General features: G+C 32.4%; 45 protein-coding genes, 4 pseudogenes and 1 other annotated feature. Of the genes and pseudogenes, 13 read left to right on the plus strand and 36 right to left on the minus strand.

Going from position 1 to position 45,377, the window contains the following annotated elements; genetic code table 11:
* Positions 1-19: 19 nt before the first annotated feature.
* The 4 genes from F9279_RS16230 to F9279_RS16245 all read right to left on the minus strand — a co-directional run bounded on the left by F9279_RS16230 (position 20) and on the right by F9279_RS16245 (position 3,181).
* Positions 20-403, minus strand: coding sequence for a DUF1398 family protein (locus F9279_RS16230; RefSeq protein ID WP_193224607.1), 384 nt, complete (start codon positions 401-403; stop codon positions 20-22).
* 178 nt (positions 404-581) lie between these two features.
* Positions 582-1,013 carry a phosphate-starvation-inducible protein PsiE gene (gene psiE / locus F9279_RS16235; protein WP_413463215.1) on the minus strand — a complete coding sequence of 144 codons (432 nt, stop codon included), beginning with the start codon at positions 1,011-1,013 and terminating at the stop codon, positions 582-584.
* Between the two features lie 173 nt (positions 1,014-1,186).
* On the minus strand, positions 1,187-1,630 hold the full coding sequence (locus F9279_RS16240; protein WP_226793616.1) for a YfmQ family protein: 444 nt from the start codon (positions 1,628-1,630) through the stop codon (positions 1,187-1,189).
* Positions 1,631-1,738: 108 nt separating this feature from the next.
* Positions 1,739-3,181: a PLP-dependent aminotransferase family protein gene (locus F9279_RS16245; RefSeq protein WP_152114922.1), complete on the minus strand. Its 1,443-nt coding sequence runs from the start codon at positions 3,179-3,181 to the stop codon at positions 1,739-1,741.
* 359 nt (positions 3,182-3,540) lie between these two features.
* Here F9279_RS16245 and hpaB point away from each other — a divergent pair, with 359 nt between their 5' ends.
* On the plus strand, positions 3,541-4,992 hold the full coding sequence (hpaB, locus tag F9279_RS16250; protein ID WP_152114924.1) for a 4-hydroxyphenylacetate 3-monooxygenase, oxygenase component: 1,452 nt from the start codon (positions 3,541-3,543) through the stop codon (positions 4,990-4,992).
* Positions 4,993-5,331: 339 nt separating this feature from the next.
* Here the strand turns inward: hpaB and F9279_RS16255 are convergent.
* From F9279_RS16255 to F9279_RS16270, 4 genes and pseudogenes are all read right to left on the minus strand, one after another.
* Positions 5,332-6,124: pseudogene (locus tag F9279_RS16255) on the minus strand (DUF2332 domain-containing protein).
* Positions 6,125-6,179: 55 nt separating this feature from the next.
* Entirely contained in the window at positions 6,180-6,797 is a 618-nt protein-coding gene (locus tag F9279_RS16260; RefSeq protein WP_152114926.1) for an NUDIX hydrolase, read from the minus strand.
* A gap of 114 nt (positions 6,798-6,911) precedes the next feature.
* Positions 6,912-7,976 (minus strand): bifunctional transcriptional activator/DNA repair enzyme AdaA, encoded by a 1,065-nt coding sequence (locus F9279_RS16265; RefSeq protein WP_152114928.1) that lies wholly within the window; start codon positions 7,974-7,976, stop codon positions 6,912-6,914.
* Between the two features lie 13 nt (positions 7,977-7,989).
* Entirely contained in the window at positions 7,990-8,793 is an 804-nt protein-coding gene (locus F9279_RS16270) for an isocitrate lyase/PEP mutase family protein (protein WP_193224609.1), read from the minus strand.
* A 167-nt stretch (positions 8,794-8,960) separates the two neighbouring features.
* Between F9279_RS16270 and F9279_RS16275 the strand changes: the two genes are divergently transcribed.
* A complete protein-coding gene (locus F9279_RS16275; protein WP_152114932.1) occupies positions 8,961-9,215 on the plus strand; it encodes a hypothetical protein in 255 nt (84 codons plus the stop codon).
* 124 nt (positions 9,216-9,339) lie between these two features.
* Here F9279_RS16275 and F9279_RS16280 read toward each other — a convergent pair whose 3' ends face one another.
* Together F9279_RS16280 and F9279_RS16285 are read right to left on the minus strand one after the other, a co-directional pair.
* Positions 9,340-9,840 carry a GNAT family N-acetyltransferase gene (locus F9279_RS16280; RefSeq protein WP_152114934.1) on the minus strand — a complete coding sequence of 167 codons (501 nt, stop codon included), beginning with the start codon at positions 9,838-9,840 and terminating at the stop codon, positions 9,340-9,342.
* A 423-nt stretch (positions 9,841-10,263) separates the two neighbouring features.
* Positions 10,264-10,716 (minus strand): annotated as a pseudogene (locus F9279_RS16285) (MMPL family transporter); the annotation flags it as partial.
* 15 nt (positions 10,717-10,731) lie between these two features.
* Between F9279_RS16285 and F9279_RS16290 the strand changes: the two are divergent.
* Positions 10,732-10,950 carry a hypothetical protein gene (locus F9279_RS16290; RefSeq protein WP_226793626.1) on the plus strand — a complete coding sequence of 73 codons (219 nt, stop codon included), beginning with the start codon at positions 10,732-10,734 and terminating at the stop codon, positions 10,948-10,950.
* A 31-nt stretch (positions 10,951-10,981) separates the two neighbouring features.
* On the opposite strand, the gene F9279_RS16295 is transcribed toward F9279_RS16290, so the two are convergent.
* From F9279_RS16295 to F9279_RS16305, 3 genes are all read right to left on the minus strand, one after another.
* Positions 10,982-11,593, minus strand: a complete 612-nt coding sequence (locus F9279_RS16295; RefSeq protein WP_226793620.1) for a hypothetical protein — start codon at positions 11,591-11,593, stop codon at positions 10,982-10,984.
* 141 nt (positions 11,594-11,734) lie between these two features.
* On the minus strand, positions 11,735-13,183 hold the full coding sequence (locus F9279_RS16300) for an anti-sigma factor (RefSeq protein ID WP_152114940.1): 1,449 nt from the start codon (positions 13,181-13,183) through the stop codon (positions 11,735-11,737).
* Positions 13,149-13,706 (minus strand): RNA polymerase sigma factor, encoded by a 558-nt coding sequence (locus F9279_RS16305; protein ID WP_152114942.1) that lies wholly within the window; start codon positions 13,704-13,706, stop codon positions 13,149-13,151. Before F9279_RS16305 ends, F9279_RS16300 begins: the two co-directional genes overlap by 35 nt.
* 289 nt (positions 13,707-13,995) lie before the next feature.
* Between F9279_RS16305 and F9279_RS16310 the strand changes: the two genes are divergently transcribed.
* Positions 13,996-14,979: a DUF3231 family protein gene (locus F9279_RS16310; RefSeq protein WP_152114944.1), complete on the plus strand. Its 984-nt coding sequence runs from the start codon at positions 13,996-13,998 to the stop codon at positions 14,977-14,979.
* A 253-nt stretch (positions 14,980-15,232) separates the two neighbouring features.
* On the opposite strand, the gene F9279_RS16315 is transcribed toward F9279_RS16310, so the two are convergent.
* The 4 genes from F9279_RS16315 to F9279_RS16330 form a co-directional block, all read right to left on the minus strand.
* Entirely contained in the window at positions 15,233-15,667 is a 435-nt protein-coding gene (locus F9279_RS16315; RefSeq protein WP_152114945.1) for a hypothetical protein, read from the minus strand.
* Positions 15,668-16,095: 428 nt separating this feature from the next.
* Entirely contained in the window at positions 16,096-16,578 is a 483-nt protein-coding gene (locus F9279_RS16320) for a DUF456 domain-containing protein (protein ID WP_152114947.1), read from the minus strand.
* Between the two features lie 622 nt (positions 16,579-17,200).
* Positions 17,201-18,571, minus strand: a complete 1,371-nt coding sequence (locus F9279_RS16325) for an amino acid permease (protein WP_152114949.1) — start codon at positions 18,569-18,571, stop codon at positions 17,201-17,203.
* 78 nt (positions 18,572-18,649) lie between these two features.
* Positions 18,650-18,901, minus strand: a binding site (T-box leader).
* 191 nt (positions 18,902-19,092) lie between these two features.
* On the minus strand, positions 19,093-20,241 hold the full coding sequence (locus F9279_RS16330; RefSeq protein WP_152114951.1) for a low temperature requirement protein A: 1,149 nt from the start codon (positions 20,239-20,241) through the stop codon (positions 19,093-19,095).
* A gap of 404 nt (positions 20,242-20,645) precedes the next feature.
* Here F9279_RS16330 and F9279_RS16335 point away from each other — a divergent pair, with 404 nt between their 5' ends.
* Both F9279_RS16335 and F9279_RS16340 read left to right on the plus strand, forming a co-directional pair.
* Entirely contained in the window at positions 20,646-21,308 is a 663-nt protein-coding gene (locus F9279_RS16335; protein WP_152114953.1) for a YjbE family putative metal transport protein, read from the plus strand.
* 119 nt (positions 21,309-21,427) lie between these two features.
* On the plus strand, positions 21,428-22,003 hold the full coding sequence (locus F9279_RS16340; protein WP_152114955.1) for a TetR/AcrR family transcriptional regulator: 576 nt from the start codon (positions 21,428-21,430) through the stop codon (positions 22,001-22,003).
* Positions 22,004-22,083: 80 nt separating this feature from the next.
* On the opposite strand, the gene F9279_RS16345 is transcribed toward F9279_RS16340, so the two are convergent.
* Positions 22,084-22,362, minus strand: a complete 279-nt coding sequence (locus tag F9279_RS16345) for a YetF domain-containing protein (protein WP_152114957.1) — start codon at positions 22,360-22,362, stop codon at positions 22,084-22,086.
* Positions 22,363-22,408: 46 nt separating this feature from the next.
* The gene (locus tag F9279_RS16350) at positions 22,409-22,705 is read right to left on the minus strand and encodes a hypothetical protein (protein ID WP_152114959.1); all 297 of its coding nucleotides are present in this window, start codon (positions 22,703-22,705) and stop codon (positions 22,409-22,411) included.
* A gap of 427 nt (positions 22,706-23,132) precedes the next feature.
* Between F9279_RS16350 and F9279_RS16355 the strand changes: the two genes are divergently transcribed.
* Positions 23,133-24,251: a GerAB/ArcD/ProY family transporter gene (locus F9279_RS16355; protein WP_152114961.1), complete on the plus strand. Its 1,119-nt coding sequence runs from the start codon at positions 23,133-23,135 to the stop codon at positions 24,249-24,251.
* 219 nt (positions 24,252-24,470) lie between these two features.
* Here F9279_RS16355 and F9279_RS16360 read toward each other — a convergent pair whose 3' ends face one another.
* Complete coding sequence (locus F9279_RS16360; RefSeq protein ID WP_152114963.1) at positions 24,471-25,199, minus strand: alpha/beta family hydrolase; 729 nt, start codon at positions 25,197-25,199, stop codon at positions 24,471-24,473.
* A gap of 133 nt (positions 25,200-25,332) precedes the next feature.
* On the opposite strand from F9279_RS16360, the gene F9279_RS16365 reads away from it, so the two are divergent.
* Positions 25,333-25,875, plus strand: a complete 543-nt coding sequence (locus tag F9279_RS16365; RefSeq protein ID WP_152114965.1) for a PadR family transcriptional regulator — start codon at positions 25,333-25,335, stop codon at positions 25,873-25,875.
* Between the two features lie 242 nt (positions 25,876-26,117).
* Here the strand turns inward: F9279_RS16365 and F9279_RS16370 are convergent, their stop codons facing one another.
* The gene (locus F9279_RS16370) at positions 26,118-26,411 is read right to left on the minus strand and encodes an antibiotic biosynthesis monooxygenase family protein (RefSeq protein WP_152114967.1); all 294 of its coding nucleotides are present in this window, start codon (positions 26,409-26,411) and stop codon (positions 26,118-26,120) included.
* 193 nt (positions 26,412-26,604) lie between these two features.
* Here F9279_RS16370 and F9279_RS16375 point away from each other — a divergent pair, with 193 nt between their 5' ends.
* Positions 26,605-27,051: a hypothetical protein gene (locus tag F9279_RS16375; protein ID WP_152114969.1), complete on the plus strand. Its 447-nt coding sequence runs from the start codon at positions 26,605-26,607 to the stop codon at positions 27,049-27,051.
* A 218-nt stretch (positions 27,052-27,269) separates the two neighbouring features.
* Here F9279_RS16375 and F9279_RS16380 read toward each other — a convergent pair whose 3' ends face one another.
* The 3 genes and pseudogenes from F9279_RS16380 to F9279_RS16390 form a co-directional block, all read right to left on the minus strand.
* Positions 27,270-27,461: a hypothetical protein gene (locus F9279_RS16380; RefSeq protein ID WP_152114970.1), complete on the minus strand. Its 192-nt coding sequence runs from the start codon at positions 27,459-27,461 to the stop codon at positions 27,270-27,272.
* A 333-nt stretch (positions 27,462-27,794) separates the two neighbouring features.
* Positions 27,795-29,033: a sensor histidine kinase gene (locus tag F9279_RS16385; protein ID WP_152114972.1), complete on the minus strand. Its 1,239-nt coding sequence runs from the start codon at positions 29,031-29,033 to the stop codon at positions 27,795-27,797.
* 302 nt (positions 29,034-29,335) lie between these two features.
* Positions 29,336-29,590, minus strand: a pseudogene (locus tag F9279_RS16390) (penicillin-binding protein); the annotation flags it as partial.
* A gap of 29 nt (positions 29,591-29,619) precedes the next feature.
* Here F9279_RS16390 and F9279_RS25725 point away from each other — a divergent pair.
* The 3 genes and pseudogenes from F9279_RS25725 to F9279_RS16405 all read left to right on the plus strand — a co-directional run.
* Positions 29,620-29,748, plus strand: a pseudogene (locus F9279_RS25725) (cupin domain-containing protein); the annotation flags it as partial.
* Between the two features lie 249 nt (positions 29,749-29,997).
* Positions 29,998-30,375: a MerR family transcriptional regulator gene (locus F9279_RS16400; protein WP_152114976.1), complete on the plus strand. Its 378-nt coding sequence runs from the start codon at positions 29,998-30,000 to the stop codon at positions 30,373-30,375.
* Positions 30,376-30,398: 23 nt separating this feature from the next.
* Positions 30,399-31,160 carry an SDR family oxidoreductase gene (locus F9279_RS16405; RefSeq protein WP_152114978.1) on the plus strand — a complete coding sequence of 254 codons (762 nt, stop codon included), beginning with the start codon at positions 30,399-30,401 and terminating at the stop codon, positions 31,158-31,160.
* A gap of 414 nt (positions 31,161-31,574) precedes the next feature.
* Here the strand turns inward: F9279_RS16405 and F9279_RS16410 are convergent, their stop codons facing one another.
* From F9279_RS16410 to F9279_RS16430, 5 genes are all read right to left on the minus strand, one after another.
* Positions 31,575-31,922 (minus strand): DUF1048 domain-containing protein, encoded by a 348-nt coding sequence (locus F9279_RS16410; RefSeq protein ID WP_152114980.1) that lies wholly within the window; start codon positions 31,920-31,922, stop codon positions 31,575-31,577.
* Positions 31,923-31,937: 15 nt separating this feature from the next.
* Complete coding sequence (locus tag F9279_RS16415; protein ID WP_152114984.1) at positions 31,938-32,264, minus strand: PadR family transcriptional regulator; 327 nt, start codon at positions 32,262-32,264, stop codon at positions 31,938-31,940.
* A 393-nt stretch (positions 32,265-32,657) separates the two neighbouring features.
* Positions 32,658-32,957, minus strand: a complete 300-nt coding sequence (locus F9279_RS16420) for a DoxX family protein (RefSeq protein WP_264298258.1) — start codon at positions 32,955-32,957, stop codon at positions 32,658-32,660.
* A 15-nt stretch (positions 32,958-32,972) separates the two neighbouring features.
* Positions 32,973-34,316 carry a D-serine ammonia-lyase gene (locus tag F9279_RS16425; RefSeq protein WP_152114988.1) on the minus strand — a complete coding sequence of 448 codons (1,344 nt, stop codon included), beginning with the start codon at positions 34,314-34,316 and terminating at the stop codon, positions 32,973-32,975.
* 157 nt (positions 34,317-34,473) lie between these two features.
* Entirely contained in the window at positions 34,474-35,886 is a 1,413-nt protein-coding gene (locus F9279_RS16430) for a PLP-dependent aminotransferase family protein (RefSeq protein ID WP_152114990.1), read from the minus strand.
* 112 nt (positions 35,887-35,998) lie between these two features.
* Between F9279_RS16430 and F9279_RS16435 the strand changes: the two genes are divergently transcribed.
* On the plus strand, positions 35,999-36,907 hold the full coding sequence (locus tag F9279_RS16435) for a DMT family transporter (RefSeq protein WP_152114992.1): 909 nt from the start codon (positions 35,999-36,001) through the stop codon (positions 36,905-36,907).
* A gap of 141 nt (positions 36,908-37,048) precedes the next feature.
* On the opposite strand, the gene F9279_RS16440 is transcribed toward F9279_RS16435, so the two are convergent.
* The 7 genes from F9279_RS16440 to F9279_RS16470 form a co-directional block, all read right to left on the minus strand.
* Positions 37,049-37,513 carry an HXXEE domain-containing protein gene (locus F9279_RS16440; RefSeq protein ID WP_226793629.1) on the minus strand — a complete coding sequence of 155 codons (465 nt, stop codon included), beginning with the start codon at positions 37,511-37,513 and terminating at the stop codon, positions 37,049-37,051.
* A 171-nt stretch (positions 37,514-37,684) separates the two neighbouring features.
* On the minus strand, positions 37,685-38,203 hold the full coding sequence (locus tag F9279_RS16445; RefSeq protein ID WP_152114996.1) for a YfiT family bacillithiol transferase: 519 nt from the start codon (positions 38,201-38,203) through the stop codon (positions 37,685-37,687).
* 311 nt (positions 38,204-38,514) lie between these two features.
* Positions 38,515-38,760, minus strand: coding sequence for a cold shock domain-containing protein (locus tag F9279_RS16450; RefSeq protein WP_152114998.1), 246 nt, complete (start codon positions 38,758-38,760; stop codon positions 38,515-38,517).
* Positions 38,761-39,219: 459 nt separating this feature from the next.
* On the minus strand, positions 39,220-41,112 hold the full coding sequence (locus tag F9279_RS16455) for a PTS fructose transporter subunit IIABC (RefSeq protein WP_152115000.1): 1,893 nt from the start codon (positions 41,110-41,112) through the stop codon (positions 39,220-39,222).
* A 13-nt stretch (positions 41,113-41,125) separates the two neighbouring features.
* A complete protein-coding gene (locus tag F9279_RS16460; protein WP_152115002.1) occupies positions 41,126-42,004 on the minus strand; it encodes a ketose-bisphosphate aldolase in 879 nt (292 codons plus the stop codon).
* 15 nt (positions 42,005-42,019) lie between these two features.
* Positions 42,020-43,894 (minus strand): BglG family transcription antiterminator, encoded by a 1,875-nt coding sequence (locus F9279_RS16465; RefSeq protein ID WP_152115004.1) that lies wholly within the window; start codon positions 43,892-43,894, stop codon positions 42,020-42,022.
* Between the two features lie 634 nt (positions 43,895-44,528).
* On the minus strand, positions 44,529-45,026 hold the full coding sequence (locus F9279_RS16470) for a DinB family protein (RefSeq protein WP_152115006.1): 498 nt from the start codon (positions 45,024-45,026) through the stop codon (positions 44,529-44,531).
* Between the last annotated feature and the right edge of the window lie 351 nt (positions 45,027-45,377).

The following is a 45,377-nucleotide window of genomic DNA, read 5'->3' on the forward strand; positions in this document are numbered from 1 at the left end:
CGGTTAGCAACTAAATTTATTAAAGTTTTAGCTGTTCTTTCAACTCTTCTTCTCCACTTCCAATATATATAACCTTTTTCTCAGGTATGTATACACGATAAGTTACTATTCCTGCTTCTGCAATCTCTTTTAAAAAATCTATAAAGGGGAGAGAAATGTTAGCAATAGCCTCTAGTACCTTTTTTCCGTCAAATTTTTTTGAAATATCCAAACTTACTTGTGGATCTGTTTTGAAATCAGCGTAAACTCCTTTATATGTAGCTTGACCTGTAGCAACATCTATTTCATATGTGTTAATACCTCTTTGAGACAATAGTACTAAGAATTCAGAAAAGCTTAAGTTATCGTTGCTTCTTCTATGAATAATTTCTTGAAACTCACTCTCTGATATATTGTTATTCAAATATATGCCTCCTTTTTTTTAACAATTCTTATCATGTTCTTTACATAATAGCCTAACATAGTCCTCTAAAAAAGAATGAAAAGTATCCGCGTAATCACGCTATATATTAGCATTTATATCCAATTTATTCTTTAAAAAATGTATTTATCCGCGAAACCACAATAACCAAATTAATCCACTAATAATCTCTTCTTAGAAGTTTCAAATTCGTTAGTAAAAGAGAGGTAATTAATATTAGAATAGCCAAAGACCACCAAGACGCATTAATTGGATCTTTATGTTCCACAATGATTAATCTTACAATTGCTGTAATACCAATGTAAATAAGATAGCGCAATGGAAAATGAAAATGGGTTTTAAAGTATTTAATAATCAGTGCTATAAACTCAAAATAGAGAAAGAAAGTTAGTAATTCTTCTGTGAAAGAATAATAATCTTGATTATCAGCTGTTTCTAAAACAACATATGAAAAGATATACCATGTTTCCTTTATTAAAAGAAAACTTAGAATTAACCCAATAAAAAACAGACAAGTATTTAATAAAACTTGTAAGAGGGTAGGTAAATGTTCCATTACCTTTTTCATATTCCAATTGTTCCTATGTATCATTTAATACTCCTCTTTTCTCAAGTATTTTTCCTGATCTAGGTTAGTGTTAGGAATAGGATGTTTTTTATGTGCTTATTTGATAAAATTGCTCCTGTCCTTAGCTTGCATACTGAATGAAAGTCACATAAAAAAAACGATTGGAGACTATGCTTCCAATCGGTTTTTTTAACCTTTTATTTCTCATTAAAAGGATAAGTGCTATAAACTACCATTTTATTCTTATATTGTTTTACAACATCAACATGATCCTGATAACTAGATAGTAATAGCTTTATTTCCCTATTACCTTTTCTTGTTTGTATAACAAATGAAGAATCAGCGTTTTGAGGCTTAAGGTACGTTTCTTCACTTCCAGGATATAAACTATATTTTTCTCTTACTACAGCTTCATTAAACTGTTTAATCATAGTAGCCTTCTCATCTCCCTCAACTCTCGCGGTATTAAGAAAGATTTCTGTATCCTTGTCATTTAATTTTAAATGAAGTCTATACCTATCAAAAAGCCAATCTACTACACCGGTAGGTAAGCAAGTCATTAATATTTTTATAATACAAAATAAGACTAATGCTATAATGGAAACCAAAGTCATAACATACACTCCATTGCTTTTTTTCATAAAATATATTGTTACTATCTCTATAGTACTATATATTTTATAAATTCAGACCATCCAATTCATCTATATTTCAACCATCCACTTTTCCTTTCTTAAAAAGTACATTCTTCATTTAGAAGCTTTGCTAATTTCTATTGCTTCTGCGAATCTTTTTATCCCTTCGTTTATCATACTTTCAGACTCTCGTGCATAAGTTAATCGAACATAATCTTTTTGAGTACCCAAAACAGATCCTGGAGTATAAATGATTCCTTTTTTTATCGACTCTTCCAACATACGATTTTCGCTAATTTCCTCTTTAACTTTACACCATAGATGAATTCCACCGTGCGGTATTGAAAATTCCACTTTTCCTTTCAAAAAAGTATTTAAACTAGAAACGATTTGATTTCTTCTTCTTTCCAGATGTATTTTCAAATGAGTTAAATGATTATCAAAATATGATGATTCTAAAAATTCGTTAGCTACCCATTGTGAATAGATAGAGTGCCCAAAATCAACCTGTTGCTTTGCATCTGATAGCCGTTCAATAACTGATTTCGGTCCAATAATCCAACCAATACGAAGCCCCGATGCTACAATTTTCGAGAGTGAACTTATATACAAAACATTCCCATTTTGATCTAACGTTTTTAAAGGATATGACGCATCCGCTGCAAATGCGGTTAAACTATATGGATCATCTTCTATAATAGGGATGCCATACTTTGACGAAATTTCTAAAATCTCCATTCTTCTTTCATTACTAAGACAGGAGCCAGTTGGATTTTGAAAGGTCGGATTTAAAAAAATCATTTTTATTCTATGTTTTTTATGTAACAGGATTAAGTCCTGCGGGTTCATTCCTTCATGATTTGAGCTAACATAATATGGTTTAATCCCTGCTGATTCGAATAAGGGTAGACTATAGTGATAAGATGGATCCTCTATGGCTACAGCATCTCCAGGTTTTAATAAGCATTGAATAACCAAATGCAAAGCTTGCTGAGCACCTGAGGTAATTAATATGGAAGATGAATGAGTATTTACACCTCTATATTTCTCCATATGATTAGCTATGGTACTTCTTAAAATCTCATTTCCTTGTGGATGATCATATCCCAAAGGTCCAATATAAGAACGGTTAGAGCTAATAGTTCGTAATGGTTTTACAGGTAAAAGATCCTCTGAAAGCTCTCCACTCGCTAAATTAATTAACTTATGATCTACCATTTCTTTTCTTAAACGTTGCATAACAGGTAAGTTCGGAAGAAAGGAACCTGCTTCGATATAGCGATTCCAACTAGGAACACGTTTCTTGGTAATTCCCCAAATATCCTTACTAATCATAGTTCCACTACCACGTTTTCTTTGAATTAGTCCATTTGCTTCTAATTCATCATAAGCAGCAACAACTGTACTTCTATTCAATTCTAAACCTTTTGCTAAGCTTCTCTCAGAAGGTAACTGCTTATCTAATGGAAATGTCCCATCCTCTATTCCACTTTCCAAGTACTCTGCAAGTTGCTTATATATAGCTTTTTTTATACTTCTGTCAGGTTTCCAATCCATATTAATCACGCTTCTTAACTTAATTTTTTCCTTAAGAACAGTTCTTTATAATATAACAGTTAATGTTTTATAGGGAAAGAATTGTCTTTTAAATGAAGGCTTCCTTCCAAATATTAAGATTACCTCTATTCCGAGAACTCAAAGATCTAGCACTTAAAACTTACTGTAAATCAAATCCTATTCTTTATTGTAAATCACTTTCTCTCGTCTTATGATTTTATGGATCCCTCACGTAACTAACTATTTATTTACAATTCTTTGCAACCTAGCCTTTCCTATAGGAACCACCAAGTTAGATGCTCAATAAACTGATTATTAATTACCTCAATTTGATAAGTTATTTTAAAGGAGAAGATACTGTGGGTATTTTAAATGGAGAGGACTTTATTCATCGTTTAGATGGGATGAAAAATGAAATTTATTATGATGGAGAATTAATAAAAAATAAAATATCGGAGCATCCAGCCTTTAGAGGAGTCATGAAAACGAAAGCTTCTCTTTATAATTTACAACATAACAAAGAATTAGAAAATGAAATGATCTTCTATTCGCCTGAGAAGGAAGAGCCAATTGGAATTTCTTATTTACAACCAAAAACAAAAGAAGACTTAAAAAGAAGAAGAATTATGATGGAGCATTGGGCAAAACACACCCATGGAATGATGGGAAGAAGTCCTGACTATATGAATACGGTGATTATGAGCTTCGCTTCTTCCTCAAATCTTTTAATAGGCAAAGAAAATTGCTTTCCTGAAAACATACAATCTTTGTATAATAAAGCAATGGAGCAAGACCTTTCTTTTACTCATACATTTATTACTCCACAGGTTAATCGTTCGCAAGGATATTTGGGATTATCAGAGGAACCAGTCTCTGCAAAAATAATCGATAAAAACGAAGAAGGACTTGTCATTAAAGGGGCACGTTTACTGGCGACTGAAGGAGGTTTGACGGATGAAGTGTTAGTTTTCTCCGCTCCAAGCTTATTTATTGATTCTAGCGAGGCTTATGCATTTTCTATTCCTTCTAATACGAAAGGTTTAAAATTTTACTGTAGAGAATCATTTGTTGGTGGAGACTCTATATTTAATTATCCTTTAAGTTCTAGATATGAAGAAATGGATTCTGTAGTAGTTTTTGACAATGTTCTCGTTCCTTGGGAAAAGGTATTCTATTATGAAAACATAGAAGCAGCTGGGAGCTTCCTTAATGAAAGTTCTTTTCATTCGTTCGCCTATCACCAAGTCATCACCAGACAAATTGTTAAAACCGAGTTTATCCTTGGAATAGCACAACTTCTCGTAGAAACGATTAATGTAGGAGAATATCAACATATTCAAGAGAAACTTTCTGAAATAATCATTGGACTTGAGACAATGAAAGCTCTCCTAGAGAAAGCAGAAAATGATGCTCAATTAGATGAATGTGGTACTATGCGACCAAGTATGATACCATTGCAAGTTGCCAGTAATATCTTCCCAAAAATATATCCCCGTTTCGTGGAAATTATCGAGCTAATTGGGGCAAGTGGAATGATTTTATTGCCAACAGAGAAGGCTTTTCAGTCAAATATTAGAACAGACTTAGATCATTACCTTCAAGCTACTCAATTAGATGCAAAGAATCGAGTTAAACTTTTTCGTTTAGCGTGGGATTTAACCATGAGCTCATTTGGAACAAGACAAACACAATACGAACGTTATTTTTTCGGAGACCCTATTCGATTAGCAAGTGGCTTGTATAATAAATATCCTAAAAAGATTCATGCAGAGAATATTAGGAGTTTCCTTTCATTAAAAAAAGACAATTAATATCATTTTTAAAGATCAATCTGTGCCAGCTTAGGCAAGAATTGGTGCAGATTGTTGCCTTTTTGTAAAAGAACTACCTCTCTATTTACTATGCAGTTCAGCGCACACTCCTGTCCTGTCTTGCAATATACCCAGTAATAAAGTTACAGGATAAACCACTTTAGTACTTTCTCTTGCTTGCAATTCTGCATAGTGAAATATCCTTAAACAGCGCTCTGTATAATTTAATCCATTATCCTCCTCCATTTCCATTGATTCGATTGCTATTTTTTATAAAAAAGATACTCTATAGAAGTTCTTTTACTAGAAACTTACTCAACTAGATTAAATGAACTCCCATTAAGCTAACCACTTAAACCACCTACCATGTCCATCGGTTTCCGCTATTGTGTTTTGACTCTCTATCCCGTCAAAATAATAGTCTAAGTGTAAGTATTTATCTTGTATATTATTATACAGATGACATATATCTCTTTTCTTTCCTATATCTTTTACTATTTGTAGAAGTTGTTGTTTCGTTTCTATAGACATTTGATTGGCAACATGTGTATGAAAGATACAAATGATGCTATCTTCTGGGATATTCTCACTAATTTCAGATAGTAACTTTATTCCGTCACCATTTATAAACTGAACAGAGCAATCATTAACATATGTACGCATATTTATCCCAGAAAAGCTGCAATCCAGCACTAGTGCCAATTTCTATAAGTGCCAGAGGTTTTCTGACTTTCTCATAAATTGTACAAAAAGCAGGATAAAGATAAGCACATCTGCGTACTTCATTTGTTTGAACCATTCTGGATTGAAGAATTTTTTCCAATTCCCTTTTGTACTCCAAACAAAAATCTTTAAAGAAAGGAAAAGAATGCTGATAAGATTTGGGAGACTCTACTATACTAGGGTAATACTCTTTTAATGGATGTAACTTGCCTTTCAGTAGTAGATAATGTACTGCTCCAAAAAGAAGATTGGGAATAGGTTGTCCCTTTCGTGCGTTCATACATATATCAAGTATCATTTCATTTCTAGCAATTTCAATGGATAAATGTTCATATAGTAAACTCGATCCCTTACATTCTTTTTCCGCGAAGTTTAAGAAAATTTGAGATATAAGTTCTTGATTCCTCACAGTTAGCTCCTCCTTCTCATTAAAGAAATAAGAATATTAAAATAGGCAAAAGTTTCTAATCAAAGTCTACTGAAGCGTCCCTTTTATAAAGATGCTTAAATGCCATCATTATTTGTGATTCTGTATTTCTAGCGACTGATAAGTTTGGTAAATGTTTTTTATCGAAAAAAGCTACTTCACTTGTTTCTATTCCCTTTTGCGGTTCACCACCAATTATTTCACATAGGATAAAAATCTTATACAAATGATAGGGAGAAGGTGGGTGTGGATGACACTTCTTATCAAGTATAGCTATAAGCTTTACTGCTTTAACATCAAATCCTGACTCTTCCTTTACTTCTTTAACTGCTACTTCACTTGGTGATAAACCAATATCCCCCCATCCACCAGGTAAGGCCCAATCGCCATCTGTGTTTTCTTTAACCATCAATATTTTATTATTTTGAAAAACTACAGCTCTGATATCTACCTTTGGAGTGGCAAATCCACTTTCATTTGCAAATAAGTCCTTTATTACAGTATTCTGGATATTTGTATGTTGAGCTACTATTTCAACGCTAATATTTCTAATAGCTTCAAACCTTTCTATGTCATAGACATCCTTCGAGTAAGTTAAACCTGCTTGTGCAAGGGATTGAAGCTCCTTTGCCCATTGAAGCCATTTAGGTTCCAATATTTTGCACCTCATTTTTTAGTTAAATATTACCATCATATAGCTTTTTTCACAAAAATTATCTATAAATTCAATATTGTTACTCTATAACAAAGAACAGTTACCCTATAATAGCTAACCGTTCTTCTGTTTATTAAATGTTTTTTCTATATTCAACAGAAATTTCTTTCTTTCTACTCCACCGCCATATCCACCTAATTCACCGTTAGTATTGATTACTCTATGACAAGGAATAAGAATAGATATTTGGTTGGCTCCATTTGCATTACCAACAGCTCTTACAAGATCTTTACTGCCTAATTTCTTAGCAATATCTTGATAAGTCACCGTTTGTCCTGGAGGAATAGTAGTAAGTACTTCCCACACTTTTTCTTGGAAAGGGGTACCATTCTTAAAAAGCGGAATGGTAAATTGACATTGCTCCTTCGTGAAATATACATTTAATTGTTTTACTAGATTATGATGTATTTCCGTTTCTCCAGGTAAAATTCTGGCATGAAGCTTTTCACGTAATTTCTCAATTTCTCTTTCTAATCCTCTTCTATCCAGAAACTCTAGTAAGTACAGATAATTGGAATCAGATAAGCTAATCATATTTCCAAGCGGTGTGGAGAAAATATTCGCATGAATGATAGAAATGGTGGTCTTTTTAGGTGGGTTTCCCATAATTTTTGTAAATGCATCATTAAATCCGCTTGGTGACTCATATCCTAATGAGACTTGTTGATCAATGACTTTCTTTTTACCAGTTACTATTTCTTTAAAAGCAATTCCCATTCTACGGGACCTAGCATATTGTACAAAGGTCATTCCATATACTTCTTTAAACTTTCTTCTTGCAGTAGCTGAGTGAATTCCTAAAGTTTGAAAATCTGCTTCCTTCCACCTTTTCTCTGGATTTTTTTCCACAGCAGCTACCAAAATTTCGACTTCTTCCGGAATACTATTTGGGTAAAATAGCGGATTACAACGCTTACAAGGACGGAAACCCGCTAATAATGCTTCTTCTGCTGTTAGGAAAAACTCACAATTCTCAAACTTAGGCTTTCTGGCAGTACAAGTTGCATGACAGAAAATCCCTGTTGTCTTAATACCGGCGAAAAAAATACCATCATATTGTGGATTCTTCTCCACTAATGCCTTATAGAATTCTTCTCGCTTTATCTCAGAACTTATCATCTGAATTTCCACCTTATTCTAGAGTTAGTCTTACTTTCCCTTGATTTTGTAACTCCTTAACTTTTCTTATCAGCTTCGAAAGATAAACTGTTTTCGAAAGATGACTGTCTTGCCAATCTAAATATATTGATGGTCCATAACTAATTCTAGAAACACCTAAATCTAAATAATCTTCTATTCTATCCAATTTAATAGTAAGCATAATATTAACTGGCAGATTTACTTCTTTGGAAATTTTCTCGATAAAATTCTTATTATATAGCCCTGGGATAAAAATCCCATCTGCGCCGGCTTCATGATAATCATTAATTAATGAAATGGCCTCTGAAAGTAAGTGAGTATCCTTATTTTTTTCTTCTATGTCTCCATAGAAAAAAATATCCGTTCTTGCATTTATAAATAATTTATTTGCTTGATCTGTTTGTTTAATTAATCTTAGCCGCTGAGTAAAGTCTGCTTTATCCATTAATTGATTTGTATTAGGATACTTATCTTCTATATTGATTCCAGCGATATTACGGTTTAAAATGGATTCTATATTTTTCTGCAGAGTAGATAAATTATCTGCATAACCAGACTCTATATCCACTGAAAGGGAGCTGTTATGTATATTTTTTTCTATTTCAACTAACTCTTTAAAAGAAATATTTTCTCCGTCCTGTATTCCCATGCTATCAGACAAAGCATAACTACTTGTAGCTACAACTGCTACCTTATTTTCATCTAATATTCTAACACTTTCATCATCCCAAACATTTATAAGAACTAATGGTTGTTTCTTTTGATGAAATTCATAAAAGCTTACTTTTCCACTCATACTATTACCTCTTTTCTTAGAATTTAACTTCATTATAGAGACATAGCAGAGTAAATACTTTCGAAAAATGAACAAGTATTTTTTTACGATGACTATCAAATAATTTGCTAATTTATCACTTAAATATTACAATAAAAAGGGAATAAATAACATTTTCCGAAGGTAGTATGACAACTTCAACATATAATTTAGAATATGGTTGGAAGCTGAATGTTCATGAAAAATATGATGTTTTCCAAGGAATTAGTGATAAATCAAAATATTCTATCACGGATTCAGAACATGATTCTATCGGAGTATTTCAGTTAACAGGCACTTCCGTTGATTTTATTGGAAGTAACTATAATCTTAAACCTAAAATTGACTTTGAGAACAAAGAAATCATCATTAAACATGCACCATTTGAAGAAGATCTAGAATAAGACGAAGATGTCTTTATCTTTTTTTATATGAATATAGCATCTGCATATGAAGATGCTTTTTAGTATCTGCTCCATACTTCTACTATATCTCAGTCTTTATATTATCTAGAAAATGAAGTGATTCTTATATTTCTCTAGAGTATCTACATTTGATATAGGGTGACATACCATTCTCCACCACTTCATGTTGAAATGTAAACCCTTTCGCTTCATAAAATGGAATCCCTAACTTGTTTCCTTTTATAACAGAGACCCATTGTTTCTTTGCTCCAAATAATTCCTTTTGTTGCATCGTGACAGCCTCTAACAATTTAGTACCTATTCCTTCATTTCTTCTATTAGAATCAAGATAAATCACATACAACTCTCCTACATCTTCTTCTGTCATACCACCACCAGCCGCACCAACTACTTCTCCATCTTCCAATGCAACATAATAGCCACCCCATTCACGATTAGAGGTGCTCACTTCTTTTTTAATTCTTTCATGATTGTAGAATTCTTGTATCACTTGTTCTATATACTCCTGCGTATGAGGAAAATTGATTGTAGATTGCCAACCTTTTGAACACACCTTTGCTATTGCTTCTACATGAGTCTTATTTGCTTTCACTACTTGAATCATACGTCCATCTCCTTTTTTACCAGTTTAGACTAACCGTTCCAATAAAAAGTGGCATCCATCGCTAATTACTCATTTGAATTTCGATAGTATGTTGGTATTCTATTTAAACGGTAATGGTTTGTTAATTCTTCAAGCTTTAAGAATCAATATTCGAATTCCATTAAAGCTAGTTTTAATTCTCTTGCTAGTCATGTTGCCATTGATTTATTCTGTTAATTGTCATTTCTAAACAATTTGTCTTCTCCTTCAGATAGGTTTTCATCTATACTAGTTCTTCAGGTATAGCTTGATTACCTTCTGAATAGATTTTACTTCTTTCTGTTATTTAAGCTTTCAAAACTAAAGAGGCATCCTTATAAAATGGACTAACCATTTCTAAGAATACCTCGATAAAACATATTACTCTCTTACGATAATCAATACTTATGCCTTTCCTTTTTTCTTCTCTATTTCATGCATAATACTTTCGCCTTCAATATCAATATTCGGCAATATTTTATCCAACCATTTTGGCAAATACCACGCTGATTTACCCATTAATGCCATAACTGCAGGTACAATGGTCATTCTCACTATAAATGCATCAAAGAATACGCCAAAATCTAGTGACATAGCAACTACTTTAATCATGGCATCTGGAGCCATCATAAAGCCTATGAAAACAGCCATCATAATTAATCCTGCTGCTGTAACTACTTTTCCACTGTCTCTCATTCCATGTAAGATTGCCTTTTTATAATCCCCAGTATGTGCATATACTTCACGCATTTTACTTACTAAGAAAATTTCGTAATCCATTGCTAGTCCGAATAGGATTCCTATGGAGATAACAGGTAAGAATGCTAAAATTGGACTAGAAGCAGGAAAACCAAATAAATACTTAGAAACTTAATTTCTTCTAATATGTCTGGAATTCTACTAGACTATATTAATTATGCAATGGAAATTATTTTTCAAGAAGATATTGATAATCATAAAATGAATAGAACACAGGTCTTATTTCTATCTGGTGGCATGTTTAATATTATTTGTGATTGGATTAAAAGAGGTGCAACAGAGTCTCCTGCATCTCTTACTGACAAGATATCAAGAATCTTGCCACAATATTAAATCTTAAAGTGATTATAGCTTTAATAATTTACTAAATTTCATTTGCTAATTCATGAGGATTCCCCCATATACTCTTAAAATAACTGGATAAAAGCCCTTCTCCCTTAAATCTATCCTCCAAAATAGCTTGCAATTGTAATGTCACTTCAGAAGAAACTTTTTTTGATATACAAGCTAAATAAGAATACTTATACACTGGATCATTTGGTACCTTCGTATATACTTGCTTTAACATAGATTTACCTTTTTCTTCTAACATCTCAAAATCATCTCCAAAGTAATAGGGAAATAATGACATCATATAACCAAAACACCATAAATACGCTGGATCAGTATTATAATTAGTCAGCCCAAAAAGAGTTACTTCATCTAATACTGTTTGTAATTCTTCCAGATCCATATTCTTTACATTTACTGGGCCATCCTCTATTATAAGATACCAACAAAAAAAAACGAGACGAAGAGTAACTTTCAAATCATGCGGATACTTTTTCCATGTTCCTAACAAAAGAGCTTTAGCTGCATGCCAATTTTCATCTTTCTCTAACTGATCAAGCTCTGTCCATTCCCAATTAATCATTTCAATACAACTCCTCAGTTCACTATTTATTTCCCAAATTAACTCTAACATCTTTTTCTTCATTTTAAGGTAAGTTGAGAAATAGGTAGCGTTATTATCTTCTTAGTCATTTGCCCTTCCTTGAAAACTCAATAGTCATTTTATATTAAAAGAACGAACACCTTATACGTGTTCGCCCTAAATTACTATAATACAGCTTAAATCTTACTGACGAAGATCAATCCACCATCGATCTTTATTTAAATCTTCCGAAGGTCCTGAGTAATGAAATGCATCAAGAAAAATGGAATTTAGTTTATCTTCATCTACAAAATAACCTAAATTAACTCTCTTCGTTTGTCCTGGTTGGATACTGCCAATATTGTAAAAACCTTTGCCATTTCCGTGTGGTTCTAAATAATCGACTTCATTTGAGATGATACTCTCTTCATAAAATTCATTATCTTTAACATAGGTCCAACCATCATTCTCCAGTTTAAGCACTGTCAAAGATGGATGCATGTAAATTTCTTCTGTTGCCTGATTCCCGACATTTTTTACTGTTGTTGTCAGATAGATAAACTTAACATCAACGGATTGTGTTTCTACTAACTCATCAATAGAATCTATACCATTCCCCGACTTATATATATTTCGATTATATGGGTTCAGGTTCTTTTGCTGATTTAAAACACTGTACTCGTTTAACCTATCTACTATAAAATTATTAAAATTCTCTTGCTTGAAATTTCTTATAGAATCAAAGACTTCCACTTTTTCAACCACATATTCTAAGCTATCTAATTTATTGGTAGTGCCATTTCCTCCATTATGCAATACATCTTTCGTTACTGGAACCACGTCACCTATATGGAAAAGGCTATTACTGTCTTTTTTCAATGGAATAATTTTTCGTGCTTCTAGTTCATTTGTATCCATAATTGGAGCTTCCTTATAATCAGTAATAAGCGATGCCTCTTCCTTTGATGAAGGCTCTAGTGAGATATTTCCCAATACTTCCACCATTAATTCTTCGTTTACATCTGCTCCAATATAACTTTCTAGCATGATACCCTCTTTTTCAAATAATAGATACACTTGTCTATCAAACATGGTAGAGTCATTTCCTGAATCTTTATGTATAATGACTGCCTTCTTGCAGTTTATCTCTTTTTCTTCATAGTCATTTGCGTAAAGAGTTTGGAAATCTGAATTTTCTCCTAATCTCCAAAGAATAAATGAGAAGCCTCCTTTTGCATAGTTTTCTTTAAAGGAATATTTCATATCGTCTGTATTTTTTATTACTTCCATATTATCTGGCAAACTATTAACTTTCATTTTATACCATTTGTCATGATGATTAATCTCTGTATTTGTCACAGAAATATCTACTTCATAATTTTGCTTTTGAACCATCATATCATAGACTTTTACAGCACCAAAAGCAGTTGTAGGAAGACCAATTAAAAGAACAGCAGTAGCAATTAATAGACGGTTCTTTTTCCGTCGTGCCTTTGGTTGTCCACCTTGATTCTTAATTTTCTCCATAAACATTTTCTTTTTGTGGTTGTAGGTATCTGAAAATTCGTGTTCTTCAACTAATGTATCAAAATCATCTAATGCAATTTTTTCCGCTAAGTCAAACGTTCCTCTTGAATTCTGTGAATCCTTCACTTTGAATACCTCCTATTCTTTTATGTAGGCGTTTCCGAGCTCGTTCGAATTGTTTACGTATATTGACCTCTGTTAAACCCATAATCTTAGAGATTTCTTGATAAGATAAGTTATAGAAAACTTTATATTTAAACACCTGTCTACATGACTCACTTAACACGGTTAACAATGAATCAATTTGATTTTCAGCCATAATCTGATGTTCCCATTCATTCATTTTTTCATCTGCCGTTTCCATTGATTCTCTTTGATATTCTTCCACCAGCATTCCCTGCCGTTTATTTTTTCGGTAGCTATCTATTGCTTTATTTTTCGCAATTCTTAATATGTAGCGTTTGTGCTCATACGTATCCAAACTACGCAATTTCTCCAGATTGTTGTAAAGCGTGATAAACACTTCTTGAACGATATCTTCTGCCTGTTGAACATTTCTTACAATGGAATATGCTACAAAATAAATTTTTTGTTCATATAACTCGTATAACTCTTCCATCTTTTTATAATCTTGATTAGTACCTTTCATGTTATCCCCCTTTCATTCTATATAACGATTGAGTTTATAAATTTGTGACACTTAAAGGAAAACTGCAGCCCTATTCTGTGTGGTTTTCTAGTTTTACTTTATTGAATATTCTTTGCCAACTTGTGGTGTTTCATAGTCAGAATGTATGAGCTATCCTTCTTCCATGAGTCCAACTTTCAGCCAATGTTCTACTAAATCTAATGCTGTATTATGCGAAAAGGAAGAATAGATATAATTACTTCTGCAAATATTACATATAAAATAAAAGCTATAAGAAAGAGGAAAATACATGGTCAATAAAAATAATTTGACCTCAGTAGAGTATGGTGCATTATGGACAACTTATCAGAAAAAAACAATGATCCTATGCATACTAGAATACTTTATAGAGAAATCGGAAGAACCAAAGGCTAAAGATCTGATGAAAGGACTTCATGAAAAGCTAGCAGTTAAAGTTAAAGAGATAAAAAAAATGATTGAAACCTCTGGTGGTATCGTACCATTGGGATTTACTGCTGAAGATGTTCATTTAGATGCTCCTAAATTGTTTGACCAAGGGTTCGACATCATGTTTTCTAGAGTATTAAAAGAAATTAGTATGGGGATGTATGTTCTTCATACAACCATATCTTACCGCAAGGACATTATTGATATTTATAGAGAGCTTACAGAATTAACGCAAAAGTATTACCTCTATTTCACAGAGTATTTGCAACAAAATAAATGGATGCTTGATCCTCCAACCATTAATATGCCTCATTCGAGAAGCTTTTTAAATGATAAAGATTATATGAAAGGTACCAATATATTGGGTAGTCGAAGAGGATTTAACATCGTTGAATACGGATTAATCTATCATTCACTAGAATCTAATATTTTGGGAATGCAACTTATGAAAGGTTTTGCTCAGAGCTCTTCTGATTTAGAGGTAAAAAAGTATTTTCAAAAAGGATATGAGTTATCTAAAAAGATTTATAAAGACACAGAGGAAATGTTGATAGAGAGTAATATACCTTCTCCTTCAATTCCAAGTGGAGTAGTTACTAATTCAACAATACCACCATTTTCAGAAAAGCTAATGCTCTATTGCACCTATTTACTCAATGGGTTTAGTATTGGTGGCCAAGGCTTCGGAGCTGTCTTTCATTTACGTAATGATGTAATACTACAATCTGGTCTTTTCGCTAAAGATGTATTTGCATTTGGCTTAAAAGGAGCTCGTTTAATGATGGAAAAAGGTTGGTTAGAGGAACCACCATCAATGGATCTATAGTTTTTATTAGAATTGTTTCAATTATATAAGAACATAAACTTTAACATAGTTTCTCTATGACAATAAAATAGGAAACTCACTTAACCCTGCCAAAGTTTGAGCAGGGTTTTCATTTATTTTCATCATTTTCTAAGTTCCTTTTTAAGAAACTATGGATAAGTACTCTGTTAAACTACATCCCATAATCATTTTGGTTCTGAAGTTAGAAGTATTCATTTTACCGTTTCAATTATGTAGGAACTTATCCTCAAAACTAATTACTTTTTAATATTAACTTTCTTGTCTTTTCATCATATATCTTGTAACTAATTTCAACTAAGTGATCTTTTGTAATAGTTAGCTCACAATAATAAGGAATTGACTTACCATATGCCTCTAAATCTGGGATATCATCATAAGTAAATTTTTTATCTGTATTAAGAATACTAAAATTTGCTGAAGAAGAACGTCCTTGTGTATCTATCTCAATAATACATTTTCCATTAACAACATCATAATCCTTGAGTACCACATATTTTAGGCTTGGCATAGTAACCACTAACATTAACACTCCGAGAAGAAAAATCCCAAGAAATTTACCTACTTTTAATAATGTATAATTTTTCTTCCAGAATATATTAATAAAAGCATCTAGTGCTACTATGACAAAAATAGACCCAAGGAAAAGTATTAAATAATAATGTAACATTTTCCACATCCTATATTTATTCTTTAAAATGCTCTAATACATGTTTTTATGGCAAATTATCAAATGCAGAATAAAGAATGACACTGGTGCTAAACACTTCTTATAAAAGACTAACTAATGAATCATTTATTCTATAAATTGGCAATTATATTTATTCCTCAATACCGACAAGTTATTCTAATAGTAAATAATCCCATCTTAATAAAAAGCATCTACTAAGTAAGTTCCTTTATAACTACGGAAGACAAAAAATACCTCACTTTTAATAGTGAGGCAAATTGTATAGTTAAAATAGGGGGATAATATAATAATTCCACTTTTATAACCATTTAAACAAGAAATGACAATAAATTTTATTATTTAAGCAAGCTAATACACAAGTATGTTAATTATTAGGTTAAAAAGGTGAGCAGACTATTAAATGAACATTATATAACAACGGCAATAAAGAACCAAACTATCATTAATATTTGAATAAGAATTTTTGCTATACTCCCACCTAAAAAGCCTATTACAGTCGCAAAACCTACTTTTGCTGCTTTTTTCGCTTCCCTATGAAGAATAAATTCAGTAATTAATACTGCTACAAAAGGAATAAGAATAATACCAAATGGAGGTAAAATAAAGGAGCCGACAATAGTAGCAATTGCTGCAACTGTTTCAGAAGCCTTAGATCCTCCATACTTTTTAACAAAATAGCTGTTAGCAATTAGATCTGCTGCAATTAAAACTGCACTTAATATACCCATGCTAATCCAGAACCATACCGATAACTCATTGGCATTAATGAGGAATTGATAAACTAAGAAACCTCCCCAAATAGCAACGATAGAAGGAATAATCGGATAAATGATTCCAACAAAACTAAGTATAAAGAGGATGATTGTTATTCCCCACCATAAATATTCCATAATGATGTACCACCTTTCAATAAAAGTAAGTATTACAATATAATAAGAAAATCTTGATCTTAAGAGCAAGATTTTCTCCGAATAATTCAGCTGTTGCTATGTCTGCGTCTTTTATAGTGTTGACTACCTGCAAAAGGATTATGTCACCTTCTAAAGGAGTTACTATTATTTCTACATCCTAATCTACCACTTCTACAATGCTTAGGAAGGGACTTCTTTGATATCTCTACCCCATAATCTTTTACCTCAATCACCTATTTTGTTATTACATTGAACATTATTACAGTATCACTTTAGAATACTGAATAACTTTATCTAATAGGATGATAATAATTTGCTCAAGATTTTTTTGATTACAGGATGAGTGAATTCTGAATTCAAAATGGGATGTGTTACTTACTGATAGCACTACAGTCCTTTCCCGATTTATCTTTTTTTATTACTTTTCTATCATACACTATCTTAATGAAATGGTTGTAAAATGAAACAAGATGTTTCATAAAATTTACATTAAGTTCTTAAGTAAAATATTTATATTCTTTGAATACAATGCTTGAACTACTTACAACTTCTCTAATGCTCCTAACCACATTTTACAAATACAGAATTTTATAAAACTATTTTATTCAACCTTTTTCTTAGAACTCTTCATTTTATATCCAATGTATAAAATCAAAAACCAAATAGGCGCAACCACTAATGCTATTCGCATGTCCTCCATGAATCCCATTAAAACAACAACGAAAGCTAAGAATGTTAAAGCTAAATAGGTTGTAATTGGATAAAATGGTATTTTAAATGCTAATTTTTCTACTTGTTCTTTTGTTTTTGATTGTCTGAATTTTAATTGAGTAATCAGGATAATGGTCCAGCTGGTAATCCCAGCAATGGTAGCAACAGAAGAAATATACAGAAATACTTTTTCAGGAACAATATAATTTAGAATTACCGCAATCAATAAAATTAAAGATGAGAATAGAATTCCTCGTCTCGGACTACCATTTTTACTAAGCTTACTGAAATACTTCGGACCATTATCTTGCAGAGATAAATTATACAGCATTCTTCCCGAAGCAAATAATCCACTATTAAAAGCTGATAATGCTGCTGTTATGACAACAAAGTTAATAATATGTGCAGCGCCAGGAATTCCAACACTATCAAAAATTAATACAAACGGACTACCATTTGTACCTACTTCATTCCAAGGATACAAAATCATCATGACCCCTAATGCACCAATGTAAAAAATTAATATCCTCCAGACTATACTATTAATAGCTGACGGAATGGATTTTTGAGGATTTTTTGCTTCTCCTGCTGTAATTCCCACTAATTCTACCCCGCCAAATGAAAACATTACAAGAACTAATGACATCATAATACCATTCATTCCATTTGGCATAAATCCACCATGTGCCCAAAGATTATCAAATCCGATTGGTTGTCCGCCATTTCCTATACCAAAAATAATGATTCCTAATCCAAGGAGAATCATTCCGATAATGGCTACTACCTTAATCAATGCAAACCAAAATTCAAACTCTCCAAATGCCTTTACATTCGCGAGGTTTATCATGGTTATGACAATAAGTACAATTAGTGCAACAAGCCATGATGGAATATCAGGAAACCAGTAATTCACATAAACACCAACAACCGTTATTTCTGCCATTCCTACAACAACCCACATAAACCAATAAGTCCAACCAGTAAAATAACCAGCAAATCTACCTAGATAGCGATGTGCATAAGAACTAAAAGAACCTGAAACAGGCTGATCTACAGCCATTTCACCAAGTGCTCTCATGATAGTGAAAATAACTAAGCCTCCGATTAAATAGGAAAGTAAAATAGAGGGACCAGCCATTTGAATGGTTGAACTTGATCCATAGAACAATCCAACTCCAATTGCCCCTCCAAGAGCAATTAACTGAATATGTCTGTTGTCTAAGCCTCGTTGTAATTTCTTGTTTTGATTATCTTTACTCAACCCATATTCCTCCTAATAAAATTTTTTTTTAATATCACAACTCCTACAAGAAACAAAAAATCGCCCTTTTGGATTACCCAAAAGGACGATTCAACTCGTGTTACCACCTTTAATTCATAAGCAACTCATGTTGCTTATCTCCGTAAGTACAGTCATCTGACGATACTTCAGCACATGATTACGGGTGCTAAACCGGTGTATCCTACTCACGAATTATTTTCAGTACACTGCTCCAAGATGAATTCACAATCATTCAACATGCACCTCTCATCAACCGGTAACTTTCTTTCTGTCTACATGATTGCTACTACTTCTTATCATAGCTTTTGTTCTTATATCCCGAAATGTTTAAAACAAATCTTCGTTTATGTAAATATTAATTGTATCTAATTCTATCAATTCATTTAGGTTTGTCAATGTTTTTTTGCGACAGTACTAGTATTTGTTAGTTAGTATGTTTTTATTTAATATTATGAAAATGACCTGCAGATAAAGAAAATGAACCACTATCTTCAGTAAATTTATAAAACTCTATTTGAATCCTCCCGATAAATCTCTCCTGTCAATGCTTTCTTTTTATTAGAAACCGTTAGTTTAGTGTAGATAATAAAAAAGAAAGTTAATTCAGCAATTATCAAAATATTTGGCACGACAATTATCCAATTTATAATAAAAAAGAAGGTTAAAATCCCTAAAAATAACCCTAAATGCTGAATTTTCAATCGGTGGTGCACTGGTCTATATTGATGGAAAACCAAGGTAGTTGACAGGAAATAGAGCAATACAGAACCAAAAGTAAAAAATAAGATAAATGAGTAATGGACTTCATGTAAAAACAGTAGTCTGATAGCTGCTGCAACCATACTCAAAGACATTAAAATAAACAAATGACCATAAATAATGATTTGTCCAGATGATTTTATAGACTTGTCAAGTTTCTTCTCCAGGTTATCAAAATATTGCCACCACATCGATATAATTAGGATAAATGAAATAATCGCAAATCCTATTGAATCCCAATTCCCTTGAGTTGGCTGAATGATCGCAAGTGTACTAATAAGAGCTTCCCCAAAGAGAATAATGGTAAATAAACCAAATCGCTCTAATAAATGAGCTGTGTTTGCGGGTACCTTTTCTAAGCATTTTCGGCCAAGCACCGGGACAATGATGTCAATAAGGATTCCTGTGTACAACACAGCATATCGAACCCAAGAATCAAAAAAGATTGACAATAATGAAATAACGATTCCAATCCAAAAATACCTTCCCAAAAAGAGGGCTACTTGTTTTCGATCTCCCGTTTCTGTGCGCTGGACAATAAGATATTGAATCGCAGTCACTGCTCTTAAGCCTATATAACCAATTAAAAAAGAAAGATAATAAAGATCAAAATCTACTGATAAACTTGATGTCATAATTAACACAAAAAACATTTGCATAATTAAAAAAATACGTTGATGAAATAAATCTTTTCCAAACCTATTAATAAGTATGGTTTGCCCAACCCAAGCCCACCAAATGGGAATAAAAATTAATACAAACTTTACTAAATACTCTGTATGGATATGACCATCTTCAACATGAAATAAAACATGAGTCACAGCTGCAACCGCCGCCACAAATAACAAATCATAGAAGAGTTCTAACCAAGTCACTTTCTTTTCTTCTATTACTGCACTCCCTCCAATTCTTTATAGTAACTAGTATGATGGAAATGTTTAGTAATGAAAAGAGAAATAATATTGATATAGGCCATTTGCCCAATAATCTTGATTGTAGCTATAATTTACAATAGCGGAAGAAACATCAGGACATCCTAACTATTAACATAACTACTTTTCCTTCCTAAATCATGTGATTCCATGTTTTAAAAAAATTCAAGTCACAACTCAGTATCAACTTTTAAATGATTTTCCTTTTTAATTTTTGCTATTAGCACATAAGTATTCAATCTTGTACATAATTATATGATAACTGGTAGATGAATTAATATAAATTGGACTGAACGTTCGGTTTCTTCAATGAATTTTATCAGTTCAAAGATCATTTCGAAATAACCAAGGAGGATATTTTCATGAGCTTTTATGAGATTTTAGCAGTGATAGGTATTGATATTTTACTTTCTGGAGATAACGCTATAATAATTGCTCTTGCAGTTAGAAAACTCCCTCCCCATTTACAGAAGAAAGTTATTTTTTGGGGTATGTTAGGTGCTATTTTACTTAGAATATTAGCTGCAACTCTAATCATTAGTATATTTCATTACCCATTGATTAAAGCAATTGCAGGAATAGTGTTGATAGTAATAGCCTATCAAATGATGGTTCAAAAGGATGAAACACATAACATTAAATCCTCTAATCATTTTTTTGGCGCCATAAGAATCATCGCAATATCTGATTTAGCCTTATCCATCGATAATGTCATTGCGTTAACAAGTGTATCAAATGATATTATGCCAATAATAACTGGTATAATTATTTCTATACCAATAATCATTTTTGGTAGTCAGTTTTTGTTGAAATTAATGGACAAATTTAAAATTATTATTTACATAGGATCTGGTTTATTAGTGTTTGCAGCAGCTAAAATGATTATTGGGGATAAAGGAATGGAATTTATTGCTAATGCTATTCCGGATTCCTATCATATAGGGCTTTCCATCATAATAGCAATGCTCACCGTACTATTCGGTTTTATCAGAAATAAAATAAAAGGAATTTCTATTTCTCTTTAATAAAATTTATATTACTTACTTTTCCTTATGGAAAAAGCAAAAATCTAATAGTAAGAACTAGTAAAAATACAATCTTAATTAAATTTTCAAATAGGACAAACACCAATAGGAGTGCTAATATGGAGAATAAAATAAATTCCACAAAGCTTCGTATTGCTTCAGAAGCAGCAAAATTATTTGCCAAAAAAGGATATGCTTCCACTTCGATGGAGGATATAATGGTTGCTTCAAATGCTAGCAAAGGTAGTATATACTATCATTTTAAAAATAAGGAAGATTTATTTTTGTTTATTCTAGAACAACAAGGAATACAGTGGAAAGAAACATGGAATATAAAAGAAAAACAGTTTCATACAGCTACGGAAAAACTAATAGGAATTACTAAACATTACCTTGAAGATTTTAAAAACCCTTTATTTTCTGTCTCTCATGAGTTCACCATAGCAAATGGTGATTATGAAAAGGTACAAGGCATCATTCGAAACCAATACTATGATGTTTATCAAAGGATTTTCCAGGAAGGAATTAACTCAAAAGAATTCTTACCGGAAAGTACAGAAACGTACATGTACACCTTTTTAGGCATGCACATCGGTTTAGATACTGCTTATTATGATGATATTTCCTTTGAAGCATTGCAAAAACTATATATGACAGCAACAAATATTTTTATTAAAGGAATACAAGCATCATAAGATATTTACTTGAGTGAATAGATCAAAAACTATTTTTGATCCGTTCACTCATGAATGTATCGCACTTTAAAAGCCACGTTCTATTTCTTTAATTCAAAATAAAAATCTTCCTTATCGTAACTACATATGAAGATATCTTCTACTTTTACTTTTAATTTCTGTAATTCATCTAACAACCACTTTTTATCCTTATCCAATATCATTAAATTTCTTTCTTGTAGCACCCCATCTTGAATTATAGGCAATATAAACTTTTTATTTTTTTCAAAGATTGTCAATTCTCCTGAAGTTTCAAGAATTGCATAATCTACGTTTGAAATATCACTAATATCCTTTACTCTAAGCTTGAGTAAATAAATCGTTTAAATTATACCCCGTTTTTTTCATGTTTTTCTGATTACATTTTCATTTCTCGATAATAATAATTGGCTTTCCTTGAAAAATGGAACGTATCGTTTGATTTTTCATACCCAAGTAGTTCAAGCATAATTGAATAAAGATCAATATTCCTATCGGATATAGACTCTTTAATATAGGTGTTGCATGTTCAATTAAGCCTACAATTAATTCTATAACAATTAAATTCATTCCTATATCTAGTAAATTAATTTCTCCTAAATCCTTATTTCCGGCTACTTGAAAGAAAGATAGCATAATTAAAAAAGCTAGTATGACCTTAAAACTGATTTGTACATACTCCATATTTTCACCCTCCTAACCATTAGACCGAATAGTCAGTTTAGAAAATATTATGAACTTCTGATAAGCCCTTTATGCATGGGTTTTTTCAGAGAAAGTAACACGTACACAGCATGCCACTTGTAAATTGCAATCTATAGATATTATCGCAGTTTGTTGTAGTAGAGAAAATACATCTAATATAATGACATTTCTTATTTGGTAATCCTAATCATTATTAGTGGAGTAATCAAAGTAATAATAGAGGAAAGCAAAATTCCCTACAGATTAGAAGAGGGTTATTCACACATAGCTATTATTTTAATGTTCTCTTCTGATTCTCTAAATACAAAAAATCTATCCAAGAGTATAGGTGTTATATTGATAAGAATAATAGTGTAAGAACATGCAAAGAATAACCTGAATATCATATTTTATAAGGATGGTCCTAATGTTAAAGGAGAATATTTCATTAAATCAATTAGCAGCAGTTATTATTGGATTTAATTTAGGTAGTACCCTTGTCGTTGTAATGGGTCTTGAAGCTTATGAGGATGCATGGATTACCGTATTGTTCTCCACGCTACTTGGTTTAATCATTACTATGTTTTATTTTTCTATTAATGAATTAGCTCCAGATAAAAATTTATTTGAGATAGTTGAATTTTGTATGAATAGACCTATTGCTATAGGTTTCTCTTTTCTATATCTGATTTACTTTCTTTATATTGCTTGTAGAGTAATGAGAGATTTTGGTGAATTAACTTCCTCTTTTATTCTGCCAATTACTCCTATTGAAGTAACTGTTTTCACACTAGTTCTTGTAATTGGTTATATCATTTACCTAGGGATTGAAGTATTAGGTAGAACCACTGAAATATTTACTCCTTATTCCTTTATATTTCTAAGTTTATTAATTATTTTTCTGTTCGCTAGTGGAAATTTATCCGTATCTAAGGCTCTACCTATGCTTGCTAAAGGGATAAATCCAATTATATCAGGATTATTTCCTTATGAACTTAATCGTCCTTGGGGAGAAATGATTGTATTCACTTGTATTTTTCCTTATTTAACAAATTTCAAAGCAAGCAAGATGGTAGTAGGAGTCACTGTAACTGTTTCTGGTCTTCTATTAACACTTTCTACATTCATTATTATCGCATCTCTTGGTTCAAATGTAGCAGTTCGATCTTCTTTTCCACTATTAAGTGCTACTAGACTTATTTCTATTGCTAATTTCATTGAGCGTATTGATGCACTTGCTTTATTTATTATTACCCTAGGAATAATTGTTAAGGGTTCCATTCTCCTGTTTGCTGCATTAAAAGGATTAGAATATATTTTCCGCTTGCCATATCGCTATTTCATCATCCCAATGACTTGCATTATTTCCATGTTTTCTATATTTATTAGTCTTAGTTATATAGATCACATACAAGAAGGACTGAAAGCTATTCCATTCCTATTACATATACCATTACAATTTTTCCTTCCTAGCTTTTTAATGTTTATGCTTTTAGTAAAAAAATTCAAGAAACAGAATGATAAGCAGAGCAAAAGCTTGAATTAAAACTATCAAAGTATACTAATTTGGCACAAAAAAGATGAAAAGATTTCTTTCACCATTTATCAATTAATAAGATTTTATGTATTAAATTCCTTTTACTCGATTGTACAATTTCATCCTATCCCCAAATTATTGAGTCGTATGCTACCACCAAATCAAAATTATTTGGTTTGGTGGCAAGTCATTACAAGTTATCTCATCATTCATTGATGATTTTTCCTATTACTTTATTTCTTTATTTATCCACGCTTTAATAGATTCCACGATTTTATCTTGTTGTTCTTTTACGGAAATATCTGCCTCTTTATCGCCAGATTGTTCACCATACACCCCAAATTGAGCGTGATTTCCCCCCATTATCTCAAAAAATTCTGTTGTAGTAGGCAGATTCTCCTTCCTATCATCAATTTTTTCAGGAGTGCTTAAACCATCATTTGAACCGCTAATTGATAAAACTGGTAATCTAGACTTAGATAGATTATCATTTTCAGCAGAGTAGGATCCTAGCAAGATTACGCCCTTTACTTTGTCCAGATTAGCATCCGCATACATGGCTGCAGCTGCACCACCCATGGAATGTCCTCCCACAATCCAATTCACTTCCTTATAATTACCTATTATCTCGTCAGCTTTACTGTAGTCAAATATAGCTAGATTTAACAAGACGTTTGGGATAACTACTAACATATTATTTTTGGATAGTTCTTGCGCCAAATAAGCATAAGCATTTGGTTCCACTTTAGCTCCAGGGTAAAGAATCAATCCAACTGAACTATCTTCATTTCCATAAATAATCCAATCATCCTCATCTATATAGTTACTATCCATATTAATAGCTGGCACTGATACTGCTTTATATGTCATTTGAGTCCAAACCAAAAATATGGCAGCGCATAATAAAATCAGTATGGTTATAGCAATCATTATTTTTTTAACTAGGGATTTTTTCATTCACTTTTCACTCTTTCCGATTACTTTTTATATGTCTAAAATGACATATGTCTATTAACTCATCATCCTACAAATTAGTCAAGCATGTATGGTATAATTAATGAATCTATAATAAAGGAAAAGAGTGTTCTATATGAGCTTACGTTATGCTTTATTAGGAATAATTTCTAAAAAACCTGTTAGTGGTTATGAAGTAGTAAAAATTTTCAAAGAACAAATTGTTTATTTTTGGAATTCAACACATAGCCAAATTTATACAGAATTACATAAATTAGAAAAAGAAAACTTACTACAATATGAACTTATTATTCAGACAACTTCTCCTAATAAGAAAATCTATACAATTACCGATCTGGGAAAAAAAGAGTTAATCAATTGGATACTCGATCAACCTCTAAAGCCAGCTAAAATAAAAGATGAGTTTCTTATCAAGGCAACAGCATTTGATATTCTTTCTGTTAAAGAAATAATTATTTTACTTGATGAGGTAATAATGAGAGAAGAACGTATATTTAATATGACAAGAGAGTGGAAAGAAAACTTCACTAATGAGTATTCCGAACAAAATCTAGGTGCCATTATTACTTCTGAATATGGCATTCGTTATGCGGAAATGTATTTAAATTGGTGTAAATGGGCTAAAGATTATTTAATTAATAACCATCCGAATGCTTGATAAATGTTAAAAGAGATTAACATAAACGGACTTGTTTTATAGGAAAGCTTTTTTTGTAGGAGTAGTCTAAGGCTATTTTCTATTTTATATATGTTAAAAAAATCTAAGATTCTCATTACAAGTAATTGTAAGAAGATCTTAGATTATATAAGGAAAGTAATATACACTTAAACAAGTTTCCGTAAAATAACGAATAAATATAAAAACAATAAAACTATTACAAAACTAGAATTCCCACTTTTTTATAGAGTAACATTCTCAAAATGTTCTACTGTTGGAAATGGATTATAGAAATGATGTAGCTGTTTTTTCCATGCTTGATATTCTCTTGATTCTCTAAAACCAACTGTGTGGTCTTCTAATGTTTCCCACCTCACAAGCAACAAATACTTTCCTTTAGCTTCCATACAACGGTGTAGCTCATGAGATAGATAACCTCTCATAGAAGAAATTATTTTAGATGCTTCACGAAATGCCTCTTCAAATTCCTCTTCCATTCCTATCCTAACTTGTAGCATAACAGCTTCTAAAATCATTGTAATTCTCCTTTTAAGATTGAAATTTTAAATACTGAGCGAGAAGTATTTTAGTTAATACTCATGATTTATTCAAGTTAATTCCCCGAATATTAGCATTTGTTATAACTTGTAATCCTTTTACCAATTATTTATCCAAGTTTTGAATAAAATAATATTTATGAAACACTATAAAGATAAAAAGGAAATTTCTATGATTGGATTAATTTTTTCCATATTTATCTTTAACATTACTGCTTTTTCAGTGAATAAACTTCTAAACAAAAGCCAAATAGCACATATATGGATGTTCACAGTTGCTTTTCAAGTCCTTGTTGATGTATATATTGATGTTAAACTACAGGGTTATTGGTACTTTGATAAGCATATAGATTGGATATCCCTATTACCTGTAACTATTCTGCTACCACCCGTTAATATTGTCTTTCTTAATTGGTTTCCCTTCAATTACTCAATAAAAAGAAAAATCCAATATTTTATATATTGGGAAATCTGTATGGTTTTATATGAAATGTTCACATTATTACCTGCACCTTGGGGGTATTTTCATTATGGTTGGTGGAAATTATGGTATTCTGCACTGTGTAATCCAGTATTGCTATTGATGTTATTGAAATATTATAAATGGTTTGTAAAATAGGATATACAATTATTCATTTTATTATAGATCATCATTATGCACTTATTTCCTTTCATTTCTTTGTTTATTGATAGGTTATTTTCTACATAATAGTTCACTTTGCTTTTTTAATAAGATTTGCCGTTTCTTTTTTATCAGATTCTTCACTAGACCTATCACAAAGATCTATTACGAAGACGGGTTGAGATTTACTAGCATCATTTACAATCCCTTTAAATTTAAGGCAAAACTTTTTTCAGCTTTTCATCCAATCCAGTAAACAGCATGAACGCTGTTATGGGTATACTTATAATCATGAAAAATGGGAAAGAAGTGTTTTCACTTGGGCCTAGTACTATGTAAGCAAGTAACATAATCATTATTAATTCAATGTAGTTTTTAATAAATACTTTCCATGATACTTTCTTCATCTATTTTTCTCCTTCCTTTCTAACTATTTTGTACGTCGTGCTTTTCCAAAAGGATTCAAATATCTTCAAATTATTTCGTGCTCTTTTCCCCAACATTCCACGCTAAAAATAAAATGCCCACAGTTACTATTAGTGGAGTTAACATAGCTACAACCCCTTTTTCCTTTTTATTACATTATAACATATCCTAAATTTGTCATTTATAGTTTTTTATAAATCAAAAGAATAATTGACTTCTATGATTAATTCCTTACTCTATCAGGCTACTTGTTATTCCTGTTTTTTCAACACAAAGAGAGAAGCTAAGTCAATAGCTTCTCTCTTTCCCTTACTTTATTCTATATTCGAGAATAATGTTGTATTTTTTACAATTGGAAAAGTCACCGTTACCTCTGTTCCTGTTCCTTCCTCGCTCCAAAAGTCTATCGCCCCATTGTACTTATGTATAATGTTAAAACAAATCATTAAACCTAGCCCAGTTCCTTTTGCTTTTAATGAATAGAAAGGTGTACCTATCCGCTCAAGTTGTTCACGGCTCATGCCTGAACCATTATCAATAATTACAATTTTAACAGTATCCTGGCTACCTGTTACTTTAACTAAAATTGTTTCTCCTTGGTGAGAAGCTTCAATCGCATTTTTTAATAAATTCACAAAAAGCTGCTTAAATTCGACTATATTGCATTGAATGGCGTACTCTTCTTCCATCTCTAACTCGATATGAATGGTATCAATCAAAGCATAGGTGTTTAGTAAGTCCATCACTGTATGAAGAGCCGAGTTAACGGATATAACCTCCATTTTAGTTTCTCCTGGTTTTGCTAAAGATAAAAAGTCAGAAATAACTGTCTCTGCGACTTGTAACTGATCAAGCATCAGTGTGTAATGCTTTTTAATATGTTCAGGGATTTCTTGATCATTTTCATGCAATTGGATAAATCCTTTTACAACGGTTATAGGATTACGAATTTCATGTGCAACAGCTGCTGCAAGCTGACCTGTTGTTCTTAATTTTTCATCTTGCTTCACTTGATCATAATATAATTCTTGATCCTTCATCTTTTTTTGAAAAAGAAGAAAAAGAAATAACAATAAAAGCTGTGTTCCAAGGAAGTTAATAGCTACTCCGGAATAATCTAAGTAGGTGTATTTATGTACATTTCGTGTGTCATACATCATTAAATACATAATAATACTAAATGTTATCGTAATATTGCTAAGTAGTGTGATATAAAATAATTTTGTATGTAAGAACAATACAGGGATAACAGGAATAAAACTTATAAGTAATAGGGAAGCAAATCTATCAGGAAATTGTAAAAACATAAAGAAAAAGTAGCCAGACATGAATAGAATAATTGCTGCTCTAAAACCTACTGAATCTTTTTTGGGAAATATAATTAAAAGTGTTGCGATGATAGCAACAAGCAAAAATTGAAGTATGAATGAAAAGGTGATGATTCTCCCATCTTCTTCGTATATTAATACGATACCTAAACTCATTAATACAATTAATACACTAATAATAATACGATAAACCTTTAAACTTGGTAATAATCCATTGTCTTTCATTAAGAAGTCCTCACTATACTATTGTTACTATCTTACTATATTACTAAAAAAATGGTCATTTGAATATGGAGAAACACAATTACTATAAGAATTACCCATTTTGATGGTAAACATTCTGTAACATTTTAATACCTCTTTTACCTTCTCGATCGACAAACATATATCCTATGGCATTCTTTTCTACTTCATTTATGCATGGAGTATTATTCTATTATAACTTACCTATCAACAAAGATAAAAACTCCATTTTGAATTGAATCGAAATGGAGTTTCATCAATATATAGGAATGATTCATTCAATAGTCATCAAGGCTTTTAATTTTACTTTCATAAAGTGCATAGGATACTGCCAAACCAAGATAGCTTTTTCTGGCAGATGCAACGTTAAATTGAGAGGATGAAGTGATTGAAGCTGCATCATCAGAATTTGAATGTTTCCCATTATAATGTTCTAGTATCACTTCATTATCTTTTAAAACATATAACGCTGAAGCACTACTCTTATTTTTATCTTTTATATCCTCTACCCATTTAATTAACTTCTCGATTTTTTCCAATTTACCCTTCTCCCTTACCTACAAAATTCACCCATGATGGTATAAAACACTGGCATGGCGCTACAAATGATAGCTGGTTTGAACATATCGCAATCACTGCTGGTACTCCTGAATGGTTAGAACAAGTATCAGATGAGGAATACAATAAAGTAAAATAACCCTTTGAAAAGCCCTGTAAATCAGGGTTTTTTATTATATAAATACTTTTCTCTTGTTACCCAATTGATTCTATTTTTATTCTATTTATTTATTTTTTAGTCATTTTAAGATAGCCTACTAGTTTTTTGGAGCATGCATAGAATTTATGTTTTATTTGTACACTCGTATATTTTTCGTTGACTTAAACTATGGTTTAAGTTGTATCATAATCCTGTCGTCAAGGAAAGATACTATTTGGAGGTATTCTAATGAAATACTGTTCTATTAGAGAAGCCGCAGCAAAATTCCATATTACAGAATCAACGTTACGATATTATGAAAAAAAGGGACTACTACCATTATTAGAGCGGGACAAAGCAGGCAGAAGGCTATTTTCAGAGAATCAAATTTCACTGCTCGAGACCGTTATTTGTTTAAAAAATACGAATATGTCTATTAGTAATATTAAACAATATATAGATTGGGTGGTAGAGGGTGACAATACCATTGAACTCCGACTTGAAATGATGAAAAATCACAAGAAATCAGTAGTAAATGAAATTGCGCTTATGACTGAATCCTTAAAGAGGATTGATATGAAAATTTCTCGTTATACCAAAAATGTCACAACAGAAAAGGTCTTATAAATTTGCAGAAAAGAGGAACGAAAATGAAACAATCAGGAAATACCATACTTATTACTGGTGGAAGTGCGGGGATTGGCTTAGCTTTTGCAGAGCGCTTTATAAAAGCCGGAAATAAAGTCATCGTAATTGGAAGACGTGAAGATGTACTTCGAAACGCAAAAGAAAGACATCCTAAACTTATTACCCATGTAAGTGATTTGAATTCTGAATCTGAACGTACATCATTGTTCGAATGGGTAACAGAGAATTACCCAGATGTAAATGTGTTAGTTAACAATGCAGGAATTCAACAGCGCTTTAATGTGTTAAAAGCAGATGCTAAGAATAATTGGAATTACTTCAATAACGAAATCACAACCAATATTGAAGCTCCTTTCCATCTGGCTATGCTGTTTGCTCCTTATTTTACTAGAAAAGAAGAGGCAACTATCATTAACGTAACATCAGGGTTAGCCTATACTCCATTTGCCATTGCTCCAATTTATTCAGCAACAAAAGCAGCACTCCATTCGTTTACAGTGAGTTTACGACACCAACTCTCTGATTCATCTGTTGAAGTAATTGAAGTTGCTCCTCCAGCGGTCAATACAGATTTAGGCGGGGCAGGGCTGCACACGCATGGAGAACCGCTAGATGAATTTGCAGATGGGATTTTCAAAGGATTTGAAGAAGGTAAACTTGAAATTGGATATGGTACTTCAGTAGAACGACTTCGCATGTCTCGAGATAAAGTTGATGAACACGTTGCAAATATGTATAATGCAATGAAAAATACAATGGAATAAGTCTAAATTCATTCTGTTCATTCTTATTTAAATCAGTTTAAACTTAAAGCTTCTATAGTTATCCATTAATAGTGGGAAAGTAAAATACAACAAAATGCACCTTTGTAAAAAAGTGCATTTTCTTCTTTACGGTTCAGAAATAGCGTTTGCAAGTGCCAGTAAGGAAGTCATTACTCCTAAACATGCAAATAGTACAAGATTAATAATAATACTAAATATCCAATAAACTTCCTTTGCTTTTCAAGACAAATAAGGGAAACAATAAACATAACAAGGTATAAGATAACTAAAATTCCTAATATAATGTATTAAAAAGCTACTATACTTATTTCTAGTAGAATTATAGTCAATATGATTGACCTATCTCCCCATACGTCACCGTTCTTCCGATTTCATCAATCCCTTATCTCCCTTTTACATATTTTTGTCACCAATGGTATCATTCAACTTCTTGCGATATTTGTCTCTCCAAGATTTCTCATCCTTAGTTAGATCATCACAGAAAGCAGCCACGTCTTTACCAGTAAGATCAGTGACTTTTTTGCCTTCCGACACTCCTTCCTCGAATAGATCAAGAATACCTTGAAAGATACGGCTGCTGTCTTTCCAATCGCTAGGACCATCGCCAACAGTCCACATATATTTTTGTATCGCCTTGTAAGCATTATAATACTCAATTGGAAGGGACTTCGAACGTGCCTCCATCTCTTTCCATTCCTGCTTATCTTCCAAACTACCGATAATTTTTTCGAAAATACTCATTTAACATTCTCCTTTTTACATTTTATTATTTTTAAGTTCATTAATTTTACTTGAAATAAACGCCCATTTCTCCCAGAAGTTTTCCAACTTTTCTTGACCGGCTACGTTAAGAGTATAAAATTTTCTAGGCGGTCCTACAGTAGAAGGCTTTTTCTCTATGTCCACCAAATTGTTTTTTTCAAGTCGCATGGTAATCGTATAAACTGTACCTTCAACTACTTCAGTGAAGCCAAGCTCTCGTAGTTTTTGCGTGATTTCATATCCGTATGTTTCGCCACGGCTAATGATTTCAAGCACACATCCTTCAAGCACCCCTTTAAGCATTTCCGTGATATTTTCCAAATAATTATCCCCCAATATATTCTTAGTACTATGTCACACTGGTATTCAGTAATACTTACTACTAAGGTATATAGTATAACATAGTAGCTTACTTGTCAAGAATGAAAAAGGATTGTCTTTTTAAAAAAACTGCTGATCTGTTTATCCCAAAAATAATCAAATAAAAAGAGCGTGGGACATAACAAAATGACTCCTTGTCAAAGACGAATACTTATGTCCCAGCCTATTTCGTTAGTTTTAGATATTCTTTATTAAACAACCTATTTAGTTTGTTCAGATAGTTTCTCCCGTTTATCATTCCTCATTTCATAAATTTATTGTATTAAAACAAGTAAATACCAATTTGATGGACACAAAAATCCTCTCATATCTAGTGACATGAGAGGATTTAGGTTAAAATAGTCGTCCGATTGCTACAAATAATGCTAGTGCTAAGATAATGATATTGACTACAATAGATTCTTTACGTTTACCGTGATAAATGGCTGCTAAAACCATAATAATGGCTATTCCAATTGCAGCAAGAGGTGTTAAAATGGGAGAAATATCCAATAACCATGGTAAGATTAAACCTATTGCTCCTATAATTTCAACAATTCCAACAAAAACAATCATAATTTTATTGGGAGTTTTTTCCTCACCATTTATTTCTTCTCCTTTATTTACTGAAAAGACTTTTTTGACACCCACCATAAAATAAGTGTACATTTATTTTGAAGAAGCTTCTATTCCTTTTTGATAATACTCTGCTTTCATATCTTTAGGTACCATACTTCCTCCAGTCGCCCAAACAATATGAGTGCCTTGCGATAATTTTTCAGTGAGACTGTGTCTTTTTATATATCCGCCTTCCTCTTTCAATAACTTTATAGGACCTATCATACCTGCTAGTGCAGATGGTTCTAGATGAATTCCCTCGGTATCAAAAAGTAGTTTGAGTAGTTTATATAAGTGTTTATCACTAACAGTATAACTACCACTCAATATAGGTTCCATAACTTTTCCAACAAACCTTGAAGCTCTTCCAACTGCTAGTCCGTCTGCATCTGTTTTATTATCTAGCCCTATTTCTTGTACAGAAATTTTATCATGAAGACCTGTCATTAAACCTAATAACATACAAGCTGAATGTGTAGGCTCACCGAAGAAACAGTGGACATTATCTTGATACATTAATTTTAATCCAAAGGTTACACCTCCTGGACCTCCTCCAACTCCGCATGGCAAATACACAAATAATGGGTGGTCCTCATCTACAGTGACATCTAATTCCTTTAACTGTTGATCCAATCTACACGCTGCAGCAGAGTACCCAAGAAATAAATCTCTAGAATTCTCATCATCCACAAAATGACATGTAGCATCAGTAGCTGCTTGTTTTCTTCCTTCTTCAACTGCCTTACTATAATCATCTGCATGCTCAACGACATTTACATTTTTACTTCTTAGTAAATCCTTTTTCCATTGCTTTGCATCGCTAGACATATGAACCGTCACTTTAAAGCCTAACTTTGCGCTCATAATACCAATACTTAATCCTAGATTGCCCGTAGAACCAACAATAATGGAATACCTCGAATAAAAATCTCGAAATTTTTCACTATCCAAAATGGAGTAGTCATCATTTTCAGTTAGTAAGTTATGTTCAATTGCCAGAGATTCTGCATGCTTTAGTACTTCATATATACCTCCTCTAGCCTTAATAGAACCAGAAATCGGAAGAACATTATCACATTTAAGCAGAAGTTTACCTGATATATTCTTTTTATAAGTAAATTCCATTCCTTCCTTCATGGAGTTAATTTCCACTATTGGTGATTCAATGATTCCTTTCATCTCTTTTGTCTCTGGAAAAACTTTTTCTATATAGCGTGCAAAACGGTTTAATCGTTCTTCTGCATCTTTAACATCTTGTTTTGATAATGAAATTTTTTTCATTCCTGAAGTAAAACTTTCTAATTTTGGATTGGACCAGATAACTTCTTCTAAAGAAATCAGATTCTGAAGCAATGGATAATGGTTTCTTAACTCATTTAGATCCAGATTTGCCATTAGAAAAACCTCCTATCGTGCTTTTATTGATTACTAGTGATTAAATAAGTATTAGCATAGAGCTTTACTTGGGTTAAATTTAAATTAATAATTTTCGAAAAATTGACTACAATTAGTTTGAAGCAATACTATTTCTATTCCCAGGGAATATTACTACTTATCCTCGTTCTTTAGATAAAGTATCATAAATGCTTGTTAACTTTTGTAACCCATTCTTAATTTCCTGTTCGTTTAGAAAGGAATAACTGAGTCTTATATAGGGAATATCTCTTTCATGTGGATCACAAATATATCCAGGTACATAGGAAATAGAACTTGCTAGTGCCCTGTTTTTCAACAAGCCTTTATTCACTTCCTCATTTATTCGAACCCATAAATTCAGGCCTCCACTTGGGCTATCCCATATGAAATGATTCTTGAGTGCTTCTTCCATTGTCTCTTTTCTTATCTGTAAGGCTATCCTTAACTTTTCCATATGAGAGCGGATCCTTTCAGAAGTAAGGTAAAATAAAAAAGCTTTTTGGTTCAGTAAGGGAGTTCCATTATCTGCAAGTGCCTTTCCTTTAATGAGCCATTTGACTAGACTTGGATGCGCAACCATCGCACATATTCTCAATCCTGGTGCCATGTACTTGCAGAAACTACGTAAATAAATGACATACCCACCAATATCATAGGCATAAATAGGTGGTGGTGGACTTTCTTGAAAATAAATTTCATGAAAAGAATCATCCTCCAAAATAATACATTGATATTTTTCTGCCAACTCTGCAAGTTGCTTTCTTTGTTCTACTGGAACTGTATAGCCTGTCGGGTTATGATGAGTTGGATTTGTATAAAAAAGCTTTGGTTTATACTTTTTCATCAGAGACTCCACTTCATTCAAACAAAAACCTGCTGCTGTTATAGGCACAGAAATAAGCCTTGCCCCTCTATTTACAAATATATCAGTTGCTCCACTATATGTAGGGCTTTCAATCAGTACATAGTCATGTGCTTGTACAAATACCTTTGCAATAATATCTATGCCTTGCTGTGCGCCAGAAGTAACAATAATGGAATCTTCATCTATATACATTTTGTCATACTTTTGGAAATAAGCTGATAATCCTACAATCAATTCTTCATCACCTTTCACAGGTGCATACGTACCAAGCAAGTGAGGGTATCTGTCAAATATCTCCTTCACATGCTGTGAGAGGTATCTGTTTGGTAATAAGGTTGGATCTATAACAGCTGCAGAAAATTTATAAAAGGTTGGTTCACGATGAATTTCTGATAGATTGCTGTTTTGTATGTAGGAATGGAGAGCAGGCATTTCTCCTGTTTCACTTTGGTGAATACTGTCTTTACAGTAATAGCCTGTTTTGTCTTTCGCATAGACATATCCCTCCTCTTTTAGAAGTTGATATGCTTTTAAGATTGTCAAACGGTGAACCCCTAGCAACTCTGCAAGGCTTCTTACAGAAGGAAGCTTTCTGCCTTTTTCCCATTCTCCTGTTTTAATACGAGTCAGCATATATTCATAAACTTGCTTATATAACGCAGTATGTTCTGTTTTTATTACCATGATTTCTCCCTCCTCCTATTTCTATTATTCTACCATTTGCTTCAATCTGTTCTATTTAAAAATCATCTGGTCTGTCTAGTCTATTTTACAATGAATGACAGGAGGGATTACGATGACGATTATTTTGTATAGTATCATGTGTTTTATTTTTGGAACTACTTTTTTGGCAATTAAAGTTGGAGTAGATCAAGGTTTTCCGCCCTTTCTTTCTGCAGGAATTCGTTTTTTTGCAGCAGGAGCTGTGCTTTATCTTTTTTTACTCGGACGTAAACGAACAACATGGAAACTTCTATTGCGTAAAGAGCTTATGCTCACAGGATTTTCTTTAACCTTCATTACCTTCGCAAGTCTTTATTGGGCAGAACAATTTGTTTCCTCAGGAATTGCAGCAATACTTTCGGCTTCAGGGCCAATAATGATTGTCCTATTGCAGAATATTTTCTTACGAGTAAAGATGGACAAATCAAGCATAATTGGAGTAATAGTAGGATTTATTGGTGTTTTCTTTCTATTTTTGCCAGGATTTACAATCAATTGGAGCCTTCATTGGATTATAGGGTGCGGAATTATACTCATTGGTGAAATCGGCTATGCAGCAGGATCCATATATTCTAGTAAAATAATTGGCGTATTTAAGGAAGAAAGCCCGATAGCATTAAATGCTGTGCAAATGATTTATGGAGGAATATTCTTGCTAGTGCTATCTCTACTAACAAGGGAAACAGTGCACTCCTTAACAATTCCAGTTTTTTTCTCCCTGGTTTACTTGACAATTGCAGGATCCATGGTTGCTCACACCATTTATTATTATCTCGTGGCTAAAACAAATGCCTTTCTTCCCTCGACATGGTTGTATGTGTCACCGCTTATTGCTTTAGGAATCGGCCACTTCTTCTACAAAGAAGATGTCCATCCAGTAATGTTCATTGGAGTCATTCTGATTTTAAGCAGCCTTGTATTAATAAACATAAGAAAAATCATGCAATTTGTTAACATTAAGAAAATGGCATCCTCTAAATGAAGATGCCATTTAGAATAAACGGAAGGAAGAATCGTAGACATGTCCTTATGCAGAGGGCAAAGATAACTCCATGTTATAATAAGCATGGAGTTTTTATCTAAATAAGCAATTTCTGGCTAGATTTTATTAATCTTATTTTACTTAATCAATATGCAAAAAATGAGATGTTTTTTTGCCTATTTTAAATAATAAAGGAATCAGTAATAATATTAAAAATCCTATAACTACTGTAGATACTACTAACTCTTTCCATAGAATTAAATTCTCTGCAAGCATTTGATAGATAATAAATAAATTTATTGGTATGTTCAGTAATAAGCCAGTTAGTAATCCTGGTGCATACTTTTTCATTAGTACTGTTGCAACAAGATGTGGAAAGATTGCATTGATAATCATCGAACCTAAAAAGCCAATGAAAATCCATTTGGTAAGATTGGAAGATGGTATATAGGAATAACTAAATGCTGATAAATAAGCCAATAGAGTAATAACAATTACAGCAAAACGAAATTCACTAGAACTAACGGCCTTTTGAAATTGTGAAGAATGTTGTGACCACTTTGGTAACCAAATTGCTTCCTCCAAGTTATGTAGTGTTATCGCCATACAAAAATATACAACAAGACCATCCACTACCCTTTCCTCCTTTCTAATGTAACTTATATTATTTGTATACAATCCCATTTAATTAACCTATAAAACTTTCACTATAAAAAAGGAACTATCCTCGATTAAAGAATGTCCCCATTAGTTAAAGCATGTTATTTCACACTAATCTTACCAGCCTTTACAATTACACAAAGAAGTAATATGTGCCAGGTGATGTCTGCCATGCCAAGCATAAATACCGATATTTTCACCTAATGAAACTTCACCTGATTCTGGGTGAAAAAAAGTTCTTTCTAAATCAGCTTCACTTAAACTTTTTAAAAGATCTGTCCAGCGTTTGTGCAATGATTCGAGCAGAGATAGTGAAATATGAATTGGCAATTTATTATCTGGAAGCTCCGCCCACTTCTTTTCTTCATATGGCTTTATTACAGGTTGTTCTTCTGTTAGAGCCAATTTAAAGCGAACATATGCATTTATATGACTATCTGCGAGGTGATGAATCACTTGTCGAACAGTCCAGCCTCCTGAACGATAAGGTGTATCTAGCTGTTCATTATCTAAGTCTTTTACAGCAGCTTGTAATAATCTTGGTAAATCTTCTATCTCCTTAATCCAATCCTTCGTAACACTGTTAGTAATTTCCTCTTTATACTCAAATTTCCCTACTGGGTATTTCAAATCCACCTACTAATCCTCCCTTAAGTCACTAATTTATATGTGTATTATTCTACATCATTAATCCAACTGTTATGACATACCAATGGAACTATATCCATCCAAAGTTACCATTTTATTATTAGCCTTTTATAGAGTATAACAATAGTATTGTAAGTTTATAGACTTTACTAAGATAATATGGATGGTTCGGGTAAGAGCATCATACCAATTAACATTTAAAATAGCATTTATTAACTACCTGAAATGAATAAGAATACAAGAACAAATTCCAAGCTTAAAATGTTTTTTCCTTTGTTGCATACTTAGGTTTTCTTTCTTTAATCAGAAATGATCTGTACATTGTGCGCGACTTTTGCTTGGTCTCCTAAGCCAGGATTTTCTACTAAATCAAATATAACTGTCTGCCCTTTTTTCAAATATCGAAAATCATTAGGAAACCTGCCTTTATTAGGAAGTATATGACTAAAATGAACAAAAACTAAGTTTTCATCCTCACCATCAAGTAATATATGCCCAAAACCTTCCTCTTCCTTATAGCATTTTACCATTCCTTTTCGCTTCATATCGCATCCTCCCTAAAGATAATCTATTCTGCACAGCGCTTACTACTAGATTGTATTCGTGAATCATTAATTTTTTTCGGGTTTCTTCCAGTCCTTAGTCATCACCTCTATCCCCTCATTTTTTTCTAACCAAAAGCATTTATTCAATATTTCCCTCCTCAGACATATCTTCTTTTGTATATTTAGATTTCTATGACAAGAAACACTATTCCTTGTTTTATTAAACTATCAATTTGTTAAATTCAATACTAAAAAATCTCAGTGTACATACATTTCTCAAAATCTTTTTAATACAAGCTCAAATAGTCATTAAGTCTGAAAGAATATAATCTCTAGATCACTTCTATAGAAAAAGATAATGACAAAAGAAGAGCTAATAATCACTCTCCTTTTGTCATTATCTATCATACAAATATTAATCGCACTCACTTTTGACTAGTTATTCCTCAAAGTGCATTTCTAAGCAGCCTCTTTTATATCTAATGCTTTAGCTTTATACATTGGTTTTTTTAATATTCCGATAATACAAGCTGTTATTATAGACCCAATTACGATACAACCGATGTAAAGAAAAGGGTTGCTTGCTGCAATTGGGATGACGAATATTCCACCATGGGGTGCTTGCAAGGAAATACCAAGCGCCATACATATACCGCCGCCAATTGCTGATCCTATTATATTGGCAGGAATTATTCGTAATGGATCACTTGCTGCAAAAGGTATAGCTGCTTCCGTTATAAAGGAAGCTCCCATTATATATGCTGCCTTCCCTGCATTTCTTTCTTCACTAGTAAATTTATTTTTAAAAAGTGTAGTTGCTAAAGCTATCCCTAATGGAGGTACCATACCTCCTACCATTAATGCTGCTGACGGCTCATAAATTTGATTAGCGAACATTGCAAGACCAAATGCAGAAGCAGTTTTATTAATAGGTCCTCCCATATCTGAAGCCATCATGCCAGCTAACAATGCTCCTAAGAATATCGCATTTGTTCCTGTTAGTCCATTTAACCAATCTTGTAATGAGGTATTCACCCAAGACAATGGACTATTTATAAAGAAATGCATAATAAAAGCGGTTACAAACGTACCGATTAACGGAAGTAGAAGTACTGGCGATAAACCTTGTAATGATTCTGGAATATCTCTTAATACTTTTTTCAAGCCTAAAATAATATACCCTGCAAGGAAACCTGCAATCATACCTCCTAAGAATCCTGAACCACCTAAAGTTGCCATCATACCACCAATCATACCAGGAGCTAAACCTGGTCTATCTGCAATACTATAAGCTATATATCCAGCTAGAACAGGTACCATTAATGCAAATGCGGCTTCTCCACCAGCCAATCCTAAAAATGCTGCAAATCGGTTATAATCTTCACTATTAGGATCAGATGCATGAATTCCAAACATGAAGGAGATAGCAATTAATATTCCACCAGCCACCACAAAGGGAATCATAAATGATACACCATTCATAAGGTGACTATAAATCTTTGGTTGCTTCATTCTAGTTCTTTCTTTTGCTTCATTTAGATTAGTATTATTGCCGTTATATACTTTCCCTTTCCCTGCTAAAGCTTCCTCTATTAAATGCTGTGCATGATGAATACCATCTTTCACAGATGTCTTAATAACCTTTTTATCCCCAAACACATCCATGTCTACTTTAATATCAGCCGCAACTATAATACCGTCTGCATTACTTATGTCTTCAGCGGTTAATTTATTTTGTATGCCAGTAGAACCATTTGTTTGAATCTTTACTTGAATGCCCATCTCTTCCGCTGATTTTTTCAGGGATTCTGCAGCCAAAAATGTATGTGCTATTCCTGTTGGGCACCCTGTAACTCCCACAATCCTTTTTCCTGTATAGAGTGAATTAGAGGTTAACTCTTGAAGTGCTTCTTCTTTTTCTGTAAAAAGATCCATAACCTCCTTACTACTATCAGCCAAAATCAACTTTGCTCTAAATGTTTCATCCATTAAAACAGTGGATATCTTCGACAGTGTTTCTAAATGTTCTGAAGTAGAATTTTTGGCAGCAGCTATCATGAAAAATAGTTTGCATTTTTCCGTGCTATAATTGATTCCCTTTAGCGACCTGCCAATCACGATCGCTGTTTTCTTTACAGCTTCCGACTTAGCATGTGGGATTGCTACTCCATACCCAACTTCCGTGGAAACTTGGTTCTCACGCTCCCATATGTCCTTTTCAAATTGCTCCATATCTTTTAAATAACCATTTTGATTAAGTTTAGATGCTAATTCATTAATTAAATCTTTTTTATTTTCAGATTCGACATCAAGGATTATATTTTCTATATGCAATACAGAGGAAATCTTCATTAATTATCTCTCCTTATATCTCACCTAATTTATAGAGTACTGCTTTCCCAGCTGATCCAAAGAGCTCCATCTTCTGTTTTACCAATTCTGTTGCTGCCTTCGTAGCTTCAGGCATTAGCATATCTGGCTCATATGCATAAGGATTCTTTTCTAAGGTAATACGTAATTGATTATAAAATGCTCGCTTCATATCTGTAGATAAATTAATTTTTGCAATTCCGTGTTTAACTGCTTCTCTGATTTCTTCATCTGGATTATCTGATCCCCCATGAAGAACCAATGGTATATTTACTTTTGAATGAATCTCTATTAATCTATCAATTTTTATTGAATGATCTTTTGTTTTAGGATAGATTCCATGTGATGTACCAACAGCTACAGCCAAGGTATCTATTCCTGTTTTTTCAACAAAAAGCGCAGCTTCGTCAGGGTCTGTATATAAAATTTCTTCTGATCCGCCTTCAGAACTTCCCTCGTTACTACCAATCGTACCAAGTTCGCCTTCTACGGAAACTCCGACCATGTGTGCCAGGTCAACTGCCTCTTTGGTTAATCTAATATTTCCTTCAAAAGGTAAATGAGAAGCATCCATCATAACGGATGTATATCCGTTTTTTATAGCCCGTAAAATATCGTTAATATTCCCACCATGATCTAAATGAATAGCAAAAGGCATTTTTGATTTTGAGACTGCTTCCCTTACATAAGCAACGAATTCATCTGTTACTAAGCCAATTTCATTTGGATGTATTTGCATAATAGCAGGCGATTGTTGCTCCTCAGCTGCACGAATAACCACTTTAACGAATTCACTATTTGCTATGTTAAAAGAACCTACTGCAAATTTATTCTCAAAAGCTACATTAAGTAAATCTTTCATATTTAGTAACATACTATTTTCCTCCATTCATTCATTTGAATTCCAAACTTCAATAAATTCTTTATAACTTGTTGCTTCTATTAATTTACTAGTTAAATTTGAGTATTTTAATACACTGTATATTTCAGAGAAGAAACTACTATTATTTACTTTTTGTTTTATAGGTGGGATAAATAAAAAAACTATTTGTGCAAATTGATCTCCCCAGATAATCTTCCGTTTATTAATTGCAACTAATACACGTAATTTCCCGTTATCTCCTACATCAAAAGGGTGAGGCATTGCTACTAAGTTTCCAATGTTTGTACTAGACATATTTTCCCGATCTAAAATACTATCATATAAATATTCAATATTCCCTTGTTCTGTAAGCGATTTAAGGAAGCCTTTTTGGTCTAATTCATCAAGAAGAAAAAAATCAGCAGGACTAAGATAATGTTCGAATAACTTACGGTTTAATTGTAAAGAGATACTTTTTACATCATCATCGGTTATCATTTCACTTACACGAATAATATTTTTTTCTTGTATTGGATGATTATCCTCCATTTGTATCGTAGTAATTAATGTATCAATTTCTTGAGAAATGAGATGCATTTCATTACTTGCGTACAACCCTTCAATTTTTATATGAGGAAAATAAAGATTCATTTTTCTCTCTAATAGATTTCCTACTAATTGATTTTTCCCATAAACAATGGCAATCTTATGCCTAGTATCCTGTGAGCTATCCATTATATTCATCATATGAAGTGCCAAGTAACCGATTTCATTTTCAGGAATGCTAATTTTCAAGCTTCCTTGTAGTTCTTTTGCAAGCACAACTGCCATATTGTAAGCTGCTATATATTCGGATTTAATTTGTAGGATAAATGGATTCTCTATTGGAAAATAATATTTTAGTGGATTTAGTGATTTAGTTATATGCATAAGTAGCCTAGATTCCCATCTATTATGATTTTCCAACGGAATTCCATACTGTCTAGCAATCCTTTTGATAATCTTCAGTATAGTTTCTTGTACTTCATCCGTATCAGCTAGGTTAATCTCGTTCATTTCATAGGTCTTAGGAAATACTTGCAAACTAATGAATAAATAGGAAAGGTATTGATGTTCATAATCATTAACATCAATATTAAATAATGGGCACAGTTGTACTAACAATCGCTTGGCTACATTCCATTCTTCAAATTGTTGTTTATCTAGAATCATGTCTGTTTCCGTTAAGATTTGATCATTTGATATTCTTTTCATGCTAATGACAATGTTAATACATATCGTAAATAACTCTTTTGCATCTAATAATAAATGATATTTTGCTAGCTCACTTTCAACTATGGAAATAATGTTGTTAATATTTTCTGAATGAATCCAGTCGTTAAAATAATATTGTATTGCCTCAGATACAGACATCCTATTTAAAATACTGGGAGAAACTAAACTATCTAATAATAAGCGCTTATCAATTTCTTTTCCATGGATCCTTATTCCTTGAAAAATGATAGCTTCTACCTTAATATTTCGATTCTCACTTTGTATCGTTTGAAATATTCGCTGAACATCTTTCCTAATTGTCTGTGTAGAAAAATAGAGATTCTGTGCAAGGTAATCATAAGTCACAAATGATTCTTTTGATAATAGTATCTTTATTATTTGAAATGCTCTTTCCCCGAACTCATCTTGACTTTGCTGTAATTCAGTTATACTTCCTAATAGTTTATACCCCTTATGAGTATTTCCAATAATTGAAACTTCCTCTAGATAATTTTCATTCATTTCTTTAATATCATTTCTTATTGTTCTAGTCGTTACATTAAATATATTAGCTAATTCACTTCCACTAACATAATCTTCCTTTGCTTGTTGTAAAAATTGTAATAGCTCTATGTAACGTTTTTTCATTTACCAATCCTCCTTGTATTCATTGTAAATTAAACGCTTTCATTTACCAAGATTATAATATCTTCCTAATAGTTAGGAAGATATATAAATTTTGAATGAGCAACCTTATCTATATTTGCTGTAGATTCCTCATTTAAAGTAAAAGGGGTCGACAATAAATTGGGCTCCTCTAGTTTGTAGAAAAAGTAATTTACGAAGGATAAATAGTATTTTTATCCAAATGGTCTATGAGGAGATAACTAGATAAAGCCCCTAAAAAAGCAAAAAAGGGCGAGAAAATAGCAAAAAAACCTAAATTGAACGTTCTTTTGATGATTAAAAATGGAAGACTAAAATAGAGGATTCAAAAACGGACAAGGATTTAAAAAAGTCACTTTCTCGGATCTATTTGGCATGATTCAAGGAGCCACTACCATGAATAATATCATTTTTTAAATAATGTGTTATCTAGTAAGTTGAGTTTGTTAGTTATTGGAAAACATACATCAACAACAAAATTTGAATTCTGCTGTTGATGTTAATGTTGAAAGTATATACTCGTCTAATAGATCGAGATTAATTAGGCGTCCAGCATTATACAATAAAGTATATGTATAAACCCTACTCACACTTCACAATCAACTATATTTCTAAATTATATTTGTGGAACTTCCATACCCATTGCTGCCCAATCTTCACGAGCTGGACCGTATACACTTGGTACTTTTATTCCTGCTTGGCGGATAAGTACTGTCAATTGTCCACGGTGGTGAATTAAATGTTTAAGAATGATTGGAAGCGATACTTCAAGTGGCATTTCTCTTCCAAATACTTGATGAATTTCTTTTAAGGTTGAGTCACTCCACTGTGTTTGTACATTTTGATTAATTGCAACAACCAAATTTCGGAAGCTATCAGCTATTTTTTTAGCAGAGGTTGGTACAATAGCAGGATCTTGAACAAAACGCTCATTTAATCCAAAGATAGATGTAGGGATACTTTCGACTATATGCCATGCAATTCTTCCTAATGTTCGATCATCAGGAGTAACTTCTTGATGAAGAGAAGCATCTGTTAATGCATCAAACAATCTTTGAGTAGTCTCCATTTCACTATTCCATTCTTCTAAAAATTCAGTAACAGTAAGACTCATTGTAAAATCCTCCTAATAATTCTAGTAATATTGGATGAATTATCATCTACCTCATCATAAAGGAACAAGCACCGTTTGAAAAGCAGACTGGTTCGAACCTATCTTACTGCTTACTATTTTTTCGTTTCTATCGAATAGAGTAGGGTGACCATTCACATGGCCACCCCCTCATCAAACCGCACGTGCCCTATTAAGGCATACGGCTTACCAACGTGTTATATTGAACTTTTATTTTCCCTGTGCACAGTTTATTTTACGAACCCTTTCACGTGTAAAATACTCTTTTCCTCTTTCTTTTGCTCGTTGTAAAGCCCTTTTGTACTTCTTCTCATGTTTAGCCTTCATATATTG

Origin of the sequence: Bacillus sp. B1-b2 (assembly GCF_009183415.1) — a bacterium.
Classification (GTDB): domain Bacteria; phylum Bacillota; class Bacilli; order Bacillales; family Cytobacillaceae; genus Niallia.

What these genes read in the sequence shown, in the direction of transcription:
- psiE (WP_413463215.1), bottom strand. Translation starts at nt 1,013, where the DNA reads ATGATACATAGGAACAATTGGAATATGAAAAAGGTAATGGAACATTTA.
- F9279_RS16240 (WP_226793616.1), bottom strand. Translation starts at nt 1,630, where the DNA reads ATGAAAAAAAGCAATGGAGTGTATGTTATGACTTTGGTTTCCATTATA.
- F9279_RS16245 (WP_152114922.1), bottom strand. Translation starts at nt 3,181, where the DNA reads ATGGATTGGAAACCTGACAGAAGTATAAAAAAAGCTATATATAAGCAA.
- F9279_RS16265 (WP_152114928.1), bottom strand. Translation starts at nt 7,976, where the DNA reads ATGATAAGTTCTGAGATAAAGCGAGAAGAATTCTATAAGGCATTAGTG.
- F9279_RS16270 (WP_193224609.1), bottom strand. Translation starts at nt 8,793, where the DNA reads ATGAGTGGAAAAGTAAGCTTTTATGAATTTCATCAAAAGAAACAACCA.
- F9279_RS16275 (WP_152114932.1), top strand. Translation starts at nt 8,961, where the DNA reads ATGACAACTTCAACATATAATTTAGAATATGGTTGGAAGCTGAATGTT.
- F9279_RS16280 (WP_152114934.1), bottom strand. Translation starts at nt 9,840, where the DNA reads ATGATTCAAGTAGTGAAAGCAAATAAGACTCATGTAGAAGCAATAGCA.
- F9279_RS16295 (WP_226793620.1), bottom strand. Translation starts at nt 11,593, where the DNA reads ATGAAGAAAAAGATGTTAGAGTTAATTTGGGAAATAAATAGTGAACTG.
- F9279_RS16305 (WP_152114942.1), bottom strand. Translation starts at nt 13,706, where the DNA reads ATGAAAGGTACTAATCAAGATTATAAAAAGATGGAAGAGTTATACGAG.
- F9279_RS16310 (WP_152114944.1), top strand. Translation starts at nt 13,996, where the DNA reads ATGGTCAATAAAAATAATTTGACCTCAGTAGAGTATGGTGCATTATGG.
- F9279_RS16315 (WP_152114945.1), bottom strand. Translation starts at nt 15,667, where the DNA reads ATGTTACATTATTATTTAATACTTTTCCTTGGGTCTATTTTTGTCATA.
- F9279_RS16320 (WP_152114947.1), bottom strand. Translation starts at nt 16,578, where the DNA reads ATGGAATATTTATGGTGGGGAATAACAATCATCCTCTTTATACTTAGT.
- F9279_RS16335 (WP_152114953.1), top strand. Translation starts at nt 20,646, where the DNA reads ATGAGCTTTTATGAGATTTTAGCAGTGATAGGTATTGATATTTTACTT.
- F9279_RS16340 (WP_152114955.1), top strand. Translation starts at nt 21,428, where the DNA reads ATGGAGAATAAAATAAATTCCACAAAGCTTCGTATTGCTTCAGAAGCA.
- F9279_RS16350 (WP_152114959.1), bottom strand. Translation starts at nt 22,705, where the DNA reads ATGGAGTATGTACAAATCAGTTTTAAGGTCATACTAGCTTTTTTAATT.
- F9279_RS16355 (WP_152114961.1), top strand. Translation starts at nt 23,133, where the DNA reads ATGTTAAAGGAGAATATTTCATTAAATCAATTAGCAGCAGTTATTATT.
- F9279_RS16360 (WP_152114963.1), bottom strand. Translation starts at nt 25,199, where the DNA reads ATGAAAAAATCCCTAGTTAAAAAAATAATGATTGCTATAACCATACTG.
- F9279_RS16365 (WP_152114965.1), top strand. Translation starts at nt 25,333, where the DNA reads ATGAGCTTACGTTATGCTTTATTAGGAATAATTTCTAAAAAACCTGTT.
- F9279_RS16370 (WP_152114967.1), bottom strand. Translation starts at nt 26,411, where the DNA reads ATGATTTTAGAAGCTGTTATGCTACAAGTTAGGATAGGAATGGAAGAG.
- F9279_RS16375 (WP_152114969.1), top strand. Translation starts at nt 26,605, where the DNA reads ATGATTGGATTAATTTTTTCCATATTTATCTTTAACATTACTGCTTTT.
- F9279_RS16380 (WP_152114970.1), bottom strand. Translation starts at nt 27,461, where the DNA reads ATGAAGAAAGTATCATGGAAAGTATTTATTAAAAACTACATTGAATTA.
- F9279_RS16385 (WP_152114972.1), bottom strand. Translation starts at nt 29,033, where the DNA reads ATGAAAGACAATGGATTATTACCAAGTTTAAAGGTTTATCGTATTATT.
- F9279_RS16400 (WP_152114976.1), top strand. Translation starts at nt 29,998, where the DNA reads ATGAAATACTGTTCTATTAGAGAAGCCGCAGCAAAATTCCATATTACA.
- F9279_RS16405 (WP_152114978.1), top strand. Translation starts at nt 30,399, where the DNA reads ATGAAACAATCAGGAAATACCATACTTATTACTGGTGGAAGTGCGGGG.
- F9279_RS16410 (WP_152114980.1), bottom strand. Translation starts at nt 31,922, where the DNA reads ATGAGTATTTTCGAAAAAATTATCGGTAGTTTGGAAGATAAGCAGGAA.
- F9279_RS16420 (WP_264298258.1), bottom strand. Translation starts at nt 32,957, where the DNA reads ATGGTGGGTGTCAAAAAAGTCTTTTCAGTAAATAAAGGAGAAGAAATA.
- F9279_RS16425 (WP_152114988.1), bottom strand. Translation starts at nt 34,316, where the DNA reads ATGGCAAATCTGGATCTAAATGAGTTAAGAAACCATTATCCATTGCTT.
- F9279_RS16430 (WP_152114990.1), bottom strand. Translation starts at nt 35,886, where the DNA reads ATGGTAATAAAAACAGAACATACTGCGTTATATAAGCAAGTTTATGAA.
- F9279_RS16435 (WP_152114992.1), top strand. Translation starts at nt 35,999, where the DNA reads ATGACGATTATTTTGTATAGTATCATGTGTTTTATTTTTGGAACTACT.
- F9279_RS16440 (WP_226793629.1), bottom strand. Translation starts at nt 37,513, where the DNA reads ATGGCGATAACACTACATAACTTGGAGGAAGCAATTTGGTTACCAAAG.
- F9279_RS16450 (WP_152114998.1), bottom strand. Translation starts at nt 38,760, where the DNA reads ATGAAGCGAAAAGGAATGGTAAAATGCTATAAGGAAGAGGAAGGTTTT.
- F9279_RS16455 (WP_152115000.1), bottom strand. Translation starts at nt 41,112, where the DNA reads ATGAAGATTTCCTCTGTATTGCATATAGAAAATATAATCCTTGATGTC.
- F9279_RS16460 (WP_152115002.1), bottom strand. Translation starts at nt 42,004, where the DNA reads ATGTTACTAAATATGAAAGATTTACTTAATGTAGCTTTTGAGAATAAA.
- F9279_RS16465 (WP_152115004.1), bottom strand. Translation starts at nt 43,894, where the DNA reads ATGAAAAAACGTTACATAGAGCTATTACAATTTTTACAACAAGCAAAG.
- F9279_RS16470 (WP_152115006.1), bottom strand. Translation starts at nt 45,026, where the DNA reads ATGAGTCTTACTGTTACTGAATTTTTAGAAGAATGGAATAGTGAAATG.